45 protein-coding genes and 5 tRNA genes (1 of these 50 running past the window's edge) are annotated in these 57,671 nt (G+C 59.9%); 16 read left to right on the plus strand and 34 right to left on the minus strand.

All coding sequences use genetic code 11. The annotated features are described in order from the left end of the window. Nucleotides 1–177: 177 nt before the first annotated feature. The 6 genes from I2F59_RS04475 to I2F59_RS04500 all read right to left on the minus strand — a co-directional run bounded on the left by I2F59_RS04475 (nt 178) and on the right by I2F59_RS04500 (nt 12,306). Nucleotides 178–4,656: a DNA-directed RNA polymerase subunit beta' gene (locus I2F59_RS04475; RefSeq protein ID WP_195503394.1), complete on the minus strand. Its 4,479-nt coding sequence runs from the start codon at nt 4,654–4,656 to the stop codon at nt 178–180. A 6-nt stretch (nt 4,657–4,662) separates the two neighbouring features. Continuing rightward, nucleotides 4,663–8,154 (minus strand): DNA-directed RNA polymerase subunit beta, encoded by a 3,492-nt coding sequence (gene rpoB / locus I2F59_RS04480; RefSeq protein ID WP_199408987.1) that lies wholly within the window; start codon nt 8,152–8,154, stop codon nt 4,663–4,665. A gap of 287 nt (nt 8,155–8,441) precedes the next feature. Beyond that, nucleotides 8,442–9,350 (minus strand): UTP--glucose-1-phosphate uridylyltransferase, encoded by a 909-nt coding sequence (locus tag I2F59_RS04485; RefSeq protein WP_117745808.1) that lies wholly within the window; start codon nt 9,348–9,350, stop codon nt 8,442–8,444. Nucleotides 9,351–9,664: 314 nt separating this feature from the next. Next, nucleotides 9,665–10,042, minus strand: coding sequence for a 50S ribosomal protein L7/L12 (gene rplL, locus I2F59_RS04490; protein WP_006235005.1), 378 nt, complete (start codon nt 10,040–10,042; stop codon nt 9,665–9,667). Between the two features lie 102 nt (nt 10,043–10,144). Continuing rightward, on the minus strand, nt 10,145–10,666 hold the full coding sequence (rplJ, locus tag I2F59_RS04495) for a 50S ribosomal protein L10 (protein ID WP_006235004.1): 522 nt from the start codon (nt 10,664–10,666) through the stop codon (nt 10,145–10,147). A 503-nt stretch (nt 10,667–11,169) separates the two neighbouring features. After that, on the minus strand, nt 11,170–12,306 hold the full coding sequence (locus tag I2F59_RS04500; RefSeq protein WP_195503395.1) for a pyridoxal phosphate-dependent aminotransferase: 1,137 nt from the start codon (nt 12,304–12,306) through the stop codon (nt 11,170–11,172). A gap of 93 nt (nt 12,307–12,399) precedes the next feature. On the opposite strand from I2F59_RS04500, the gene I2F59_RS04505 reads away from it, so the two are divergent. Further along, nucleotides 12,400–13,062: a hypothetical protein gene (locus I2F59_RS04505; RefSeq protein ID WP_195503396.1), complete on the plus strand. Its 663-nt coding sequence runs from the start codon at nt 12,400–12,402 to the stop codon at nt 13,060–13,062. A gap of 1 nt (nt 13,063) precedes the next feature. Here I2F59_RS04505 and I2F59_RS04510 read toward each other — a convergent pair whose 3' ends face one another. The 5 genes from I2F59_RS04510 to I2F59_RS04530 all read right to left on the minus strand — a co-directional run bounded on the left by I2F59_RS04510 (nt 13,064) and on the right by I2F59_RS04530 (nt 18,824). After that, nucleotides 13,064–13,627, minus strand: a complete 564-nt coding sequence (locus tag I2F59_RS04510) for a uracil-DNA glycosylase family protein (protein WP_195503397.1) — start codon at nt 13,625–13,627, stop codon at nt 13,064–13,066. A gap of 3 nt (nt 13,628–13,630) precedes the next feature. Further along, nucleotides 13,631–15,007, minus strand: coding sequence for an alpha-amylase family glycosyl hydrolase (locus I2F59_RS04515; RefSeq protein WP_195503398.1), 1,377 nt, complete (start codon nt 15,005–15,007; stop codon nt 13,631–13,633). A gap of 153 nt (nt 15,008–15,160) precedes the next feature. Next, complete coding sequence (locus tag I2F59_RS04520) at nt 15,161–16,357, minus strand: MFS transporter (RefSeq protein ID WP_195503399.1); 1,197 nt, start codon at nt 16,355–16,357, stop codon at nt 15,161–15,163. Between the two features lie 175 nt (nt 16,358–16,532). Next, nucleotides 16,533–17,354 (minus strand): hypothetical protein, encoded by an 822-nt coding sequence (locus I2F59_RS04525; protein WP_195503400.1) that lies wholly within the window; start codon nt 17,352–17,354, stop codon nt 16,533–16,535. Between the two features lie 96 nt (nt 17,355–17,450). Then, entirely contained in the window at nt 17,451–18,824 is a 1,374-nt protein-coding gene (locus I2F59_RS04530; RefSeq protein ID WP_195503401.1) for a family 4 glycosyl hydrolase, read from the minus strand. Nucleotides 18,825–18,998: 174 nt separating this feature from the next. Here I2F59_RS04530 and I2F59_RS04535 point away from each other — a divergent pair, with 174 nt between their 5' ends. Beyond that, nucleotides 18,999–19,751: a MurR/RpiR family transcriptional regulator gene (locus I2F59_RS04535; protein ID WP_158550125.1), complete on the plus strand. Its 753-nt coding sequence runs from the start codon at nt 18,999–19,001 to the stop codon at nt 19,749–19,751. 62 nt (nt 19,752–19,813) lie between these two features. Here the strand turns inward: I2F59_RS04535 and I2F59_RS04540 are convergent, their stop codons facing one another. From I2F59_RS04540 to I2F59_RS04550, 3 genes are all read right to left on the minus strand, one after another. Then, entirely contained in the window at nt 19,814–21,478 is a 1,665-nt protein-coding gene (locus tag I2F59_RS04540) for a PTS transporter subunit EIIC (RefSeq protein WP_195503402.1), read from the minus strand. 313 nt (nt 21,479–21,791) lie between these two features. Next, complete coding sequence (feoB, locus tag I2F59_RS04545; RefSeq protein ID WP_195503403.1) at nt 21,792–24,203, minus strand: ferrous iron transport protein B; 2,412 nt, start codon at nt 24,201–24,203, stop codon at nt 21,792–21,794. Between the two features lie 489 nt (nt 24,204–24,692). Then, nucleotides 24,693–25,592, minus strand: coding sequence for an alpha/beta hydrolase (locus tag I2F59_RS04550; RefSeq protein WP_161160737.1), 900 nt, complete (start codon nt 25,590–25,592; stop codon nt 24,693–24,695). Between the two features lie 242 nt (nt 25,593–25,834). Between I2F59_RS04550 and I2F59_RS04555 the strand changes: the two genes are divergently transcribed. From I2F59_RS04555 to I2F59_RS04600, 10 genes are all read left to right on the plus strand, one after another. Continuing rightward, entirely contained in the window at nt 25,835–26,398 is a 564-nt protein-coding gene (locus I2F59_RS04555) for a PTS sugar transporter subunit IIA (RefSeq protein ID WP_040359007.1), read from the plus strand. A gap of 181 nt (nt 26,399–26,579) precedes the next feature. Next, nucleotides 26,580–27,983 carry an asparagine--tRNA ligase gene (asnS, locus tag I2F59_RS04560; RefSeq protein WP_055285210.1) on the plus strand — a complete coding sequence of 468 codons (1,404 nt, stop codon included), beginning with the start codon at nt 26,580–26,582 and terminating at the stop codon, nt 27,981–27,983. A 258-nt stretch (nt 27,984–28,241) separates the two neighbouring features. Beyond that, the gene (locus I2F59_RS04565) at nt 28,242–29,027 is read left to right on the plus strand and encodes a hypothetical protein (protein ID WP_117745796.1); all 786 of its coding nucleotides are present in this window, start codon (nt 28,242–28,244) and stop codon (nt 29,025–29,027) included. A gap of 160 nt (nt 29,028–29,187) precedes the next feature. Then, a complete protein-coding gene (locus I2F59_RS04570; protein WP_117745795.1) occupies nt 29,188–30,168 on the plus strand; it encodes an ABC transporter substrate-binding protein in 981 nt (326 codons plus the stop codon). 203 nt (nt 30,169–30,371) lie between these two features. Further along, nucleotides 30,372–31,295: an ABC transporter permease gene (locus I2F59_RS04575; protein ID WP_006234992.1), complete on the plus strand. Its 924-nt coding sequence runs from the start codon at nt 30,372–30,374 to the stop codon at nt 31,293–31,295. Next, a complete protein-coding gene (locus I2F59_RS04580) occupies nt 31,288–32,082 on the plus strand; it encodes an ABC transporter ATP-binding protein (protein ID WP_055250279.1) in 795 nt (264 codons plus the stop codon). Before I2F59_RS04575 ends, I2F59_RS04580 begins: the two co-directional genes overlap by 8 nt. 158 nt (nt 32,083–32,240) lie before the next feature. After that, complete coding sequence (locus tag I2F59_RS04585; protein WP_195503404.1) at nt 32,241–34,265, plus strand: bifunctional metallophosphatase/5'-nucleotidase; 2,025 nt, start codon at nt 32,241–32,243, stop codon at nt 34,263–34,265. 129 nt (nt 34,266–34,394) lie between these two features. Next, nucleotides 34,395–35,162: a mechanosensitive ion channel family protein gene (locus I2F59_RS04590; protein WP_195239368.1), complete on the plus strand. Its 768-nt coding sequence runs from the start codon at nt 34,395–34,397 to the stop codon at nt 35,160–35,162. Between the two features lie 93 nt (nt 35,163–35,255). Continuing rightward, a complete protein-coding gene (locus tag I2F59_RS04595; RefSeq protein WP_195503405.1) occupies nt 35,256–37,172 on the plus strand; it encodes a BMP family ABC transporter substrate-binding protein in 1,917 nt (638 codons plus the stop codon). After that, complete coding sequence (locus tag I2F59_RS04600) at nt 37,169–37,879, plus strand: metallophosphoesterase family protein (protein ID WP_117799696.1); 711 nt, start codon at nt 37,169–37,171, stop codon at nt 37,877–37,879. The genes I2F59_RS04595 and I2F59_RS04600 overlap by 4 nt, the downstream gene beginning before the upstream one ends. A gap of 125 nt (nt 37,880–38,004) precedes the next feature. On the opposite strand, the gene rplA is transcribed toward I2F59_RS04600, so the two are convergent. The 11 genes from rplA to I2F59_RS04655 form a co-directional block, all read right to left on the minus strand. Beyond that, complete coding sequence (rplA, locus tag I2F59_RS04605; RefSeq protein WP_022093892.1) at nt 38,005–38,712, minus strand: 50S ribosomal protein L1; 708 nt, start codon at nt 38,710–38,712, stop codon at nt 38,005–38,007. Between the two features lie 117 nt (nt 38,713–38,829). After that, complete coding sequence (rplK, locus tag I2F59_RS04610; protein WP_022093893.1) at nt 38,830–39,258, minus strand: 50S ribosomal protein L11; 429 nt, start codon at nt 39,256–39,258, stop codon at nt 38,830–38,832. A gap of 120 nt (nt 39,259–39,378) precedes the next feature. Beyond that, nucleotides 39,379–39,915 carry a transcription termination/antitermination protein NusG gene (nusG, locus tag I2F59_RS04615; RefSeq protein ID WP_099432095.1) on the minus strand — a complete coding sequence of 179 codons (537 nt, stop codon included), beginning with the start codon at nt 39,913–39,915 and terminating at the stop codon, nt 39,379–39,381. Nucleotides 39,916–39,918: 3 nt separating this feature from the next. Next, entirely contained in the window at nt 39,919–40,257 is a 339-nt protein-coding gene (secE, locus tag I2F59_RS04620) for a preprotein translocase subunit SecE (protein ID WP_195503406.1), read from the minus strand. 76 nt (nt 40,258–40,333) lie between these two features. Next, nucleotides 40,334–40,409 (minus strand) — tRNA-Trp (locus tag I2F59_RS04625). A gap of 13 nt (nt 40,410–40,422) precedes the next feature. Continuing rightward, complete coding sequence (rpmG, locus tag I2F59_RS04630; protein WP_022093895.1) at nt 40,423–40,572, minus strand: 50S ribosomal protein L33; 150 nt, start codon at nt 40,570–40,572, stop codon at nt 40,423–40,425. 279 nt (nt 40,573–40,851) lie between these two features. Continuing rightward, a complete protein-coding gene (gene tuf / locus I2F59_RS04635) occupies nt 40,852–42,042 on the minus strand; it encodes an elongation factor Tu (RefSeq protein ID WP_117563790.1) in 1,191 nt (396 codons plus the stop codon). Nucleotides 42,043–42,138: 96 nt separating this feature from the next. Then, nucleotides 42,139–42,215 (minus strand) — tRNA-Met (locus I2F59_RS04640). Nucleotides 42,216–42,218: 3 nt separating this feature from the next. Then, a tRNA-Thr gene (locus I2F59_RS04645) sits at nt 42,219–42,294 on the minus strand. A 10-nt stretch (nt 42,295–42,304) separates the two neighbouring features. Then, nucleotides 42,305–42,386: transfer RNA gene (locus I2F59_RS04650), tRNA-Tyr, on the minus strand. Nucleotides 42,387–42,951: 565 nt separating this feature from the next. After that, nucleotides 42,952–43,026 (minus strand) — tRNA-Thr (locus tag I2F59_RS04655). A gap of 224 nt (nt 43,027–43,250) precedes the next feature. Between I2F59_RS04655 and I2F59_RS04660 the strand changes: the two genes are divergently transcribed. Next, nucleotides 43,251–44,591 carry a DNA-binding protein gene (locus I2F59_RS04660; protein ID WP_195362186.1) on the plus strand — a complete coding sequence of 447 codons (1,341 nt, stop codon included), beginning with the start codon at nt 43,251–43,253 and terminating at the stop codon, nt 44,589–44,591. 27 nt (nt 44,592–44,618) lie between these two features. Here the strand turns inward: I2F59_RS04660 and I2F59_RS04665 are convergent, their stop codons facing one another. From I2F59_RS04665 to disA, 6 genes are all read right to left on the minus strand, one after another. Continuing rightward, a complete protein-coding gene (locus I2F59_RS04665; RefSeq protein WP_055285223.1) occupies nt 44,619–45,296 on the minus strand; it encodes an NYN domain-containing protein in 678 nt (225 codons plus the stop codon). Nucleotides 45,297–45,299: 3 nt separating this feature from the next. After that, a complete protein-coding gene (gene rlmB, locus I2F59_RS04670; RefSeq protein ID WP_195503407.1) occupies nt 45,300–46,214 on the minus strand; it encodes a 23S rRNA (guanosine(2251)-2'-O)-methyltransferase RlmB in 915 nt (304 codons plus the stop codon). Between the two features lie 186 nt (nt 46,215–46,400). Further along, a complete protein-coding gene (cysS, locus tag I2F59_RS04675; RefSeq protein ID WP_195503408.1) occupies nt 46,401–47,867 on the minus strand; it encodes a cysteine--tRNA ligase in 1,467 nt (488 codons plus the stop codon). 3 nt (nt 47,868–47,870) lie between these two features. After that, complete coding sequence (ispF, locus tag I2F59_RS04680) at nt 47,871–48,365, minus strand: 2-C-methyl-D-erythritol 2,4-cyclodiphosphate synthase (protein ID WP_006234975.1); 495 nt, start codon at nt 48,363–48,365, stop codon at nt 47,871–47,873. Then, nucleotides 48,355–49,083 carry a 2-C-methyl-D-erythritol 4-phosphate cytidylyltransferase gene (ispD, locus tag I2F59_RS04685; protein ID WP_195503409.1) on the minus strand — a complete coding sequence of 243 codons (729 nt, stop codon included), beginning with the start codon at nt 49,081–49,083 and terminating at the stop codon, nt 48,355–48,357. Before ispD ends, ispF begins: the two co-directional genes overlap by 11 nt. Beyond that, on the minus strand, nt 49,083–50,123 hold the full coding sequence (disA, locus tag I2F59_RS04690; RefSeq protein WP_369796797.1) for a DNA integrity scanning diadenylate cyclase DisA: 1,041 nt from the start codon (nt 50,121–50,123) through the stop codon (nt 49,083–49,085). The genes ispD and disA overlap by 1 nt, the downstream gene beginning before the upstream one ends. Nucleotides 50,124–50,497: 374 nt before the next feature. Between disA and I2F59_RS04695 the strand changes: the two genes are divergently transcribed. The 3 genes from I2F59_RS04695 to I2F59_RS04705 all read left to right on the plus strand — a co-directional run bounded on the left by I2F59_RS04695 (nt 50,498) and on the right by I2F59_RS04705 (nt 52,971). Next, the gene (locus I2F59_RS04695) at nt 50,498–51,076 is read left to right on the plus strand and encodes a manganese efflux pump MntP (RefSeq protein WP_195503410.1); all 579 of its coding nucleotides are present in this window, start codon (nt 50,498–50,500) and stop codon (nt 51,074–51,076) included. Nucleotides 51,077–51,195: 119 nt separating this feature from the next. Beyond that, entirely contained in the window at nt 51,196–51,663 is a 468-nt protein-coding gene (locus tag I2F59_RS04700) for a helix-turn-helix domain-containing protein (RefSeq protein ID WP_227790776.1), read from the plus strand. A 3-nt stretch (nt 51,664–51,666) separates the two neighbouring features. Further along, nucleotides 51,667–52,971 carry a type II toxin-antitoxin system HipA family toxin gene (locus I2F59_RS04705; RefSeq protein ID WP_161115119.1) on the plus strand — a complete coding sequence of 435 codons (1,305 nt, stop codon included), beginning with the start codon at nt 51,667–51,669 and terminating at the stop codon, nt 52,969–52,971. 128 nt (nt 52,972–53,099) lie between these two features. Here I2F59_RS04705 and I2F59_RS04710 read toward each other — a convergent pair whose 3' ends face one another. From I2F59_RS04710 to I2F59_RS04720, 3 genes are all read right to left on the minus strand, one after another. Beyond that, on the minus strand, nt 53,100–54,557 hold the full coding sequence (locus I2F59_RS04710; RefSeq protein WP_055309424.1) for an aminoacyl-histidine dipeptidase: 1,458 nt from the start codon (nt 54,555–54,557) through the stop codon (nt 53,100–53,102). Between the two features lie 214 nt (nt 54,558–54,771). Continuing rightward, entirely contained in the window at nt 54,772–57,414 is a 2,643-nt protein-coding gene (locus I2F59_RS04715) for an ATP-dependent Clp protease ATP-binding subunit (protein ID WP_195503411.1), read from the minus strand. Nucleotides 57,415–57,606: 192 nt separating this feature from the next. Continuing rightward, on the minus strand, nt 57,607–57,671 hold the final stretch of the coding sequence (locus I2F59_RS04720; RefSeq protein ID WP_055309426.1) for a TetR/AcrR family transcriptional regulator. The gene runs 625 nt beyond the window's last position; 65 of the gene's 690 nt are visible here — the last part of the coding sequence; its start codon lies off the right edge, out of view; it ends in the stop codon at nt 57,607–57,609.

Raw genomic sequence — 57,671 nt, forward strand, 5'->3', positions numbered from 1 at the left:
AAGACGGAAAGCACATTAAGTGCTTTCCTTTGCGTGCGGAACTCGCGACAAACTTAAACAGCGGGCGGCCCGTTCCGGGAATCCTACGTGCTCGTCAGGGCAACGTTCCTCAACAAAAAAGACCCGCTTCCCTGTTGGGAAGCGGGTCTTTGGAAGGACGGTTAACGTACTAGGAAATTACTCCTCGTCGTTGTCCTTGGCCTCTTCGGCGTCGTCGGTGTCCACGAGCTGGTTGAGCAGCTCGTCGAGGGAAGCCATGTCCTCGTTGATGGCACCGTTGGCGGGAGCCTTCTTGTCGTCGATCGGGGCGCCCAGGAGCTCCTCGTCGGCGTCGGCGTGATGCGTCGGCGCAGCGGAGGTGCCCAGCAGGATGTCGTCCGGACCGTCGGGGCTAAAGACCATCTGCAGCAGCTGCGAGAGATCTTCCTCGTCGGCAACGTCGTCGTTGTTCTCGAGGATGTAGAGCAGGTCGTGGGCCTCCAGGCCGTCACGGAGCTCCTCGATCGCCTTGGCACCGATGCCATCGATGCGCAGCAGATCCTCCTCGGACTTGCCGACCAGGTCGCCGACCGTCTCGATGCCGACCTCGCTGAACTTGTTGGTCCAGCGCTGCGACACGCCCAGGTCGTCGAACAGGTACAGGCGAGCCTTCTCGGCGGAGATGGTGTGGCCGTTGCGGGTGAACGAACCGTCAGCACCACCGAACTCGTCGTAGCCGGCCCAGTCGAGCTGCTGTGGGAGCTGCTCGTCCAGGTCCTTGAGCTCCACAGGAGCCCACTCGGGCAGCGACTTGGCGTTGGGCGAAGCCGGGCCGTCGATGTCCACGTAGCCGTCGGCCGTGCGATACGTCAGCTTGGCGTTGGCGTACGGCTTGAGGCCGGTACCAGCCGGGATCTTCTTACCGACGATGACGTTGGACTTAAGGTCGAGCAGGTGGTCGACCTTGCCCTCGATGGCAGCCTCGGTAAGGACGCCTGCGGTACGGATGAACGAAGCGCTCGACAGCCAGGAGTCGATGTTGGACGCGACCTTGAGCGTACCCAGGATGACGGGCTCGGCCACGGGAGCCTGACCGCCCAGACGGGCAACGCGCTCGACCTCATCGGCGAACTCGTAGCGGTCGACGTACTGACCAAGCAGGTACTTGGAGTCGCCGGGGTTGGTGATCTGAACGCGACGCAGCATCTGACGTGCGAGCACCTCGATGTGCTTGTCGTTCAGGTCGACGCCCTGGCTGGTGTAGACGTCCTTGACGCTCTCGACGAAGGTGTGCATCGTCGACTCGATGTCGGTCAGCTTGCGCAGGTTGCGGAAGTTGACGAAGCCCTTGGTGATCTGGTCGCCGGCGCGAACCTCGCAGCCGTCCTCGATCTCGGGCATAAAGCGCACCGAAGCGGGGACGCGACGCTCGTCGAGAACACGGGTGTGATCCTCGGAGTCGGTGAGCGTCAGCACGTACTCGGACTTCTCGGGCTTAATCGAGAGGTGACCGGAGTACGGAGCCAGCTCGGCCTCGCGACCCAGAATCTTCTCGTTGACGTTGCCGACGATATCGAACATACGGCTGACCGTAGGCAGACCCTGCGTAATATCGTCGACGCCAGCGACGCCGCCGGAGTGAATGGTACGCATCGTAAGCTGCGTACCGGGCTCGCCGATGGACTGGGCGGCAATAATGCCGACCGCGGTACCGATAGCGACCGGACGACGGGTGGAAAGATCCCAGCCGTAGCACTTCTGGCACACGCCGTACTTGGAGCGGCAGGTGAGCAGCGCGCGGAGCTTGACCTTCTTAAGGCCGGCATCGACCATCTTCTGGATGTCGGCGACCTTCTCGATGTAGCCGTCCTGCTCAAAGAGCACGGTGCCATCGGGAGCCACGACGTCCTCGATGAAGCAACGGCCAACGAGGTCGGTGTTGAGGTCGGTGGTGCCGGGGATGATGAGGTTGTAGGTGACGCCCTCGTGCGTACCGCAGTCCTCCTCGCGGACGATGACGTCCTGGGCCACGTCGACCAGACGACGGGTCAGGTAACCAGAGTCCGAGGTGTGGGATGCGGTATCGACCAGGCCCTTACGGGCGCCGTAGGTCGAAATGAAGTACTCGAGCGGCAGCAGGCCCTCGCGGAAGTTCGCCTTAATGGGAAGGTCGATCGTCTCGCCGGACATGTCTGCCATCAGGCCACGCATGCCGCCGAGCTGACGCAGCTGGGTCTTAGAACCACGGGCGCCGGAGTCGGCCATCATGTACAGCGGGTTCTCCTCGTCGAACATGTCGAGCATGAGCGCTGCGACCTTGTCGGTACAAGCGGTCCACTCGTTAACGACTTCGATGTGGCGCTCCGTCTCGTTGATGAAGCCCTCCTCGAAGTACTCGTTAATCTGGTCGACGTTGGCCTGGGCGCGGTCGAGCAGCTCCTGCTTCTCGGCAGGGATGAGAGCGTCCCACACCGAGATGGTGAGGCCGGCGCGGGTAGCGTAGTGGAAGCCGGAGTACTTGATGGCGTCGAGGATCGGGCCGACCTTGGCCTCGGGGTAACGATCGCAGCAGTCCGCAACCAGCTTGGCCACGTCGCCCTTGACCATCTTGTAGTTCATGAACTCATAGTCTTCGGGCAGGCACTGGCGGTTGAAGATGATACGGCCGATAGAGGTCTCGAAGCGCGCGGTCTTGTTACCGGTGACGTCGTAGTCGACGAACTCGTTCTTGCCGTTCTTGACGCGGAAGATACGGGTGCCGTCCTCGTTGATGACGTTGGCATCGGCAGCGGACACGCGAACCTGGATCTTGGCCTGCATGTCGACCTCGGAGCGGCAGTCATAGGCGTGCAGCGCGTCGTCAAAGCTCGAGAACACGTGGTTCTCGCCCGGCAGACCCTCGCGAACCTGGGTGAGGTAGTACACACCGATGATCATGTCCTGCGAAGGGATGTTGACCGGCTTGCCGGATGCCGGCGAGCGCAGGTTGTTCGCAGAGAGCATGAGCACGCGGGCCTCGGCCTGAGCCTGGCTGGACAGCGGCACGTGGACAGACATCTGGTCGCCGTCGAAGTCGGCGTTGAAGGGCGAGCAGACCAGCGGATGCAGGTGAATAGCCTTGCCCTCGACCAGCACCGGCTCAAAGGCCTGGATGGACAGACGGTGCAGGGTCGGTGCACGGTTGAGCAGCACGACGCGGCCGTCGATGACCTCTTCGAGGATGTCCCACACAAAGGTGGCACCGCGGTCGATAGCGCGCTTGGCACCCTTGATGTTCTCGACCTTGCCAAGCTCGACCAGGCGCTTCATGACGAAGGGCTTGAAGAGCTCCAGCGCCATGGTCTTGGGCAGACCGCACTGGTGCAGCAGCAGCTTGGGGTCGGTAACGATAACCGAACGGCCGGAGTAGTCGACACGCTTACCCAGCAGGTTCTGACGGAAACGACCCTGCTTGCCCTTGAGGGCCTCGGCGAGCGACTTGAGCGGGCGACCGCCACGGCCAGAGACCGGGCGACCACGACGGCCGTTGTCGAACAGGGCGTCCACGGACTCCTGGAGCATGCGCTTCTCGTTGTTCACGATGATCGCGGGGGCGTCCAGGTCGAGCAGGCGCTTGAGTCGGTTGTTACGGTTGATCACGCGACGATACAGGTCGTTGAGGTCGGACGCGGCGAAGCGGCCGCCGTCGAGCTGGACCATCGGGCGCAGATCGGGCGGAATGACCGGGATGACGTCCAGGATCATGTTCGCGGGGCTGTTGCCGCCCTTCAGGAAGGCGTCAACGACCTCAAGGCGCTTGACGGCCTTCTCGCGCTTCTGCTTCTGGGAATCCTCGTCGGCGATGATGGCCTTGAGCTTCTCGGCCTCGGAGGGAAGGTCGATGGCAGCGAGCAGGTCGCGGACGGCCTCGGCACCCATACCACCCTTGAAGTACATGGAGTAGTAACGGGTCATCTCGCGGAACAGCGGCTCATCGGAGATGAGGTCGCGCTCAGTGAGCTTCATGAAGGCGTTGAAGGCGTCCGTGCGGAGCTGCTTCTCGTCCTTGCACTCTTCCTCGATGTCGACGATGCCGGAGGCGATCTCCTCGGGGGTCAGCGGCTCCTCGTCGGAGAACTCGTCAAAGTTCTCGGGGTTGCCCTGCTCCTTGAGGGACTCGATCTGGCGGGCGCACTCGGCATCGATCTCTTCCAGATCGGCGGCGAGCTCCTCGCGCAGGTCGTCAGCGTCAGCCTCGCGAGCCTCGTAGTCGACCTCGGTGATGATGTAGCTGGCAAAGTACAGAACCTTCTCGAGGTCCTTGGACTTGATGTCGAGCATACGGCTCATCGGGAAGCTCGTGGGGCTCTTGAAGTACCAGATGTGGGACACGGGAGCGGCGAGCTCGATGTGGCCCATGCGGTCGCGACGCACCTTGGCCGAGGTGACCTCGACGCCGCAGCGCTCGCAGACGATGCCCTTAAAGCGGATGCCCTTGTACTTGCCGCAGGAGCACTCCCAGTCCTTGGCGGGACCGAAGATCTTCTCGCAGAACAGGCCGTCCTTCTCGGGCTTGAGGGTACGGTAATTGATGGTCTCCGGCTTCTTGACCTCACCGTGCGACCAGGAACGGATCTGGTCGGCGGAGGCAAGGGAGATCTTTACCGAGTCAAAATCAGTAGCTTCGAAATCTGCCACAGTCAACTACTCCTTATCAGTGGTCGTGGCGGCGACAGCCTCGGGCGCCTCGGCGGTCTCGGCATCCTCGGCCTCGACGTCGGCGTCAACGCCGGCGAGCGCAGCCAGGTCGTCGAGAGCGGAGGTCTCCTCGGCGGTCACAGGGGCGGAGGCGTCCTCGTCGGCATCGTGCATGGGCTCGATGTCCAGTGCGAGGGAGCGAATCTCCTTGACGAGAACCTTGAAGGACTCGGGGATACCCGGGACAGGAACGTTCTCGCCCTTGACGATGGACTCGTAGGTCTTGACGCGGCCCACGGTATCGTCGGACTTGACGGTCAGGATCTCCTGCAGGACGTTGGAAGCACCGTAAGCGTACAGTGCCCAAACTTCCATCTCGCCGAAGCGCTGGCCGCCGAACTGAGCCTTGCCGCCCAGAGGCTGCTGGGTAACCAGGCTGTAAGGGCCGGTCGAACGGGCGTGGATCTTGTCGTCGACCATGTGGCCGAGCTTGAGGATGTAGGACGTACCCACGGTAATGGGCTCGCGGAACTCCTCGCCGGTGCGGCCGTCGAACAGACGGGTCTTGCCGCGCTCGTCAAGCTGGGTGACGAACTCGGGGCGCATGTGATCGCCAAAGGCAGCGGTGGCCTTGTTGAGCATGTTCTTGTTGGCACGACGGATGACCTCGGCGATCTCGTCCTCCTTGGCGCCGTCGAAGACGGGCGTCGCGGTGAAGAACGGACCGGGGACGTACTTGTCGGAGTCGGCCTGCTCGGTATCCCAACCGCACGCAGCAGCCCAGCCAAGGTGGCACTCGAGCAGCTGGCCGACGTTCATACGCGAAGGAACGCCCAGCGGGTTGAGGATAACGTCGATCGGGGTACCGTCAGCCATGTAGGGCATGTCCTCGACCGGCAGAACGTTACAAATAACACCCTTGTTGCCGTGGCGGCCGGCGATCTTATCGCCCTGCTGGATCTTACGACGCTGGGCGACGTAGACGCGCACCTGCTCGTTGACGCCGGGAGCCAGGTCGTCGCCGTTCTCGCGGCTAAAGCGGACGACGTCGATGACGCGGCCATAAGCGCCGTGAGGCATCTTAAGGGAGGTGTCGCGGACGTCGTGGGCCTTGGCACCGAAGATGGCGCGCAGCAGGCGCTCCTCGGCAGTCAGAGCGCTCTCGCCCTTAGGCGTGACCTTGCCGACCAGGATGTCGCCAGGGCCGACCTCGGCGCCGATGCGGATGATGCCGTCCTCGTCGAGGTTGGCAAGCATGTCCTCGGAGAGGTTCGGGATCTCGCGGGTGATCTCCTCGGGACCGAGCTTGGTGTCGCGGGCGTCGATCTCGTGACGGGTGATGTTGATGGTCGTCAGCAGGTCCTCGGCCACCAGGCGCTCGGACACGACGATACCGTCCTCGTAGTTAAAGCCTTCCCACGGCATGTAGGCCACGGTGAGGTTCTGGCCCAGTGCGAGCTCGCCGTGATCGGTCGAAGGACCGTCGGCCAGAGGCTCGCCCTGCTCAACGGTGTCACCGACGCGCACGAGCGGACGGTGGTTGATGCAGGTGGACTGGTTGGAGCGCTGGTACTTGGCCAGGTGATACTCGTCCATGCCGCCGGCATGCTTGACGATAATCTTGGCGGCGTCGGCAAAGATGACCTCGCCGGCGTTCTTGGCCAGGGTGACCTCGCCGGAGTCCAGAGCGGCGCGACGCTCCATGCCGGTACCGACATAGGGAGCGGCGGGGTGAACCAGCGGCACGGCCTGACGCTGCATGTTAGCGCCCATCAGCGTACGCTTGGCGTCGTCGTGCTCCAGGAACGGAATCAGCGTGGCTGCGACGGAGAGCATCTGACGCGGCGAGACGTCCATGTAGTCGACGTCCTCGACGGGCACGTCGGCGGGGGCGCCGAAGGAGCCGTCGAAGTCGCGGGTACGGGCGATCACGGTGTGCGGACGGACGATCTTGCCCTCGGCATCGGTCGTGATGAACTCGTTGGTCTTGGGATCGAGCGGCGTGTTGGCCGGCGCGATGACGTGCTTCTCTTCCTCGTCAGCGGTCATCCAGTCGATCTGGTCGGTGGCAACGCCGTTCTCGACGCGGCGGAACGGGGCCTCGATGAAGCCATACTCGTTGACGCGGGCGTAGAGGGCGAGCGAGCCGATCAGGCCGATGTTGGGGCCTTCGGGGGTCTCGATCGGGCACATGCGGCTGTAGTGCGAATTGTGAACGTCGCGGACGGCCGTCGGCACGTTGGTGCGGCGGCTGGAGCCAGACTTGTGGCCGGCAAGACCGCCAGGGCCGAGTGCGGACAGACGGCGCTTGTGGGTCAGACCGGTCAGGGGGTTCGCCTGGTCCATGAACTGCGAGAGCTGCGAGGAACCGAAGAACTCCTTGATGGAGGCCACGATCGGGCGGATGTTGATGAGCGACTGCGGGGTGATCTCGTCGATGTCCTGGGAGCTCATGCGCTCACGGACGACGCGCTCCATACGGCTCATGCCGATACGGAACTGGTTGGCGACGAGCTCGCCGACGGTACGGATGCGGCGGTTGCCAAAGTGGTCGATGTCGTCGACCTTGAAGCCCTGCTCGCCGGCAGCGAGGGACAGCAGGTAGCGCAGCGTCGCGACGATATCCTCGTCGGTGAGCACCGTGACCTCTTCCTCGGTGGTGAGGTTGAGCTTCTTGTTGACCTTGTAACGACCGACGCGGGCCAGATCGTAGCGCTGCGGGTTGAAGAGCAGGCCCTCGAGCAGGCTGCGGGAAGCGTCCACGGTGGGAGGCTCTCCCGGGCGCAGGCGACGGTAGATCTCGATAAGGGCATCCTCGCGGGTGAGGGCGGTATCGCGCTCGAGGGTGCGCTTGATCACATCGGAGTTGCCGAGCAGCTCGATGATGTCGTCGTTGGTGACAGCGATGCCAAGGGCGCGCAGGAACATCGTGGCGCTCTGCTTGCGCTTACGGTCAATGGAGACCATGAGCTGGTCGCGCTTGTCGACCTCAAACTCAAGCCAGGCACCGCGGGACGGGATGATCTGGGCCTTGTAGATCTGCTTGCCCGAATCCATCTCGGAGCTGTAGTACACGCCCGGGGAGCGGACGAGCTGCGAGACGACGATACGCTCGGTACCGTTGATGATGAAGGTGCCCTGATCGGTCATCATGGGGAAGTCGCCCATAAAGACGAGCTGCTCCTTGATCTCGCCGGTCTCCTTGTTGGTGAGACGGACGTCGGTCAGAAGCGGAGCCTGATAGGTCATATCCTTCTCGCGGCACTCCTCGACGGTGTGCGCGGGGTCGCCGAACTGATGCTCGCCGAAGGTAACCTCGAGAACATGGTTCTGGCTCTGGATGGGGCTGGATTCCTTGAACGCCTCACGAAGGCCCTCGTCCTTAAAACGCTCAAAGGATTCCCTTTGAACAGAGATAAGGTTGGGGAGCTCCATGGCCTCCGGGATTTTCCCGAAGCTGACGCGCTTGCGCTCAGTGGCAGTGTATGCGTAGGTCACCAGGTTTTTCCTCCTTCACGGAAATGCTCGGTGGGTTGGCGAGGCATAGCTTCGCCAGTTATCGCAACCTAATAGTTTATCAGGTACCGACCGTTGGGCAAGAAAAGCCTTGACGCGATTGAGTTTTTGGAGTAGCAAAGTTTTTCGACAGAAAACACACAGGTAGATAGTGGTATACCGAACATCTGTTCATATATTTTCTGTGAACAGAGAGCCGGCAATCGCAGCTCTTATAAAAAACGGGCGCGAACCGAGGTCCGCGCCCGTAAATGTCGATGTCCGAAGGCTTACTTGCGCATCAAGCCGCCGCGCTCGTCGATGGCGTCCCAGAAGGCGCTTGCAAAGCGAGGATCGCTTGCAGCCATGAGAGCGTTGGTGGCCATCCAGCCAGAGGGAGTGCCGGTGTCGTAGCCCGACAGCGGGTCGATGACGACCGCGTACATGGCCTCGCGGTCGAGCGAGCGGGCCATGGCGTCGGTAAGCTGAATCTCGCCGCCCTTGCCGGCCTGCTGATCAGCGAGCAGGTCCATGACCAGCGGGCTCAGCAGATAACGGCCGACAATGTACAGGTTGGACGGAGCCGCCTCGGGAGCGGGCTTCTCGACCAGACCGCCGATGCGCCAGACAGCGCCCGGCTCTGCATCGGCAACGTCCTCGGCGCCCTCGAGCGAACCGACGCGCTCGCCGGCGATAACGCCGTAGCGGCTGACTTCCTCGGGCGAGCAAGCAGCGACGGCGATAACCGAAGCTCCACCGTGCTCCTTGGAAACGGCGAGCATCTTGTCGCAGATGTCGCGATTAGGCACAACGTAGTCGCCCAGAAGAACCAGGAAGTTCTCCCCTGCCACGGCGTCGGCAGCAGAGCGGATAGCATGGCCGAGGCCCTTGGGCTCGTACTGATAACGGAAGTCGACCGGCATACCGCCAGCGTGGGCGACGGCATCGGCATAGGCGTTCTTGCCGCGCTCGCGCAGCAGGTTCTCGAGCGAGCGATCGGGCTGGAAGTAGTTCAGTAGCTCGGGCTTACCGGGAGATGTAACGATGATGGCGTCGTCGACTTCCTCGGGGTCGAGCGCCTCCTCGACGACGTACTGAATGACGGGCTTGTCGAGCACCGGCAGCATCTCTTTGGGCGTGCACTTGGTGCCAGGCAGAAAACGCGTGCCAAGACCGGCGGCGGGGATGATTGCCTTCATGTTATTCAAAGATCCTTTCGCAGGCGCAAAAGCGCCCCATGCGTGCGGCGCACGGCCGCAGACCAAATTGCGATACCCAAGCATCTTACCGCTGGAACTATATGTCGCTACAAGGCAGAGACAATTCTTCAGCAGGTCAACGCAAATTATTGCTCGAATGGTGCAATTTTATTGCCCAACGGCAAGGCACCCGATACGACGCAAATCACAGAACATGGCAGTTTGAGCTACCGATGCCGAGGGACCGAAAAACAAAAAAGACGGGGCTCGCAATGCGAACCCCGTCTGCAAAGAAATCTGGCGAGAAAGCCTGATTACTTGAGGGTGACAGCAGCGCCAGCAGCCTCGAGCTTCTCCTTGGCAGCCTCGGCGTCCTCCTTCTTGGCACCCTCGAGAACAGCCTTGGGAGCGCCCTCGACGACCTCCTTGGCCTCCTTCAGGCCAAGGTTGGTGAGCTCACGGACGGCCTTGATGACCTGGATCTTGTTGTCGCCGAAGCCCTCGAGCACGACGTCAAACTCGGTCTTCTCCTCGGCCTCAGCAGCGCCAGCAGCGGGAGCGGCGACAACAGCGGCAGGAGCAGCGGCGGAAACGCCGAAGGTGTCCTCGATAGCCTTAACGAGCTCGGAAGCCTCGAGAAGGGTCATTTCCTTAAGAGCATCGATGATCTCATCGGTGGTAAGCTTAGCCATTTCTAAGTCCTTTCGGTTTCCGTGTCTGTGCACGGAGATCAGTTAAAACACGGCGCGAATGCGCCAGGGGTGCGGCGTTGCCGCCGCGGGTGAAAACAGCGACTAGGCTGCCTTCTGCTCGGAGACCTGCTGGATCGAACGAGCGAGACCAGAGGAAACGCCGTTGACGCAGACAGCGATGTCGCGAGCGAAACCGGAGATGAGACCGGCGATCTGGCCGAGAAGCTGATCCTTGGTGGGCAGCTCGGCGATAGCCTTAACATCATCAGCGGAAACGGCCTTGCCGTCGGAGATACCGCCCTTGATCTCAAGGACGCCCTTGGACTTAGCGGAGAAGTCCTTAAGGGCCTTAGCGGCCTCGACCGGCTCGGACTCGTAGAACACATAAGCGACGGGGCCGGCGAGAATCTCGTCGAGCTCGGGCTGCTCCTGGTTCTTGAGGGCGATCTTGACCAGGTTGTTCTTGTAGACCTTCATCTCGGCGCCGCACTCGCGAAGCTGATGACGCAGCTCCTGAGCCTGCTTAACCGTCAGACCGTTGTAGTTGACGACGAACAGACCGGCGTTCTCGGCGATACGGGACTCGATCTCTGCAACCTTGTCGATTTTGTACTGCTGGGGCATGAATTACACCTCCTCGAATTCTTTCCGGGCACGGTCCGCCACAAGGACGTGACGGGGGCATGTCCAAAAAGAAAGCCCCCGCGCTGCATGAGCGACGGGGGCGAGAAGACATATCTACTCGACCACCTCGGCTGGCGGGATATCCCATTAAGCTCGCGGGCAATGCCCGTTTGCGCCGGCTGTCTCTGGCAGCGGATTCGTGCGTGAACCGAAAGTATTATGGCGGGGACCCCGGCGTCGGTCAACGGGCGCGAGGATTCGTACACAAACCCTGCATACGCTCCGGTCCGAGGGGCCGGGTTGAGATTTTCGCTCGGTCAAGTCCTGGCTCGCACGAAGGCCACATTAAGTGGCCTTCGGCTCGTGCGGAATCTACGAAAATCTCAACCCGGCCCCTCGGACCGGAGCAGCGGTAACTTTGCTGCAAATCCTCGTGTCCGTTGAGCGACGCGCCCCACGCATAACCCTTGTGTCGGTAGGCTGATGTGTTGCGTCCCTGATGGCTATAGGGTTGAGACGAATGTGAATAGGCGGCGGAGACCTTCGTCCAAATCTTGGTCGGAGACGCAGTAGCTTAGGCGGATGTGGCCTTCGGTGCCGAAGCAGTCGCCCGGGACTAGGGCTACGTTTGCTTCTTTGATGGCTTTGATACAGAAGGCTTCGCTGGTTAGGCCGTACTGTTTGATGCTGGGGAAGGCGTAGAAGGCTCCCGCCGGTTCAACTACGTCGAGGCCCATGGCGTTTAAGGCTGCGAGCACGCGTTCGCGGCGGGCTCGGTAGACTTCGAGCATGGGGGTGGGGTCGACGGTCAGGGCTCGCGCTGCGGCGTCCATTTCGAAGGAGACGGCACTCGATACTAAGTATTGGTGAGCCTTGGCGATCTCGGCGATGACGGGTGCCGCTGCCGCGAGCCAGCCCAGGCGCCAGCCGGTCATGGACCAGGGCTTGGAGAAGCTCTCGATGATGACCGTCTGTTCACGCAGCTCCGGGTGACGCTGGGCAAAGCGCTCGTAGCCATCCACATAAACCAGGCGGTTGTATACGTCGTCGCAGACCACGTAGATGCCCGCCTGCTCTGCCACGCGCGCCACGGCGTCGAGCGAAGCCGCGTTGAGGATGCAACCCGTAGGATTGTTGGGCGTGCAGATGACGATGGCCTTGGTCGCCGGCGTCACGCAAGCACGAAGTGCGTCCTCGTCAATCTGGAATTGCGCAGGCTCCGTATCCAAAAAGACCGCCTTGGCGTGGTTGGCCACGACGATGCTCTCGTACAGGCCAAAGGCCGGCGTGGGGATAATGACCTCGTCGCCGGGGTTGAGCATAGCCATGAATGCTGCCGACAGGGCCTCGGTCGCACCGTCGGTTAGGATGACCTCGTCGGCCGAAAACGTAAGGCCCGCATCCCCCATGTAGGCAGATAACGCCTCACGCAGGGCGGGGCGACCGTTGTTGGGCGGATAGTGCGTGTCACCGCGGTCCAGTGCGGCGGTCACCTCGGCGCTAATCACATCGGGCGTGGGAAAATCGGGCTCGCCAAGCGCAAGCGCGATGCACCCCGGGTGCTGGGCGGCGAGCGCATTGATCCGACGGATGCCGGAGGGCTTGAGCGTGGCAAGCGAGGTATTCATGGGCAGTCGCATGGCGTTCCTTTCGTAAGGGTTGCACTAGGATAGCGCGGCGGGGCGCCGCCGGACGGTGTAACCTAAACGGAAACCAACCGGAAAGGAGGCAGCATGGAGCCGACCGCGCGCAGCGATGTACCAAAAACGCTGCAAACCATTGCGTATATCAGCATTCCCAATAGTGCCGATCTTGAGTTTTTGCTCTGGGACCTGCAGGATGCCATCGCCGCCTATGCACAGCTTTCCGGCACCGCACTCCCCCGCCCGGTCGACTTGAAGGCAAATGACGCCGGCAGCGTTGCCGATGGCATCGTGCTGGCCATTGAAGATGTGGCTGACGATGAGACGTTGACAGCTATCGAGCAGGCGCTTGAGCGCTTTGGCGGTACGGGAACGCGCGTCTATGCCGCAATTCGAGCCGCACGAGAGGGCACTGAGCAGGCGCGTGGGACCGCCGTTCGCCTGCACAAGGCATGTGAGCGCCATGACCAATTGTGGTGTGGAGGCGTTGTCATCTGTGCCGGCAGCGGCTTCGCGGCGCTTCGTCATTCTCCGCGCATGGGACTTTTGCGCCGACCGTTTTCGGAAGCGATAGATAAGCTTGTGGGCGCTGTGCGCATGGGCTGCTCCGTCGAGCATGCACAGCGACTTGGCGGCGGCAATGCCGCCAACGTCGACACCGACGGCATGGTTTGCGCCGAGCCAGCCGTGCCCGCGCCGATCTGGCGAGGCGTTCTGAAACGTCTGGGCGCCCACGCTCAAACAAAAATCTAAATTAAATAACAGCCCAGTCAACGGCTTCGTGCCAACGCTCAACAAGACGCTCCAGGCGCCAGGCGGCATTGGCGGGACTTGTCGAGGGCAGGACGATGGCAGGCAGCCCCGTCCGATCTTGCAAGTAGCGTTTGTAGAGTCGCCCTGCCGTGCCGCCGTTACAGACAACGACCTCAATCGGCGCGGCATCGGTAATGCGCTCGATATGTGCCGGCACAACGTTGCGAATGCTCGCGTCGCTCGAGCCCTTAATGTCACAACTCTCGATCACATCCCACAGGGCTACGCCGCCGTTAAGCAGCATGACCCGCTTGACGGCAATGGAGGCATCGAGCGTCGCGGGCTCACCGCTTGCCAAAGAATCGCCCTCGTTGGGCGGAACAGGCACACCGAGGCACGCGGCCACCACACGCCAAAAGCGATTCTGAGGGTTGCCGTAATAAAAGGCATTGGCGCGCGAAAGCACCGAGGGAAACGACCCGAGCACCAAAACGCGCGAGTGCTGGTCGAACACGGGCTCAAACCCATGCTCAATATGTTGGTAGCCCTTGTCAGATGCGGCCATGGGCTAGGCTCTCAACAGATAGCGCACCTCGTAGGGTGCAAGTTCAAGGGTGCCCGTCAGCTCGACCGTGGGCGCATCGTCGGCAAGCAGGTCGACGAAGGACCCGTTGAGCTCGCCGGCGCCAAAGGTGTAAGGCTCGCCCACGGCGTTCACCGCCACGAGCACCGTCGCGTCGTCACAGGCGCGCTCGAACAGCAGCTGCTTGTTCTGGATCACCACGTTGCGATAGGCACCGTAGTTGAGAGCACGGGCCGCCGCGTCATCGGCCGAGCGAAGGTGTGCGAGTTGCGTGATGAACGCCGTCAGCTCATTGGGCGCAGGCTCATCGAGCGCAGGGCGCAGCGCCCAGTCGCCATCGGGGCCGCCCTTTTCGCCAGCAATTCCCCACTCGCTGCCATAGTAGACGCACGGGATGCCCGGCATGCCAAAGAGCATGCCGTAGGCGGGACGCAGACAGGACTTGTCGGTGAGGATGCTTGCCAGGCGCGGCACATCGTGGTTGTCGACAAACGACAGCAGATGTTTGCCGCGGTAGATGCACCAGGGGTCGCCGCCAAACTGACGGTGCAGCGAATGGGCGATCTCGAACATGTTGACCGAGTTAAAGCTGGAGTACAGGCCCTTGTAGCACTCGTAGTTGGTGCAGGAGTCGAGCATCTCGTCGTTGACGATCTGGTTGTAGTCGCCGTGAAGCGTCTCGCCGATGAGCACAAAGCCGGGCTTGAGCTCACGGGTAAAGGAGTGTAGGCGGCGCATAAAGTCGCGGTCAAGCATATAGGCAACGTCCAGGCGCAGGCCGTCGACGCCAAAGACGTCGGCCCAACGGCGCACGGACTCGAGCAGGTAATCGACCACAGCGGGATTTTGCAGGTTGAGCTTCACAAGCTCAAAATGGCCTTCCCAGCCCTCGTACCAAAAGCCGTCGCCATAGCAAGAATCGCCGTCAAAGCTGATGTGGAACCAGTCCTTGTAGGGCGAGTCCCACTTGCGCTCCTGCACATCGCGGAAGGCCCAAAAGCCGCGACCGACGTGGTTGAAGACGGCATCGAGCACCACGCGGATGCCATGGGCGTGCAGCGTCTCGCACACGGCGGCAAAGTCGGCATCCCCACCCAGGCGGCGGTCGATATGGCGCAGACTGCGCGTGTCGTAGCCATGGCTATCGGACTCAAGCGGCGGGTTGATGAGCACGGCGCCAACGCCGAGTTCCTGCAGGTAGTCGGCCCACTGGGCGATCTTCATGATGGGCGCATCGGGGTTAGGAGCAACGTTGGCGGCCTGGGTAAGCTCATCCTCGGCAACGGGCGCGGCGTTTTCGCGCGGAGCTCCGCAGAAGCCCAGCGGATAGATCTGATAGAACGTCGTCTCGTATGCCCACATAGCAACCTCCCGGTAAGCTCAACACAACGACATCCATTGTATGCCCGGCTTGTATCCTCTTCCCCAAAATAAGTTGCGGTGGAATAGTTCCTGCTTGGGCCTTCAGAGGCCTTAAACAGGAACTATTCCACCGCAACTGATGAGGGAACGTGATTAGGCGATAGGCTTTGCGCGACGGATGGCTGGGAACATCACCGTGATGGCGAGGATAACGCCCACGACCGCAATTGACCCGCCCGCGAAGCCGATCCAGGCGATACCGGGGCCCGAAACCACGGCTCCGCCGATCGCGGTACCTGTGCCAATACCCAGATTAAACAGGCCCGAGAAGATCGACATGGCGACGGCCGACGAGTCCGCCGGCGTGTACTTGATGAGCTCGGCCTGAAACGCCACGTTAAAGGCTGTGGCGCAGCAGCCCCACAGCGCGCAGACGGCAAGCACTGCCACGAGCGACGATGTGGCCGGACCCATGAGCAGCAGGGCCGCCGGCACGCCGGAGAGCGTAATAGCCAAGAACGGGAACCGGTGCCCATCGAACAGGCGGCCGAACAGCCAGCTGCCCACCAGACCAGAGCAGCCAAACGCCGTCAGCGTCATGGTGATGGCGCCCGCGTCGACGTGCGCGACCTGCGCCAGAAAGGGCTCGATATAGCTGTAGCTTGCGTAATAGCCGGTCGCCATAAAGACCGTGACTGCGTAGAGCGCGATCAGGAACGGGTTCTTGAGCAGCTCGGGCAGTTGTTTGACGGTAAAGCGCTCGCTCGCCGGCATGGCCGGGAACACCGCGGCCTGGTACACCACCGCGGCGGCGGAGAAGGCCCCGACCACGGCGAATGTCATGCGCCAGCCCACAGCCAGCCCGATGGCGCGGCCGATCGGCAGGCCAAAGATCTGCGCGATGGACGAGCCCGTGGCGATCATGCTGATGGCGAGCGCCCCGTGGCGGGTGTCGACCAGGCGCGAGGCCATAATCGAGGCGACTGACCAGAACACGGCATGCGCGCAGGCGACCACCAGGCGTGCGCAAACCAGGATAGGATATGTCGGTGCCACAGCGGACAGGAACTGACCCAGAGAAAACACGGCGAGCACGCCGAGCAGCATACGCTTGAACTCAAAGCGCGAGGCAAACACCATAAGCGGCAGTGACAGCAGCATGACGCCCCAGGCGTAGACCGAGATCATGATGCCTGCCTGGGCCTCGGTGAGCGAGAACGATGCGGCGATATCAGTCAGAAGGCCGATGGGCATAAACTCCGACGTATTGAACACGAACGCGCAACAGGCGAGCCCGATAAGCGGGAGCCACTGCCTGAGTGCGATACCACCTTGCTTTGTTTGAGCCATATAGGAAAACCTCTCCGATTATCTTGAGCGGTGGGCGATTATAGCAATGAGAAGTCTATAAAATGAGCAACAAAAGAATTCTTGGAAAACGATCGTTAACAGACGGCGCGCCAATTCTGCTTAGAAAGCAAGGTACGCAGGAACTCAATGTCGAAAACGCGGCTTTATCTTCGGGCTATCGCGCCTGCTCGGATACGCACAAGGACACCCCCATGAGCACGTCAATTTCGAGCCAACTCGCAACCGCACAATGAACTAGCAAAAGCAGCATATAAGCAAACGCCCCATAATAAAGTCCCTCATGCACAAGCGCCGTCACTGAAAGTGCCGACGGCAGCGCCGCACTCGAAACTACCCATCCAACAAGAACCTGGATAGCGCAACTTGCAACCAGGTTCCATGCCACCAGCAGCGCTGCGGGACGCGCGATTTCTCTCCAGGAGGAACGAAGCACCGTGACCGAACGCATGATGTAGCGTGGTGCAAACCGAATGCCTCGTAGTCCCCTCTGCTCCACGCCCGCATCTTCAATTAACACGAATACGAACGACGCGGAAAGAAGCGTCACGATTACTGCCACCACAAGAGAGCACAACACCCCGAGCTGACTGCTCGCAAGCGAGGCAAAGACTACAATTGCCGATAAAATCAAATGAACCAAATAAATTAGCAGCGCCCCAGAAATCTGGAGGGGAACCGTCGAGGCCAAGAGATAAACCGGAGGGGTTCGAGCAGGTTGCACCGTCTCTTTGGACCGGTCGACGGCAAATAATGAAAAAGCCACATTCGATAGAAGCAGGTTTAAAAAGGCCGCGACCACAGTGCAAATAAGCGTAATGGACGGATTGATATAGGCGAGCTCAGTTGCAACGTTTGATACACCAATTTGAAGCGCGCTCATAACAAACAAGGGGATATATAACGCCATCGTGCAGCCACTCCGGCATTCCTTCGCCCGATCGCCCGATTCCAGAAAGACATTGAAGTTCTCTCGCAAGTTCACTCTATACCCGTTTTCTTACTAGGCAGGGCGAACGGGCGCCAATATAAACGCCGGTCCGCCCATCCATAATTTCTAGTTTTAACGTCCAGACTAGTCTGTCCAGCCGTCGATGAAGTCGCGGTTAAGCTCAAAGTACTGCGCGGCGATATCTTTCGCCAAGGAGTACGAATTAACGAGCGGGTGCATCGCGAGGCTCTCGACAATGTCGCGCTTCGATCGGTTAACGATGCCACGCGCCACGGTGCGCTCGTAGTACTTGACGCGACGAATCAATTCGAGGTTTCCCGCGGGCACAGAATCGGCTTCGACGCGATGCGGTACACAGCCATCGGTGGAGATATCGCACGTTGACTCAATGACGTCTGTATCGAGAAGGCCAGGGATGGCGCCATTGTTGGGGGTGCACAGGATCATCTGCTGTGTCTTGCCAGAGCGAGCAATATCCATGAAACGGAGCGCGACACCTGCGTATCCGCCAGCATCTTTGCCGTACACGTCAAACGTCCACGGCTTGTCGCGGTGAATACCCGTCTCGGCCGCCATGTAGTTGTTTTCACGCATTCCGTACCACTTCTCAAAGCACGCGAGGCCCTTTTCGAAGTCGTTCTCAATATCGATAGATGCAAGCTCGCTCGTCATTTCTCGATTAATTTCTTCGATTAGTTCGCCGCGTGTCTGGGGCGAAGAGAGAACGTTGGCAACGGCGCGCTCGCGATAGTAGAAATAGTATAGGTACTCATTTGGCACGCATCCGCGATTTAGAACGAGGTCCTTCTCGAAGAACCTAAGATCTGTATGAGCATATGCCCCGTCGTCGTGGATCAAGTCGGGCATGATGTCCTCGCCGTCAACCGTCACATTGCGGAAGAACGAGAGGTGGTTGAGTCCATAGCACTCGCCCTGAACCGATGCGGGATCAACGCCTTTATACTCGGCAAACTGATGCAACATGCCCGAGGGGGCATCGCAAATGCCATAAGTAAAATCATAGCCCATATCGCGTAGGGCCTGAGATACGACGCCAGCGGGATTAGTAAAGTTAAACACCTTGACGCCCGGCTTTGCGTACTTCTTGATTAACTCGCAATACGAAGCAAGCGCAGGGACGGAGCGCATGGCAAAAGACACGCCGGCTGCGCCAGTCGTCTCTTGGCCAAGAACCCCATGCGAAAGAGCAATGCGCTCATCGCGAACGCGCATATGGTCCCCACCGACGCGAATCGTCGTGATCACATAATCGGCGTCCTTAACAGCCTCGACTGCATCGCCCGTCAGTGAAAAATTAAGCGTGGGGCAAAGCATGCTCGAGACATGGGCGGCAAGGCCACCGTAGATGCGCAGCTTCTCGGGATCATTGTCCATAAACACAAGTTCGTCGATCCCAAGCGATGACGCCTGCTGGGCTATGCTCTTTGCCAAAAACATGGAGCGGACGCCACCGCCACCTATGACCGTAAGTTTCATATCGAAACCCCCAATAGCACATTCAATATTGCATGGTTCGCCTGTGTTTGGATATTGTATCCAGCATGGAGGGTCGCTTCCCGCCCCGACTGCAAGGCGGGAAAGGAATTCCCCAAGGAGTTATTATTTACGCAACGGAAGCGGCCACACACGTCCGGCGGGAAGGGAGCACCGATGGTTGATAAAAAGCAGATTTCCAAGCTCTACTCAGCCGCAAAGCTATCCGAAACCGAGCAAAGCGTACTCGAATACCTGCTCAACAATATCGACACCCTCGATGATATTGGCATAAAACCCGTCGCCATGGCATGCTTTACCAGCATGACGACAGTCATCAGGCTTTCTAAAAAGCTCGGCTACCGTGGCTACCGCGAAATGATGTACGATCTCAAGCACCTTCAGCATGTCTCCCGCGAAATGAATCAATCACTCAAAGACAGTAGCGTCCACTTCGTATGCCACACCGGAGATGTAGACGTATTCATCGCCGCACTGCATCGCAACAGAATGATCGGAGTAAACGGAGAGGGCTTCTCACGCATCGTTGCGCAGTACATGGCGACCAAGCTCGTTGGACTTGGCTTTTTGGCCGTCATACAGGACTTCCTAGAAACCGATCAGTTTGTCGAATCCAACCGAAATACGCTCAGCTGCATGATGCTCATATCCAAATCGGGCCAGACAGAAGCCATCCTGGAAACCGCAAGGGCATGCCACGACGCGGGCATTACGACTCTCGCGTTTACCGGCAACGAAGACAGTGAACTCGCCAAGACGGCAGACGCGATCTTTACGATACATGACGATCACCCAATGGATCTTAAGAACGTTAAGCCTAACTGCTTTACCGGAAGTTGTATTCTCGCATTCGAAGAACTATTGAGTATCTGCCTTGACAATCTAAAACAAGAAGGCTTGGCCCCCTAAATCATGCGATAGGAAGCCAAGCCCTGGAATTGCGCTATGCAATTGAAAGCCACTTGCGCGTTTTACTCGTCACCGAGAACTTCGTGCACCTCAGAAGCGACTTCACCGACACGAGGACCGTAAATGACCTGGATTGCCTTGTCGCTCAGGCGGATAACGCCCATAGCTTCAAGATTCTTGGTGAACACCTCGTCGTCTGCAACCTTAGAACCATCCTTGACAATCACGCGAAGACGTGAGATGCAGTTGTCAAGATCATCAATGTTGTCGGCTCCACCAAGCGCTTCGACAATGCCGACAGCAAGCGCGCTGTCCTTGGTCGCACGGTCCTGGACCGCCTTCTCGGGAGTGCTACCAGACTCGCCCTTTGCCTCAGCGGCCTTTGCCTCGAACTCAGCTCTGCTGTTGATCAACTCAATATCGTCACCATCGTCTCGACCGGGCGTCTTGATATCGAACTTAGTAATAAAGAACCGGAAGAGGAAGAAAGCTGCCAGGAAAAAGGCGGGGAGCAGAATAAGGTACGGAAGCAGATTAAGCTTCTCGGGGCGGAATAAGAATGGGATAAGGTCCTTGATATTTCCCTGGTACACCGAAACGCCCATTGCCTCCGAGAGAACTTCACCCAGTCCGGAAAGCGGAGCGTAAACGCCAAAGTAGAGCCAGGGGGCGGCAAACAGGAACGTAAAGAGAATAGGCTCCGTGACGCCAAAGAAAACAGTCGAAATCACTGTGGGGATTAAAAGACCAGCAACCTTCTTGCGGTTCTGGGGCTTGGCACAAGACCACATAGCAAGGGCGATGCCCGGGAACAACGCGTAATCGTTAATGCCATAGCCGGCCATGAAGGCCCTAACCAAGAGCTTGTCACTGCTGGGAGAAGCGAGCTGTGCAAGCTGAATGGCGCTATTGCCCACCACGCGCGTTCCATCGACGACCATGGAGCCGCCAAGCTCAGTCCAATACATGGGCGTCTCGAGCAGCGGATGCAAGCCAAACGGCACAAGGCTCTCGAGCACCCAGCGATAGACAAACGTACCGACCAGACCGGAGCCTTTCACGAACGTCGCAATACCCGAGAAGCATCCACCGATGACGGGCCAGACGAAGTACATGATGCCGCCCAGGACGCCACCGGCGACCAGCGATACAATGGGGACCGTTCGACTGCCCGCAAAAAACGCCAGCGCCGTTGGGAGCTTGGTCTTGTAAAAACGGCCGGTGATCCAGGCGACCAGGCAGCCCACGATAATGCCGCCAAAGACACCAGAGCTGTAGCCAAAAAAGCCGAGCGAGGTAGTGTAGAGTGCGGACTGCTCACTCGCCTGAATGGACGTAAGGCCGACCTTCTGAAGAGCTTCCACCGTTGTATTGTCGGCAGCCAAGCCAGCTGCTCCAAGCAGAATCTCAACCGTCTTGAGCATGGTGAGATAGCAGACAAGGGCAGAAAAGGCAGCCCAGCCCTTCTCTTTGCGAGACAAGGAGAAGGCACAGCCGACGGCAAACAAAACACCGAGGTTTCCAATGATTACCTCGCCGAGACCCTTAAATACCGAGAAGAACGTAAAGAGCGGCGAAGCGGCATACCAGCCCCAATTAACGCCAAGGGACACAAGGGTCAGTTCGGTCGTAAAAACGCTACCGATACCCAAAAAGAGACCGGAAATGGCAATGAGCGTAATCGGAACGAGCATTGCCTTTCCGAACGATTGGAATTTTTCTTTCATCAATTCCCCTCTCAATGATCCTCTATAAACGACTATTGCACCCCACGTCCCCACACAGGCGAAACGGAAGACATGTTCGGCAATAGAAACAAGGTGATTGTAGAAAGGGGCGCACAAAATGCGCATCGACATCGCGTAATACGGTTAAATCGACCGACGATTGCAAGTATTTACGAATCCGTAAACGGCAGCAAATAGACAGCGAACGGCAATCTGAAGCGTAGGACAGTCCCCGCAGGCCGACAATTGCCGTTATTTTGGCTCATTTTATTGAATTGTTGCTCGCCCAAAAGCGCAGAGCATCAACGTGCCCTTAAGCCAACCCCAGCAATATGCCCGCCGAATGCACGACAAACGCCACGATCCAGGCAACGGCGACCTGAAACGCGAATACGGCCACGGCATAGCGCGCGCCCAACTCGCTCTTGACGGCGCCGATTGCCGCCACACAAGGCGGGTACAGCAACGTAAAGACCAAGAACACGTAGGCGGTAAACGGCGAAAACATGGTCGACAGCGCCGCGGGCGACGTTGCGCCCAAAAGCACCGTGAGCGTCGAGATGACGCTCTCCTTGGCAATGAGCCCCGTGACGAGCGCCGTCGAGGCGCGCCAGTCGCCAAAGCCGAGCGGGGCCAACACCGGCGCGATGATGCTACCCAGACCGGCAAGCAGGCTTTGCGACTGGTCGGCGACCACGTTAAAGCGGATATCGAACGTCTGCAGGAACCAGATGACCACCGTAGCGGCAAAGATAATGGTAAAGGCCTTGGTGATGAAGTCCTTGGCCTTATCCCATGCCAGCATCACCGTCGTCTTGACGCTCGGCAGGCGGTAATTGGGGAGCTCCATGATAAACGGCACCGGGTCGCCCTTAAATGCCGTGCGGTTGAGCACCAAAGCCGCGACGCAGCCGACCACGATACCGATCAGATAGAGCGAGACCATGGCGGGAACCGTCGCCTGCGGGAAAAACGCCCCGCACAGCAAGCCGTAAACCGGCAGCTTGGCTGAGCAGCTCATAAACGGCGTGAGCATGACCGTCATCTTGCGGTCGTGCTCGGATGGGAGCGTACGGGTCGACATGATAGCCGGCACGGTGCAGCCAAAACCGACGAGCATGGGCACGAAACTGCGGCCCGACAGGCCAAAGCGACGCAACACCTTATCCATGACAAAGGCCACGCGCGCCATGTATCCGGAGTCTTCCAGAATGGAGAGGAACAAAAAGAGCACGACGATAATCGGCAGGAAGGTCAGCACACTGCCCACGCCCGTTAGCACGCCGTCGACAGCCAGCGAGCGCACCACGTCGTTGGTACCGAACGCCTTGAGGCCCGCATCGGCCGAGGCGATGATGGCAGCGATACCGTCCTCCATAAGTCCCTGCAACGCCGCGCCGATCACGCCAAACGTCAGCCAAAAGACGAGGCCCATGATCACCAGAAACGCCGGAATGGCTGTGTAACGACCTGTCAGGATGCGGTCAATCTTGACGGAGCGCACGTGCTCGCGGCTCTCGTGCGGCTTGACGACGCAACGCCCGCACACGTCGCCGATAAAGCTAAAACGCATATCGGCCAGCGCAGATAGGCGGTCGGTGCCGGCCTCGTCCTCCATCTGGGTGATGATGTGCTCGATAGCGTCGAGCTCATTGCGATCCAGGTGAAGCGCCTCGGTTACCAGCTCATCGCCCTCGACCAGCTTGGTCGCCGCAAAGCGCACCGGGATGTGCGCCGTCACGGCATGGTCCTCGATCAGGTTAGCAATACCGTGGATGCAGCGATGCAGCGCACCGCCGTCCGGACCGTCGGGCGCGCAAAAGTCCAGGCGACCAGGGCGCTCGCGGAACCGCGCCACGTGCAGGGCGTGGTCCACCAGCTCGCCGATGCCCTCGTTGCGGGCAGCGCTAATGGGGACAACGGGCACGCCCAACAGGCTCTCGAGCAAGTTGACGTCCACGGCGCCGCCGTTGGCGGTCACCTCGTCCATCATGTTGAGCGCGATGACCATAGGACGGTCAAGCTCCATGAGCTGCAGTGTCAGGTACAGGTTGCGCTCGATGTTGGTGGCGTCAATGATGTCGATGATGGCGTCCGGACGCTCGTCGAGGATGAACTGACGGCTCACGACCTCCTCGCCTGTGTACGGCGACAGGGAGTAAATGCCGGGCAGGTCGGTAACGCTCGCCTCGGGATGGTTACGGATGGTGCCATCTTTGCGGTCGACCGTCACGCCGGGAAAGTTACCGACGTGCTGGTTGGAGCCCGTCAGCTGGTTGAATAACGTGGTCTTGCCGCAGTTTTGGTTGCCGGCGAGGGCAAAGTGCAGCGGCGCGCCCTCTGGCACGGCCGTCTTTGCCGCACGGGGCGAATACGTCCCCTCGCCCAGGGCCGGATGCTCCGTCGTGCCGATTGCGGCGTTAGCGCGCGGACCCGTATCGGTGTCGTGAATACCCACGAGCTCGATGCGAGCGGCATCGTCCTTACGCAGTGTCAACTCGTAGCCACGCAGGCGAATCTCGAGCGGGTCGCCCATGGGGGCATACTTCATCATGGTGACTTCGGTGCCCGGCGTTAGACCCATGTCCAAAATATGCTGTCGGAGTGCCTGATCGTCCGATGCCACCGATGCGACAACGGCGTCCTTTCCAATCTCGAGTGTATCGAGCTTCACGTCCGTGTTCCTCCCCCGGCGCCCGCAGGGCGTTGTATTTATGTTCACCATGGCTAACCGTTTGCCATGGCTAACCAATTTTAAACTTACATGATAGCGTGAACACACAATGACGTTCAATCGACAGATCGGTGCAAGGGGAATTCTGGGCCATTGCTTCCCAGACGGGCCTGTTGCGGAAACCGAATCCCACTCCGGAACACCTAAACGGGACGGGCTTTCCGGTTGAGGCATCTAGCGGAAACTGCAGCCCGGAATCGGCGCTCAGACTGGGATGCGATTTCCCGATCGAGCCCCTCGGGGAAACTGCGACCCGGAATCTGCGCCCAAAACGGGTCACGATTTCCCAAACGGGACGTGGTTTCCCGCGGGAGCAGAAACAGCCGCCCGCTCCCTCGACAAAATGATCCATTTTCCTCCGTCTCCAACAGATCAAAACGAAGTTGCGGTGGAATAGTTCCTGTTTAAAGCCCCGTGACTTTAATTGGAACTATTTCACCGCAAGTTATGAGGGACGGGATGGGGCTGGCCCTCTTACTCTTACAGATGGCGCTCCAGGAAGCGGAAGGCTAGGCGAATCCAGGGACGGACCGCCACCTGCTTGTCCTCGTTGTCGACCGCGGTGTTGGCGTTGCCGAGCGAAAGGCCGTGACCACCCTGGTCGAAGACGTGCATCTCGCATGCAACGCCCTCCTCGGCCATGCGCTGCGCAAACGGGTAGACCTGCGCGATCGGCGCCGTCTTGTCGTCGGACACGCCCCACACAAAGGTCGGTGGCATCTGGCGCGAAACATGCGTGGTGGGGCAGATGTCGGCCAGATGCTCGTCAGTTGCCTCGCCGCCCGTCACCATCGACAGGTAGTCGTTGAGCAAATCGCGTCCCGTCTTGCCGCCCGTCTTGGGCACGCGCAAGTCAATGCGCGGATCGCGCGTCTGCATGTCGCGCACATAGGCAAAGTCGAGCAATGGATAGCCCAGCACCACGGCATCGGGACGAATGTCGTCCGGACGCGCCCCGGCAAGTGCCGCGAAGGGGCCGGTCTTCCACTGTGTTGCCAGCGAAGCGCAAATCATGCCGCCAGCAGAAAAGCCCACGACGCACACGCGCTTGGGATCGACATGCCACTCGTCAGCGTTGGCGCGCACCGTGGCGACCATCTTGGCAAGATCTGCCTGGGGGTGCGGAAAGCTCACGTCACCCGTAGAACTCGTGACATAGTTGAGCACAAAGGCCTGGTAGCCGTGATCCAAAAACGCAAACGCCACGGGATCCTGCTCATGCGGAGCGATATGCGTAAACGCACCTCCGCCGCAGATAATCACGGCAGGGCGGCGGCCATTCGGTTTATCGGGCAGCGGCTCGGCACCCAAATACGTAAAGGTCGCCGGATATTCCTCGGTCGGCTCCTCGCCCCACAGCGCATGGTTCTCGACAATCATATGTGCTCCCTTCGCGCAAATTAAGCGCCCTTGTTTTTTGCCTTCAAGCGTACCCCACTTGAACCCGTGGCGCAGAAACACTCCGGCAATAAGTTTCCCTTCAACTGATATATCACATAATCCCAGCTCAGAGGTATCTTTGAGCAGCGTAGAATAGGGGCTTGACCAAGCCGCGAAACACATATGAAACGTTTCCGGCAAACCAAACGCGCGATATGCGCCTATTTAAGTTGGAGGCAACTATGGGTCTGCTCGATTCGCTTAAGTCCACCTTCACCTCGACCGGCGAGGCGTCCGTTCCGCCCGCAGCAAGCTTCGCTACCCGCGAAGGCGTCATCTATGCCCCCGTCAACGGCGTGCTCGTCAACCTGAACGAGGTTCCCGACGAGACGATCGCCTCGGGCATGCTTGGCCAGGGCTATGGCATCGAGCCCATTACCGGCACCATCTATGCGCCCGCCAACGGCCGCATCGGTGCCACCACTGTCACCAACCACTCCATCGGCATGATTACCGAGGACGGCCTGCGCGTGTTCATCCATGTTGGCCTGGGCACCGTGGAAATGAACGGCAAGGGTTTTGCCCGCTTTGTCGAGATGGGCGATGTGGTCAAGGCAGGCCAGCCGCTCATCAGCTTCGACCGCGAGGCCATTAAGGCCGCTGGTCACGAGGACATCGTGACCGTCATCGTCTCCGAGCTCGATCGTCTTAAGAGCATCGACCATGTCGGCGAGTCTGGAACGCTTATCGGCGGCAACCCGCTCGTCAAGCTTGGCGACCCGCTGCTGGTTGCCAAGACCAAGTAGCCAGGCCCCGCGCCACACAGCCAAAAGGCACCTCGTCAAGCGCCCACGACCATTAGGCCGCGGGCGCTTTTCGTTTGAAAAACCATCCCGCCAATGCCTTATCTGTATAGCCCAAATGAGCCGAGCTGCTAAAATATCGAACTGTATGGATAACTATCATTCAACCGTTATGGGAGGATACGTGAACCGCACCAAAATCGCGCAGCTCTATGCCGATGCCGAGTCGCTCGGCGGCCAGACCGTCACCGTCGCCGGCTGGGTCAAGTCCGTCCGCGACATGAAGAACTTTGGCTTTGTTACGCTCAACGACGGCAGCTGCTTCCGCGACCTGCAGGTCGTCATGAACCGCGAGGCACTCGACAACTACGACGAGATCGCCCATCAAAACGTCTCGGCCGCACTCATTTGCACCGGCACCGTCAAGCTGACCCCCGATGCGCCCCAGCCTTTCGAGCTTTCTGCCACCTCCATCGAGGTCGAGGGCACGAGCGCCCCGGATTACCCGCTGCAGAAGAAGCGCGCAACCGTCGAGTTCCTGCGCACCCAGCAGCACCTGCGTCCGCGCACCAACCTGTTCCGCGCCGTGTTCCGCATCCGCTCTGTCGCGGCTGCCGCCATCCACCGCTTCTTCCAGGAGCAGGGCTTTGTCTACGTCAACACCCCCATCATCACCACGAGTGACTGCGAGGGCGCCGGCGAGATGTTCCGCGTGACCACGCTCGACCCCAAAAATCCGCCCCTCACCGAGTCCGGCGAGGTCGACTGGAGCCAGGACTTCTTTGGCAAGCATGCAAGCCTCACCGTGTCCGGCCAGCTCAATGCCGAGAACTTTGCCATGGCCTTTGGCGACGTGTACACCTTTGGCCCCACCTTCCGTGCCGAGAACTCCAACACCACGCGCCACGCCGCCGAGTTTTGGATGATCGAGCCCGAGATGGCCTTTGCCGACCTTAACGACTACATGGATAACGCCGAGGCCATGCTCAAGTACGTCCTTAAGGACGTCATGGCAACCTGCCCCGACGAGCTCAATATGCTCAACAAGTTTGTGGACAAGGGTCTGCTCGAGCGCCTGGACCATGTCGCCAACTCCGACTTTGCCCGCGTTACCTACACCGAGGCCGTCGAGATCCTGGAGCAGGCCGTCGCCGCCGGTCACAAGTTTGACTATCCCGTGAGCTGGGGCATCGACCTGCAAACCGAGCACGAGCGTTTCCTGACCGAGGAGCACTTTAAGCGCCCGACCTTCGTGACCGACTACCCGGCCGAGATCAAGGCGTTCTACATGCGCATGAACGAGGACGGCAAGACCGTCGCCGCCGCCGACTGCCTGGTGCCGGGCATCGGCGAGATCATCGGTGGCTCCCAGCGCGAGGAGCGCCTGGATCTGCTCGAGGCCCGCATCAAGGACCTGGGTATGAATCCCGAGCAGTACAAGTACTACCTTGACCTGCGCCGCTACGGTTCCTGCAAGCACGCCGGCTACGGTCTGGGCTTCGAGCGCTTGGTCATGTATCTGACCGGCGTGGGCAACATCCGCGACGTCCTGCCGCACCCGCGCACCGTGGGCAACGCCGACTTCTAATCGTCGAACGCTAGCTCGCGTCGCCACACGCCAACGCTCATCGCACAAGCGTCTCTCGACATCGGTCGAGAGACGCTTTTTTCAACAGCATCCGTCAAGCTTTTGGCAAGTTTTTGGTCAGTTGAGCAGGGCTGTTGAAAACTCGACCCGCCGTTTGCCGACGACTACCGACCGCCCAGAGCGCCCTGCGCCCCTGGGAAAGCCCCGCGTCCTAGGCTCCATACCGTCGCCACCCAAAACGGAAAGGACGTGGGCACCATGACCGAAGCCGCTGTTGAAACCTACGACACCACGACGAGGGGCGCCGCCTCGATGGCAGCCTATCGCGCCGTTCGTATCCTGCAGCTCTTGAGCGAAAACACCGGCGAAGACAAGGCCATGCTTTCCGATGAGCTGATCCGGCGCCTCGCCCATCCCGACGACCCCGCCCGCATGCCCATCTCGGCGGCGCGGCGCAGCATCTACACCGCCATCTCCGCGCTTCGCCATGCCGGATACGAAATTGAATACAAACGCGGCGTGGGCTACAAACTTCTTACCCGCCCGCTCACCGATGAAGAGATCATCCGGCTCCACGGTATGGTCATGCGCAACCGCTCCACGCCTATCGCTATCCGCAAGAGCATGGCGCAGCACTTAGTTGCCATGGCGAGCGCCGACGTTCGCGGCTACCTCGATACACCCGAACCCGCTCCAAGCGCAGGCAGCAAGGCTACCAAGGCAACACGCACGCCCATCAAGCGCATCGACACGTGCGAGCTCGTCGAGCAGGCCATCGACCACGGAACCACGGTGAGTTTTGATATTTCGAGCGTCACGACACGCGGCGAAACCGAAGCAGCACGGATGACACTCCGTCCCTTTGCCATCAGGCAGCGCGATGGCATCTCGTATCTGCTGGGAACGGTCTACGACGCCCGAGGCACCGACGATACGCTGCGCACCGTCGAGATCGCCCGTATGAGAAACGTCAGCACGCGCCTGCTCGACGGCAAGAAGCTCTTCGCCGCCCTGGACGAGGACGACGCCTCCTCCGCCGCATAAGACCCTCCGCCGCCCATTCGACTACCCGTACCGCCCATCCGATTCTGTATTAAAAAACCCGCCAGGCTGTTGTAAAAATGGACATCAGCGCTACTATAGTCCCACTTGCACTTTGTCCCAGTGCAGTGTTTCCAGCCATTTTTATACTGGGGGTAATGATATGAAGGACATCACCATCAGCCGCAGGAGCCTTCTGGTCTCCGCCGGCCTGCTCGCGCTCGCCCCGCTCGCCGGATGCGGCGGCAGCTCTGGTTCCGGCTCCGCTGCCGCCGGTTCCGACTACACCATCGGCGTTCTGCAGCTCACCGAGCACTCCGCGCTCGATGCCGCCAACGACGGCTTCGTCAAGGCCATCAAGAAGAGCGGCCTTAAGGTCAAGATCGACCAGAAGAACGCCCAGAACGACCAGTCCACGTGTAAGTCCATTGCCGACAAGTTTGTGGGCGACAACGTCAACCTGATTTATGCCATCGCCACGCCCGCCGCGCAGGCTGCCGCCGGCGCCACGGCCGATATCCCCATCGTGGGCTGCGCCATCACCGACTACGCCGCCTCCGGCCTGGTCCAGGACAACGACAAGCCCGGCACCAACGTCACGGGCGCTTCCGACCTCACCCCGGTCGCCGAGCAGCTCGAGATGATGCAGAAGGTCCTGCCCGACGTAAAGAAGGTCGGCCTGCTCTACTGCACCGCCGAGTCCAACTCCGACGTCCAAATCAAGGCCGCCAAGAAGGAGCTCGACAAGCTTGGCCTCGAGTACACTGACTTCACCGTCTCGAGCTCCAACGAGATTCAGTCCGTCGTCGAGTCTGCCGTGGGCAAGGTCGACGCACTGTACTCCCCCACCGACAACACCATCGCCGCGGGTGCCTCGCAGGTCGGCCAGATCTGCAAGGAAAACAAGCTTCCCTTCGTGACTGGCGAGGAGGGTATGTGCATGGCCGGCGGCCTGTTCACCCTCTCCATCAATTACGAGGACCTGGGCTACGCCGCGGGCGAGATGGCCGTTAAGATCCTGAAGGGCGAGGCCAAGCCCGAAGACATGCCGATCAAGCACCTCTCGAGCAAGGACCTGGTCGTCGTCAAGAACGACGAAATGGCCGAGGCCCTGGGCATCGACCTTTCCGCTCTGGACGCGTAATGCCATACGCGGCATGCGTCTAGAGCCCGTGCTCGCGCTTTAGCCGCGTTATTCAATATCTGAGCCACAGGGGCGGGCGCTGTAGACCGGCGTCCGCCCTGCTTGTTTCAGGTAAAACAAAACGTCTGTCCGCAGCTCTTCTATGCATTGTTACCGCTATTATGGTGAATCACGTGTCCACCCTATCCTAGGAGGTATGAAGCATGCTCATTGCATTGCAGGGCGCCGTTTCGCAGGGCGTCCTCTGGGGCATTATGGTGCTTGGCGTGTTTATCACGTTCCGCCTGCTCGACATTCCCGATATGACCTGCGACGGCAGCTTTGCCCTCGGCGGCTGCGTCTGCGCTGTGCTCATCGTCAATAACAACGTCGACCCGCTGCTCGCCGTGCTGGCCGGTATGTGCGCCGGCGCCATCGCGGGCGCCGTCACGGGCATTTTGACCACCGTCTTTGAGATTCCTGCGATCCTCGCCGGAATCCTCACCCAGATCAGCCTGTGGTCCATCAACCTGCGCATCATGGGCAAGTCCAATACGCCCATTCTTGCCAAGGGCACCGTGTTCTCCGCCGTCAGCAATATGACCGGTCTGCCGCAGTCCACCGTTGCCATCATCTTGGGCATCCTGCTCGCCGTGGCTATCGTTGCCATCCTGTATTGGTTCTTTGGCACCGAGATCGGCTCGGCGCTGCGAGCCACCGGCAACAACGAGTACATGATCCGCGCTCTGGGCGTCAACACCAACTCCACCAAGATGATCGCCCTCGTGCTCTCCAACGCCCTCATCGGCCTTTCGGGCGCGCTCATCTGCCAGAGCCAAAAGTATGCCGACATTGGTATGGGCACCGGTGCCATCGTTATCGGTCTTGCCGCCATTGTTATCGGCGAGGTGCTCGGCCGTCTGCTGCCCGGCGGCCTCACGCAGTTTAGCGTCCGTCTTGCCTCCGCCGTCTTTGGCTCCGTGGTGTACTTCCTCATCCGCGCCATCGTGCTGCAGTTGGGCATGGACGCCAACGACATGAAGCTGCTCTCCGCCGTAATTGTCGCTGTGGCCCTGTGCGTGCCCGTGGTTTGGGAGCGCTATAAGCTCCGCAGCTCCTACACGAAGGGAGATGAGGCAGATGCTTAAGCTCTCGCATGTCAAGAAGACCTTTAACAAGGGCACCGTCACCGAGAAGCGCGCGCTCACCGGCGTCGACCTCACCCTGAATGACGGCGACTTTGTAACCGTGATCGGCGGCAACGGCGCCGGCAAGTCCACGCTGCTCAACATGATCGCCGGCGTGTACCCGCTCGATTCGGGCGTTATCGAGCTCGACGGCACCGACATCTCGCGCCTGAGCGAGTCGCAGCGCGCCAAGTACCTGGGCCGCGTGTTTCAGGACCCCATGCGCGGTACCGCTGCCGACATGCAGATTGCCGAGAACTTGGCCCTCGCCAAGCGTCGCGGCCAGCGTCGCGGCCTTTCGTGGGGCGTCACCAAGGCCGAGAAAGATGAGTACGTTGAGCTGCTCAAGCGCCTGGACCTTGGTCTGGACACGCGTCTCAACGCCAAGGTCGGCCTGCTCTCGGGTGGCCAGCGCCAGGCACTCACCCTGCTGATGGCCACGCTCACCAGGCCGCGCCTGCTGCTGCTCGACGAGCACACTGCGGCCCTCGACCCCAAGACGGCCTCTAAGGTGCTCAACCTGACCGAGGAGATCGTCGACGAGAACCACCTGACCACGCTCATGGTCACGCACAACATGAACGACGCTATCCGTCTGGGCAACCGTCTGATCATGATGCACGAGGGCCATGTGATCTACGACGTGGCCGGCGACGAGAAGAAGTCGCTCACCGTGGCCGACCTGCTGCAGAAGTTCGAGGAGGTCTCGGGCGGCGAGCTCGCCAACGACCGCATGCTGCTAAGCTAAAACCTGCCAAAAAGGGACAGGTTTATTTTGGTAGGTTTTATCTGCGCAAACGCCAAAACCGCCGCAAAGGGACAGAGGCCCTTGCGGCGGTTTTCGCATATTATGTCGATAATCCGATATTCAACCAGACATTCTGGCTAAGGACTAAGGAAACTGCCATGAAAAGACTCCCCCGCTTTGCGTTGGCCGCCGCGTTGTTTGCCGGCGCGCTCGCAGGCATCCCAAGCCTCGCTTTCGCGGGAAACCTGCCCGCCGCTATTGACGGCTCCGTGGCCGTCATGCACACCAACGATATCCACGGCAGCTACAAGTACAGCTACAACGCAAGCAAGGGCACCGGCACTGTGGGCTTTGACGGACTGGCGGTTTTCTATAGCGCCCAAAGCAGCGCCCCCGATCTTTTACTCGATGCGGGCGACACCTTCCACGGACAGCCCTTCGCCACCATGAGCGAGGGCAAGAGCATCGCCGAGCTCATGGACACCTTCTACGCCGACGGCTACGACGCAACCACGCCAGGCAACCACGACTGGAGCTACGGCGCGGACAAACTCCGCACCATGACCGGCTACAGCACCACCGGCACGCCCTTCGCCATGCTCTGCGCGAATGCAACGTCCTCGAACGGCGTATGGAGCTCGAGCATCACGAAGACGCTCGATCGCACCTGGGAGGATAGCGAGGATCACTCCACATTCGACTACAAAATCAAGGTCGGCGTCGTCGGAGCCATGGATGAGTCGCTAGGTTCCTCGCTGCGCGCGGACCTGGTCGCGGGCACCAGCTTCTCGAGTGCCGCGAACGCCATCAATGCCGAGGCGGAGCAGCTGCGCAAGGAGGGCTGCGATGTTGTTGTGTGTATCGCGCACACGCTCGACGCAAAGACCTTTGCCACACGGCTCCGTGGCGTCGATGCCCTTATCGCAGGCCACGAGCACATCAACCTTAACGAGAAGGTGACGGGAGCCGACGGCAAGACGATCCACGTTGTCGAGGCAGGCAGCGCCTTTGCCGAGGTGGGGCTGCTTTCCATTCCGTACAAGTACGACACGAATGGCACCGAGACGACCGACGATGACACGGTCACAGTCCCTGCAGGCGGCACTGACGAGAAGCTCTACACCGCCAAGAACGTCAATGACCTTTTGGCAGACCCCGACAAGGGCTCCGACTACCAAAACCGCCTTGAAGCCGTCCGCAACAAGATCAAGCCGCTCGACGTGGCCTTTGAAAACGAATCGAACAAGGTGCTCGGCACATCCACCACCAACTATTTCTACGGCGAGGACGCCGCAGGCACGCATGGTTGGGAAATGGTGCGCACCACCGATTTCCGCCCCAGCAAGGAGGGCGATACCACCAAGGCCCAGACCATCGGCCATGTGATTTGCGGCTCCTATCTTGCCTTGACGGGCGCGGACCTCGCTATCGAAAACGCTGGCGGCATCCGCGGTGGCATCGCTTCGGGCGATGTGACCGCCGGCAACGTCATCGCTATCTCGCCTTACGGCAACACCGTGGAGACCTGGACCATGACCGGCGCGGACTTCCTGGCAGCGCTCGAGCACTCACTGCAGATCAGCGACGAGTGCAATCACAGCTACGAGCTTCAGCAAGCCTACGTGGCAGCCGGCCATACCGAGCAGGAGGCGCAAGACAAGTACAAGTGGCGCGATGACTCTGGCAGCGCTCTCTCCTTTGGCGGCATCAACGTTACGATTGATTGGACGCAGCCCGAAGGCAAGCGCATTGTGAGTGCCACACTCACCAAGGACGGCAGCACGCTCGACCCCGCCAAGGCCTATACCGTCGCCACCAACAACTACATCATCACCAACACGACCGACTTTCCCACCTTTGCACACGCCACCAAGTACACCGAGTGGGGCACGTGCGAGGCGGCGCTGAGGGCGCTGATCGGGCAGAACGGCTGGGAGAGCAAGATGGCCTCGCTCGCGGGCACCATCAGCTTTGGCTCCGCTGCCGTGGACCCCACGCCCACACCGGCCCCGACGCCTAAGCCCTCGCCCAAGACGGACACGACGACCACGAAGGTCATCACCAAGAAGACGACCGGTAAGCTCGCCGCAACGGGAGACCACACGCTGGCAGTAGTTGGCGCGTGCCTTATCGGCGGCATCATCGTCATCATCCTCGGCATTATCTGGAAGCGTCGACGCTAAGCTACACCGCCGGGCCTTGCAGCCCCGCCGCGTAAACCTTATATCGAGCACAGAAGCCCGTCCGAATTTGATCGGACGGGCTTCTTGGTGGGTATCATGGTTGGACGATCATTAGGAGGTTTTCCCCACATGGAATTGTTTGAGCCGATTCTTCATTTCTTTGAGCAACGGTGGGTCCACAACATCATCTGGGCCGTCATCTTGGCGATAGGCACCGCCGTCGCCGCCAAGGTCGTATCCAAGACCCTGAACCATCTGCTTAACCGAGACGATAACCCGCTTCCGGCATCGAGTATCTTCATCAACATCGCGCGCGCCGTCATCTGGATGATTGGCGGCAGCTTTATCCTCGACAACTGTTTTGGCATTAATGCAAACGCCCTCGTCGCCGCTCTTGGCGTCGGCGGCATCGCCATCTCGCTCGGCTTTCAGGACACGCTATCAAACCTTATCGGCGGCATGCAGGTGACCTTTATGGGCATCATCAAACCCGGCGACAATATCGAGGTCGGCGGCGTATCCGGCGTTGTCCAAGACATCACTTGGCGCCATACGACGATTGAGGATGCCTGTGGACAGACCATCATTGTGCCCAATTCCAACATCTCCAAGAACACGCTCGTGCATTTGATGCCCTTTGGGCGCGTGGCCGTGCCCGTTGCCGTAAAGGACACGTCTAAGTGGGCCTCCCTTGACGTGCTGGCAGACGAGCTCACGAGCGCAACCAAAACGGCCGTCTCGCCCATCTCGGGCTTTGACAAGGAGCCCTACGTACTCTTTAGCGAAATCGGCGACTTTGGCATCAAAGGAAAGATCATCTTTATCGTCAGCGACGACAGCACTACTTTCACGGCAGCCGACGCCTGCATCCGCGCCATCGCCCCCATCATCGCCTAAACCACCGCAAAGGGGACAGGCATCTTTGTAGTGGTTTTCATTCGTGGTACCATGGTTCATATCGTTGTTTAAACGACTAAGGGAGTAGACACCATGGAAGAGGCCTATCGTCAAGCACGCAAGCGCGGCGAGCAGGGACGCCGTCGCGCCATTAGCCAAAGCGAGCATCCATACCTTACGGACCTCGATAGCTTGGTTGCTCAGCTCCCCTTAGGTCAGCGAGTGAGCGTCGGCCTGCGGGATATTCCGCTCGAAATGGTCGTCGGCACGGTCACCAAGGGCCGTCAGCCCGCCTTTTCATGCAACTTTATGCCCCTGCTGCCGTTTAACACCGAGTTCGCCCGCAAGTGGTCCAACCTCTACGACATCCAGGTAACCGAGGGCTATCGCGACCCCATCATCGTCACCGAGTTCATGCATCGGTTCTATGTCCAGGAAGGCAACAAACGCGTCAGTGTCCTCAAATTCCTGGACGCTCCAACGGTTTCGGCCAGGGTCACCCGTCTCTACCCCGGCACATGGGATTCCGTCGAAAGCCGCCTGTACGGTGAATTCTGCGCGTTTTGGCGCGTCTGCCCCCTATACGAGATCGAGTTCTCGCGTGAGGGAAGCTACGAGACGCTCGCCAAGATGCTCGGTCAGAACCTTATCGAAAAATGGCCGCAGAAAAAGGTCGACTACCTACGCCACACCTTCCTGCTCTTTAAGCGCGCCTACCTTCGCGCAGGCGGCGACCACCTGGACATTACGCCTGCCGACGCCATGCTCGTCTACCTCAATGTGTACAACCAGGACCGCCTGCTGGATACGCCGACGGATATCGTCGTAAACCGCCTGTGCAAGATTTGGCGCGAGCTGGTCATTGCCGGCAAAAATAACGAGGACAAGGTCGATCTTGTCGAAGCGCCGAGCGTCGATGAGGAGGAGTCGCCCACCAAGTCCACCTCCGGCGTGCTCAACTTCTTTATGGGCAAGACTGTCTATTCGACGGCCAACCCCCTGTGTATCGCCTTTATCCATGAGTTCCCCTGTGCGGCGTCGAGCTGGGACAGTCTGCACGACCAAGGACGCCAGTATCTCGATGAGCACTTTGACGGTATCGTGCGCACCGAGGCGTTCGAGGACTGTCACGATCCGGACGTGTTCTACGCCGCCGTGGAAACGGCTGTCAAACATGGAGACAACGTCATCTTCTCGACCTCGCACCGCCTGATGGAATACACGCTCAGAGCTGCCGTTGAGTATCCCCAGGTTCGGTTCCTCAACTGCTCTATCGGCCTTCCCCACCAAAGCGTCCGTTCGTACTTTGGCAAGATGTACGAGGCCAAGTTCCTCCTGGGCGCCCTTGCCGCCAGCATGGCAGACAACCATCGCATCGGCTACCACGCGTCGGTCTTCGCATCCGGCGCGCTCAGCGAGATCAATGCCTTTGCCATCGGTGCCTCGCTGCTCGACCCCCGCGCGCAAATTATCCTCACCTGGGGCGATGTACCCGCCGGCGGTCTTGCCGAGGCCATGTGCCGCGAAGGCGTGAGCGTCATGACCGGCGCTGACATGTCAAAGTCGCTCGAAGACCCTACGGCCTACGGACTCCACCGCCTGGTCGATGGCAAGGTTTCCGGCATCGCCATGCCGGTATGGAACTGGGGCCGTTACTACGAGCTCATCGTTCGCAGCCTTCTGCACGGCACGTGGGACGAGACCAGCGATGACAACCAAGTGCGCGCCGTCAACTACTGGTACGGCATGAGCTCTGGCGTTATCGACATCCGTTACGCTCCGGGCCTACCCTACCAGACGCGCAAACTCGTGCAGTTGCTCCGTAACGGCATTGTTGAGGGATCCATCAACCCCTTTGGCGGCGAGCTCCACAGCCAGAACGGCGTGGTACAGATCGAAGGCTTCCCTCCGCTGCCGAGCACGCAGATTGTCGAGATGAATTGGCTGGCGGACAACGTGGTAGGCACCATTCCGCAGCTCGACGATGAGCCGGAAGTCCCTGCCCTATGAAAATCCTTGCCATAGCCGATACCGAAGAACGATGCCTTTGGGAGTGCTTTCGCAAGGAACGCTTTGAGGGAGTCGACCTGATTTTGTCCGCCGGCGATCTAGACCCGGACTATCTTGAGTTTTTGGTTACGGTCATCAACAAACCGCTCATCTACGTGCGCGGCAATCACGATGACCGCTACGCACGTCATGCACCGGGTGGATGTATCTGCGTAGAGGACAGCGTGTACACGTACCGAGGGATTCGCATTGCGGGCCTTGGCGGGTCCATGCGTTATCGCGACGGCGCCAACATGTACACCGAACGCGAGATGTCCAAGCGCATGCGTAAGCTGTCGCGTAAGGTTAGGATGGTCGGCGGGTGCGACATTCTGCTTACCCATGCACCCGCCGCCGGTATGGGTGATCTGGACGATCTGCCGCATCGAGGATTCGAGTGTTTTAACACAGCACTCGAATCCTGGAATCCCGACTACATGGTGCACGGGCATGTGCACCAAAGCTACGGTTGCGATTTTCAGCGCGAGCGTCAGCATGTGTGTGGAACGACGATCATCAACGCCTGCGGCTATACGCAGTTTGAGCTCGACCAGACGCACTACCCCATCCGCGGCTGGCAAGCAGCTTGGCTCAACTCACAAACCATGCGCCGCGAGCTCAAACGCCACGAAGCCATCGAGTCTTCAACAGCCAGAACACCCTGGTAACCACCATAAAGGGGACACTGTCCCCTTTATGGTGGTTTTGACGCGATAGCAAGAAACCCGGTCCTGCACAAGGCAGAACCGGGTTTCTTTAGCAATGCTTGCTGTACTCAGGCAGTAACTAGCAGTTACTCAGCCAGGAAGTCACGCTGGACAGCGGGATCGACCTTGACGCCAGGGCCCATGGTGGAAGACACGGAGATGGACTTGACGTACTTGCCCTTAGCAGAAGAGGGCTTGACGCGCAGAATCTCGGTGTACAGGGCAGCGTAGTTCTCGACGAGCTGCTGCTCAGAGAAGGACTTCTTGCCCAGGGGCACGTGGCAGATGCCGTAGCGGTCGGCGCGGTACTCAACGCGGCCAGCCTTGAGCTCGGAGACCATCTTGGCGACGTCCATGGTCACGGTGCCGAGCTTGGGGTTCGGCATGAGGCCACGGGGACCAAGGATCTTACCGATGCGGCCAACCTTGGCCATCATGTTCGGCGTAGCGATAGCGGCGTCGAAGTTGATCTCGCCCTTCTGAATCTGGGCGACGAGCTCGTCGGAACCGATGATGTCGGCGCCGGCAGCCTCAGCCTCACGGGCCTTCTCGCCCTCGGCGAAGACGGCAACACGAACGGTCTTGCCGGTGCCGTGGGGCAGGGAGATGGAACCACGGATGTTCTGGTCAGCCTTACGAGTATCGATGCCCAGACGGAAGTGAGCCTCGACGGTCTCGTCGAACTTGGCGGTGTCGAGCTCCTTGATGAGCTTGGCAGCCTGAAGGGGGGTGTAGAGCGTGGCGCGGTCGATCTTCTCGGCAGCGGCGTTATAGCTCTTACCATGCTTAGCCATGTGCATTACCTCCTGTGGTTAAACGGGCGTGAGCCCTCCCACATCGTATCGTGTGCCCTATTGCACACATTTAACGGGCGCCCCGGTCGGAGCACCCGCCGTTACCATAAGAAATCGCTACTCAGCGATGGTGACGCCCATGGAACGGGCGGTACCGGCGATGATCTTCTTGGCGGCGTCAATGTCGTTGGCATTGAGGTCCGGCATCTTGATCTCGGCGATCTTGGTGAGCTGCTCCTGGGAGAGCTGACCAACCTTGTCAGCCTGGGGCTTAGCGGAACCAGACTTGAGGTTCAGCTCCTTCTTGATAAGGTGAGCCGCCGGCGGGGTCTTGGTGATGAAGGAGAAGGACTTGTCCTCGTAGACAGAGATCTCAACGGGGATGATGTCACCCTTCTTGTCCTGCGTCTCGGCGTTAAAGGCCTGGCAGAACTGCATGATGTTCACGCCAGCAGCGCCCAGGGCGGGGCCGACGGGAGGAGCGGGGTTTGCTGCACCAGCAGGAATCTGGAGCTTAATGACGTTGGCAACCTTCTTCTCAGCCATGGTCATTCCTTTCGAATCACGAGTGTGAAGTACTTGCTATATCGTAAGCACGCACGTGTTAGAAGCACTCCTGAGATGAGCAGTCACAGAAGAAGCACGCTCGCGCGAACGGACGAAAACTTAAGCGATGACAGCGACCTGGTTAAAGTCGAGCTCGACCGGCGTCTCGCGGCCAAAGATCATCAGCGTGACCTTGAGCTTGCCAGCCTCGGTGTTAACCTCGGAGACCTTGCCATCAAAGTCGGTAAGCGGGCCATCGGTGACGCGGACGGACGTACCGACCTCAATATCAACCGAGGTGCGCTTGGGCGAATCGCCCTTACCGGGACGACGAGTCATCTTGTTGTACTCGTCACGGGAAAGCGGTGCGGGCTTGCCGTTGCCGCCTAGGAAACCGGTGACGCCAGGCGTGTTACGAACACACGTCCAAGCATCGTCATCCATCTCCATGCGGACCAGGACATAACCCGGGAAGATCTTGGAATCCTTGGTCTCACGCTTGCCACCCTCTTTAATCTCGGTGACGCGCTCCATAGGAATCTCGATATCAAAGATACGGTCCTGCATGCCCATAGTCTCGATGCGATGCTCGAGATCGGACTTAACGCGGTTCTCGTATCCAGAGTAAGTGTGAACGACGTACCAACGCTTAGACATGGTTTAGCCCCTCAATCCAGAGAACAGAGCAAGAGCCTCGCCAAAGCCAGCATCGAGCAGAGCGATGACGACGCCGACGACGATCAGAGAAGCGCAAACGACGACCGAGTAGTTCACGAGCTCCTTCTTATCGGGCCACGTGACACGCTTCATCTCGGACTTGACCGAAGTGAAATACTTCTTGGTGCGGGCGAAGAAACCAGGCTTCTCGTTCTTCTTGGACTTCGCAGCCTTCTCGTTCTTCTTGGCAACGGCCTTCTTGGCCTCAACCTTGGAGTTGGCGGCAGCTTTGTTGGCAGGTGCCGGCTGCTGGGCCTTCTTCTTGTTCTTCTTGTTGGCCATTTGGGTTACCTCCGCGCAATGCGCTTATACATGAGTAAACCGTAAGCCCCCAAGTGGGAGCTTACGGAATAATGACTGGCACGCCAGGAAGGACTCGAACCCTCAACACTCGGTTTTGGAGACCGATGCTCTACCAATTGAACTACTGGCGTATGTGATTAGAGACTAGCGAGTCTCTTTGTGCAGCGTGTGGTGACGGCACCAGGGGCAATACTTCTTGATCTCCATACGATCAGGCATGGTCGACTTGTTCTTGGTGGTCGTATAGTTGCGGCGCTTGCACTCAGTGCACGCAAGAGTAACTAGAGTACGCATGTATCCTGAACCTTTCATTTCCGCCCCGTACGGGCACGAGTTGTTACTTTATCAGCTCCACGTAAGTGCTGTCAATGAAAACCTCGAGTCAATTGGTTCTCGGTGGATCCATTCATATTTGGAACACATCAATGAAGCCATCGAGAGCTAATCGACGGTGCATCCAGAACCATTATCGATCCTCTCGACACCAGCAACGGCTCAATATCCATTGCAGAAAAGAACCCGGCACCCATATAAGTGCCGGGTTCTCTAAGTCAGCTATATCAAAGAGCTAATTTACTCAATGATCGTGGAGACGATGCCCGAACCGACGGTGTGGCCACCCTCGCGGATAGCGAAGCGCAGGCCCTCCTCCATGGCGATCGGGTGGATGAGGTCGCCCTCGATGGTGATGTGGTCACCAGGCATAGCCATCTCGGTGCCCTCGGGGAGCTTGACCGTACCGGTAACGTCGGTGGTACGGAAGTAGAACTGAGGACGATAACCATCGAAGAACGGGGTGTGACGGCCGCCCTCCTCCTTGGTCAGAACGTAGATCTCGCCGGTGAACTTGGTGTGCGGGGTAACCGAACCGGGCTTGCAGAGAACCTGGCCGCGCTCGATGTCCTCGCGCTTGATGCCGCGGAGCAGCAGACCGACGTTGTCGCCAGCCTCGCAGAAGTCCATGGACTTACGGAACATCTCGATACCGGTAACGACGGTGTTCTGGGTATCCTTGATGCCGACGATCTCGACGGGCTCGTTGAGCTTGAGCTCACCGCGCTCGACACGGCCGGTTGCAACGGTACCACGGCCGGAGATGGTCATAACGTCCTCAACGGCCATCAGGAACGGGAGGTCGTTGTTACGAGCAGGCGTCGGGATGTACTCGTCGACGGCGTTCATGAGCTCGCGGATAGCGTCCATCCACTTGGCGTCGCCCTCGAGAGCGCCCAGAGCGGAACCACGGATGACGGGGATGTCGTCGCCGGGGAAATCGTACTCGGAGAGGAGCTCACGGGTCTCCATCTCGACGAGGTCGATGAGCTCGTCATCGTCGACCATGTCGCACTTGTTCAGGAAGACGACGATGTAGGGAACGCCGACCTGACGGGCGAGCAGGATGTGCTCGCGGGTCTGAGCCATGGGGCCGTCGGTAGCGGCGATGACCAGGATAGCGCCGTCCATCTGAGCAGCACCGGAGATCATGTTCTTGACGTAGTCAGCGTGGCCCGGGCAGTCAACGTGAGCGTAGTGACGGGCAGCAGTCTCGTACTCGACGTGGGAGACGGAGATCGTGATGCCGCGCTCGCGCTCCTCGGGAGCCTTGTCGATGTTCTCGAACGCAGTGAAGTCAGCCTTGCAGCCCTCGGTCTCGGAGAGAACCTTGGTGATGGCAGCGGTCAGCGTGGTCTTGCCGTGGTCGACGTGACCAATGGTGCCGATGTTAACATGCGGCTTAGTGCGCTCAAACTTCTCTTTGGCCATAAAGCCCTCCTCTAAACAGGTCGTCCCCGGACGGGACTTTGCCTTTATACCATAGTGGCCTCTCAACATACTATTGAGAAGCCACCGTGTTACCTATGGTAGCGGTGACTGGATTCGAACCAGTGACGCCACGGGTATGAACCGTGTGCTCTAACCAACTGAGCTACACCGCCGGATGGAGCCTGCAACCAGACTTGAACTGGTGACCTCTTCGTTACCAACGAAGTGCTCTACCGACTGAGCTATACAGGCACTTGACGGGTGGGAGCTATAGGATTCGAACCTATGTAGGCAGAGCCAACGGGTTTACAGCCCGTCCCCATTAACCACTCGGGCAAACTCCCAATCGTTCAAGTATCCGCAGGTTCTTTGGTCTTTTGGACCGCCGCCCCCGCGAACGAAGAAGATAATACGATGCAACCTTGGGGGCTGTCAACGAAAACCTCTAGATACACGGCCCCGGGCGTATCTATATACCTTTGACCTGCTGTTTTGTTGAGTTGGGATATGAGGGACGGTGGTTTTGGATACTGAGGTGACGTTTCCCAAGGTAACACTTTGGTGTAGTAGAGTACACCTTCAGGATCGAGCTTCGATAACAGCCTATTTGCACCTATATATAGGTCGAGATCGGAGCTTCCCCGGTGCAATCAAGTAGACCAGGGGCCTCACCGTTTTCATCTCAATCTGTAACAGTAAGAGGGTCATTCCTCTCCTATCTGTTACAGATCGAGATACTACGCGGCGACCCCGGCTTACGTCTCACTCTGTAACAGCTAGAACGGTTTTCAGCCTCTTCGTGTTACAGATCGAGACAAACCTGAAGCTTGGTGGGAGTCAAACCCACTTACATGTCGACATAAATAGAAACGGGCCCTGTCCCACAAGGAACAGAGCCCGAAACTCTCATGGAGCCAGTGACAGGAATCGAACCTGCAACCCACTGATTACAAATCAGTTGCGCTACCGTTGCGCCACACTGGCACACTTGGCGCTTTCGCGCGAAGCCTGTTAAGAATAAAGGAATTACGGACGGGGCGCAACAGGCCACACGGCGTTATATAAATATGCAAAAACCAGCAACAACAGGTACCAGGCCCGTTCATTTCTGTCGGTTCGCCCTCAATCTCAAAACTATTCGTCAGAACGAATAGTTTTAATTACAATTGCTATATATAAAACTATTCGTTTTGACGAAGGGTTTCGTGATGCTTACTACCAAGGAAGCCGCCGAGCTGCTCGGCATCACTCCGCGCAGGGTGCAGGAGCTCATAAAAAACGGAGCACTTGATGCCCGCAAGGCTTCTGGTGTATGGCTCATCGACAAAGACAGCGTCGACACGCGACTCCGCTCCGTGACCAAAACGGGAGGACGTCCCCGCCGCGGCCACGGTAAGAGCGAGATCGCGTTCACCCTCATGAACCGCACGCACGAAGTCGCTCAGCTGGTCTACAACACATCGCGAAAAGACTTTACCCACATCGGCGCCGACATCGATTACGCCCACGCCCCTATTGGGGTATTTGGCCCCAATAGCTCCGTATCGCTCGACTCCTTCCGCATCTGGTGGCGCGGTCGCGGTATCCCGCTCGCACGCATTGGGCTAGCCTCCCTGCTTGCAGAAGCCGCAGTCGATGTTCCCGATGAACTCGTACAGCGAAATCTTGGCCTCTCCTTATCCGACCAGTATTGGATTAGACCCCAAGATTCCGGTCTCGTCTGGGAGGATATTAACTTCTTCAATAACGCCTTTGATGACGTCTCGCTGTCCATTGCGCCCTTTGCCCCAGAGGGAAAAGCGGCTGCCGCAAAGCCCGATAACACCTCGGACGGCAATCTTCAAAAGTACTGGACGTGCGAGGGCGGGCGTCGAATTCTGCATAAGGCAGGAGCGCACCTGAACCAGGAACCTTATAACGAGCTGGTGGCGACCGCGCTCCACCGTCGCATCCTAAACGCCTGCGATTATGTACCTTACTCGCTCGAGGGCACGGGCACTTCCGCCCTGAGCATATGCGATGTCTTCTTAACTGATGAAGAAGAGTATGTCCCTGCGTTCTATGTAAACCAGCACGCAAACGCAGATGAACGGCTAACTGACTACGAGCGATACGTAGCAAACTGCGAGGAACTCGGGGTGACAGGCGTCAAGGATGCCCTTGACCACATGATCGTGTGTGACGACATCATCGCCAACTACGATCGTCATTGGCGCAACTTCGGCCTCGTGCGAAACGTCAACTCACTAGTCTGCAGACCAGCCCCCATCTTCGATTCGGGCTCATCGCTCTGGTGCAACATATCTCTAGATGAGCTTAGGGCAGGAGAGCACAGTTTTGCCAGCGCGCAGTTCCATTCAAGTCCCGCGAAACAAATGTTGCTTGTTGAGGATATGAACTGGTTTGACGGGGACAAACTCGAAGGTTTTGTCGACGAGGCAATCGAGATTCTGTCTAAAAACGATGCCCTAGCAGCGAGACTGCCTTATCTAAAAGAGGCGCTAACGTGGCGCCTCGAAAGAATGATCGACATCGCTGAATGGAGTTAGCGAGGCAGCATTGCCCCGCCAACTCCCCTACCTCCCGCGCAGGGCCTTGAGCTTGGCCAGCGCCTCGGGGCTCAGGCGGCTGCCCAAGGTCATCTTGATCTGCGGAGCTTCCTCTGCCTCGTGAACGTCGTTATCGATCTGTTTGATCTCGTCCACCAGCATACGGCTCGAGATGCGCGTAACGCCCTTGCCCATGACGACGGCCTGGATCGTGCCGTCGCTCGACACCACAGAGCACGCACGGCCTTCCTCGCGTGCCTCGATGCAGAGCTTCTGTACCACGGTATCGGCAGAGACGCCCGTCGGCGAAAACTCGATGCGCACGCCGCGGGCCGGCAGGTTGGGGCGCTCGCTGGAGATGTTGCCCGCGCCGTCAAACACGATCACGGCCTCGTAGCGGCCCTGGGCAAACGCGGCGACGTCGTTGATGAGTGCAGTTCGCGCCATATCGTGGACGTCGCTGGAATACGGATCGTCGGAATGGTCGTAGACGAGCTTTTCGTAGCGCGGCGTGCAGTGAATCACGTTGTAACCGTCGACCACCAGCAGCTCGGGCTTATTGGAGTGCACCGTCGAGACCGGATCGGCGATGGCCTGCGCAAACGCATTGCCGCCCACGCCATAGGTCGCGGCCGAAACAATCGGCTTGGCCGAGCCCTCGCCAAAGCGCTTGGCCTTGGACTTGGCGCGGTTCTTCTTGGACATGCGCTACTCCTCCCCCATGAGCTCGTCGGCGTTGCGGCGCAGCCACTCAAAGCACAGTGCTGTGGTCGCCTGGGCAACATTGAGGCTCTCAGTCATGCCGCGCTGGGGAAGCTTGGTCAAAAAGTCGCATTTCTCGAGCACAAGACGCGAGATGCCGTCGCCCTCGGAACCCATGACGAGCGCAACGCGGCCCTCGAAGGGGGCGTCCCAGCAACTGCCTTCGGCGTGCTCGGAGGCGCCGCCCACCCAAAAGCCGGCGGCCTTGAGGTCATCGAGCGCACGGGCAATATTGGGAACCTGCGCGATGGGCAGGTGCATGACGGCGCCGGCAGAAGTCTTGTAGCTGCCGACGGTCACACCGGCGGCGCGCTTGTTGGCAATGATGACGCCCGCCGCGCCCACGACCTCGGCGGAGCGCACGATGGCGCCAAAGTTGCCGTCGTCGGTCACATGGTCGAGCACGATGACGAGCGCCGGACCGTCGCCCGCGCGGTCGAGGATGTCGGCGACATCGGCGTAAGGGAAGTTACCAACCTCGAGCGCAATGCCCTGGTGAGCGCCATGGCTCGACAGTGCATCGAGCTGCGCGCGCGGCACATACTTAATGCGGACACCCGCGGCGTTGAGGTCGTCGACCAGGCGCGACAAGGCGGCATCGCGCTCCCCGCCCTCGGCAATGAGCGCACGCTTGATGGGAAAACCAGTGCGTAGCGCCTCGGCGGCAGCACGGCGACCTTCGATAAACTCGCCCTTGGGAGCCTGGACAGCGTCGCGGTTGCGATCGCGCTGCGGACGTGCGGCCTGGGTACGATCGCGCTGGCTCTTGGGAGCGGCAGCGCGATCATTGCGGCGAATCGGACGCGAGCCAGAAGCAGCCTGCTTGCCTCCACGCGATGCACGCTTGCGATTGTCGGCCATAAAGCGGCCTCCTTTAAATACTTTTCAAACAGGACAAAAGAAGCGACCGCTTAAGACGAATAGCTCAAGCGGTCGGTACGGGTTTTCCAAGTGCCCGAGATTGCCGTGAAAGAGGAGCGACGCGTACTTGAGTACGCGAGCGACGGTTTGAACGGCAAGGTCGGGTGCTTGGGAAACCCGCGGGGATTAGAGAGATTTGATACGGGTGCCGGCGGCGGTATCCTCAATGGTGAGGCCCAGGTCCTTGAGCTGGTCGCGGATGGCGTCGGCCAGATCCCAGTTCTTGGCGGCGCGGGCCTCGGCGCGGGCCTCGAGAATCTTGGCAGCGGCCTCGTCCACGTCGTCACCCGTGTAGGCAACCAAACCGGCGGCAACGCCCAGCAGGCCCAGCGGCAACTCGACCTTGGGCTCGGGGAGCTCAACGCCAAGCGTATCGAGCAGCTCGGCCAGCGTGTCGGCGGCGGCAAGCGTGGCGGCCTTGTCGGCAGCGTCGCCCGCCTGCTCCAGGTACTGGTTGCACTCGGTCACAAAGCCAAAGACAGCACCCATGGCACCGGCGGAGTTAAAGTCGTCGTCCATGCACTCCTTAAAGGTGGCACGGGTCTCGGCGGCCTTGGCGGCAAACGCCTTGGATGCCGCCTCATCGGCATCGGCCGTCGCATGGTTCGCGGCCCAGCGCAGGTTCTCGACCGTACCGGCGATACGCGTGAGCGAGTTCTCGGCACCCTCCAGGCGCTCCCAAGAAAAGTCGAGCGGCGAGCGATAGCTCGTCTGCAACATCAGCAGACGCAGGGCCGCGGCAGAGTGCTGCTCGAGGACCTCGGCCAGCGTAAAGAAGTTGCCGAGCGACTTGGACATCTTCTCGCCGTCGACCAGCAGCATGCCCGTGTGCATCCAGGTGTTGGAGAAACCCTGGTGCCAGGCGCAGGTGGCCTGGGCGCACTCGTTCTCGTGATGCGGGAAGGCAAGGTCGGAGCCGCCGCCATGAATGTCAATCGGAGTGCCCAGGTAGCGGTGTACCATGGCGGCGCACTCGGTGTGCCAACCGGGACGGCCCTCGCCCCAGGGGCTCGGCCAGCTGGGCTCGCCGGGCTTGGCGGCCTTCCATAGGGCAAAGTCGAGCGGGTCGTTCTTGTCCTCGTTCTCCTCGATGCGCGCACCCACCATAAGGTCGTCGATGTTGCGGCCCGAGACTTGGCCGTAGTTGGGATCGCTGCGCACGGCAAAGTACACGTCGCCGTTATCGGCGGCATAGGCATGGCCCTGCTCGATGAGCGTCTTGATCATGGCGATCATGGGGCCGATCTCCTTGGTGGCGCGAGGACGCACATCGGGATCGAGCACGTTGGCGGCGCGCATAACGCCGATAAACTTGTCAGAGAACTCCGTCGCAACCTCGGCGGCGGTACGGCCCTGCTCGTTGGCGCGCTTGATGATCTTGTCATCGACATCGGTGAGGTTCTGGGCGAATGTGACCTCGTAGCCGCTCGCGATGAGCCAGCGACGAATCACGTCAAAGCTGATGAACGTGCGGGCGTTGCCGATGTGGATGTTGTCGTAGACCGTGGGGCCGCACACGTACATGCGGACCTTTCCGGACTCGATGGGCTGGAACTCTTCCTTTTTATGGGTAGCGCTGTTGTAGATACGCATTCGTTACTCCTTAACGGTTTTCTGTAGCAGGCAGACGGCCCAGGCGCCGATTCCCTCGCCCTGGCCTTCCCAACCGAGCTTTTCGGTCGTAGTGGCGGCGACGCCCACGTTTTCGACGTCAACACCCAGGGCATGGGCAAGGTTGGCGCGCATGGCATCGCGGTGCGGGGTGATCTTAGGCTGCTGGCAGGCAATGGTGCAATCGGCATCGACAAACTCGAAGCCCAGCTCGCGCGCATAGTCCATCACGCGAGCGAGCAGCACCATCGAATCGGCACCCTCATAGGCGGGGTCGGTATCGGGGAATAGCTTGCCGATGTCTCCCCCGCGGCAGGCGCCCAGAATGGCGTCGGCCAAGGCGTGCGCGAGCACATCGGCATCCGAGTGGCCCAGCAGGCCGCGCTCGTAGGGAATGTCGACACCGCCGATGATACATCGACGCCCCTCCACCAGACGGTGAACGTCGTAGCCATGGCCAATGCGCAGGTTACTGAACATGGGGAAGGTCCTCTCCCTCGGCCATGCGACCGAGCAGAATCGCGGTTACGGGACGCAGGTCCTCGGGCACCGTCACCTTAAGGTTATCGCGCGGGCTCTGGACACAGCGGACGCGCCCGCCCATGCGCTCGACCAGCGACGAATCATCGGTGCCGATAAAGCCCTCGGCAATGGCTGCAGCGTGGGCGCGCTTCATAGCATCGACGCTAAAGATCTGCGGCGTCTGCGCAGCCCAGTACAGCTCGCGCGGCGGCGTCTCGACGATGTTGTCGCCATCGACGATCTTGAGCGTGTCGATCGCGGGCTGACCGCACACGACACCGTCGAGGGCGCGGTCGCCCACAAGCACGTCGATCGCGTGGTCGATGGCCTCGGTCGTAATGAGCGGACGAGCACTATCGTGAATGGCGACGTATTCAAAGCCCGCCGGAACCGCATGCACGCCGGCACGGGTGGAATCCTGGCGGGTATCGCCGGCATCGGCAAAGCTGATGGGCGTGTCATAGTCAAACGGGTCGATGGCCAGGCGGCGCATCTCGGCACGACGCTCGGCAGGGCAAACCACGACGATGTGGCCGACCTTATCGCTCCGATCGAACGCGCGGATGGACCAGCTCATAAGCGGACGGCCCGCCACGTTAACGAGTTGCTTGCCACCGGGGTTACCAAAGCGCTGGCCGCTGCCACCGGCAACGACCACGGCGCATACGGGCGCCATTATGCGTTCCCCTGTTTGGTGCCCTTCATGCGGTACAGCGAGTCCGCAAGAATGGCAGGGTTGTTAACGCCAAAGTCGCCCAGGCGCTCCGGATCCTCGCTGATGTCGTCCATGAGTTCCTGCAGCGAGCCGTACTCGTCGACGATCTTCTCGGCCACGCCGTCGCGCACGACGGACACGCGCGAAAGCGTGCGCAGGCCCAGCGGCGTCATGACGGAGTCCTCGTCCAGGTCGTCGTAACCCAGAACCGCCGCCACATGCTGTGGGTCGGACAAGTCCTTAGGCGTCATGCGGCTAAGCTCGGCGCGAATCTTCTCGGCGTTTGCCTCGGAGGAATCGCTCGCATAGTCGCGGATCATCAGGTCGTATTCGGTATCCATGCTGGAGCCAGCGAGCTGCTCGAGCTGCATCTGCACGAGCTTGCCCTGGTTGCCCAGCTTGACGATACAATCCTTAAGCTCGGTCTTTGCCTGTTGCATGATCTCGAAACTCGAGAAAATGCCGGTGATGTCGGCGAGCGTGACGTAGTCGTCCAGCTCGAGGGCCGTCAGGCGCAGCAGGGAGCGATCGAGCGACTGACGGGTAGTCTGGAGCGTGGCGACGAGCTGGTTGACCGAGCTCATGATGGTGGTGACAGGCTGGATCTCGTAGCTCTTGCCGTGAACGTACACGTTGACGACGGCACGACGGGCCGAGACCGAGATCACGATGGCATCGGTGAGCACCGACATGCGAGCGGCGGTGCGGTGACGCATGCCCGTCTCGCTCGTGGCAAGCGAGGGATCGGGATTGAGGTGGAAGTTGGCGCGCAGGATCTGGGTGAGGTCGCCGTCGATAACGATAGCACCGTCCATCTTAGAGAGCTCGAACAGACGGTTCGAGGTGAACGAAATGTTGAGCGGGAATCCGTCGTTGCCGGCAGCGAGTACGTTTTCGGTGTCGCCGACGCAGATAAGGGCGCCCAGGTGACCGGCGATGATCATGTCGAGGGCGGTGCGGATCGGCTGACCGGGGGCAGTCAGGCGGATGGCCTGTTCCATACGCTTTTGCAGCTCGTTCTTATCCAAGGCATCGCTCCCATCGTATACGCTCCATAAACGTCAATAAGTTTCTCACGGTTTACCCCTGTGACGCCCGCAAAATCCGATGCTTACAGAATGAGCGAACACAGCTGAGAGCCCCAATCCAAATGAGCTGCTTATGTGGTAGCATCGGGATTCGCATAAATGAGGGAGTAGTCGCGTGATCGGGTTCGCCTCCGGTGGCGCGGCAAGTCAACACACTGGCCGATGCGGCCTGGCTTGCCTTAATGAACGAGACTCGTGGCTGTGCGCGCAACGCGTACGCCACGAGTCTTTTTTGTTACTCCCCCAAGAGGTACACGCGGGCCCGCCCGCAGAGAGGGAGCCAGACTATGGGACTCGCAGAGCTCGTGTTGCTCGCCGTTGGCCTTTCGATGGACGCCTTTGCCGTATCCATCTGCAAGGGCCTTGGCATGAAGAAGATCAACCTTAAGGTCGCCGTAGTGCTCGGCCTGTTCTTTGGCGGCTTCCAGGCAGGCATGCCCGTGATCGGATGGGCGCTTGGCAGTCAATTCATGAGCATCATCGGCCCCATCGACCACTGGATCGCCTTTATCCTTTTGGCCTTCATCGGCAGCAAAATGCTGTGGGAAGCCTTTACCGAAGACGAGGATGAAGACGACGGCAAGGATGCCGAGAAGATTGAACTGGGCGAGTACCTGATCCTCGCCATCGCCACCTCAATCGACGCCCTGGCCGTGGGCATCTCGTTTGCCGCGCTCTCGGTTGACATCGTGCCCGCTGTATCGCTTATCGGCGTCACAACGTTTATCTTCTCCGTCGCCGGCGTAGCGATCGGCCACACCTTTGGCGCGCGCTACGAAAAACCCGCCACCATCGTGGGTGGCGTCGTGCTCATCCTTATCGGCCTCAAGATCCTGCTGGAACACTTGGGTTTTTTGGTGCTGTAAAACACCCTTCAAAACTAAACGTCCGTATGAGGTCTCATGCAGAGTTTTGCATGAGCCTTTTCATGCAGACTTTTGCATGTCATACTAGGATGCAAAAGTCTGCACGTTAGGAGATTGCCATGGATACCCTTCCCATCACCACGCCGCGCCAAGCCGGCATCTACGTGCGTCAGGCGCGCGAGGCGCAGGGGATCACCCGTGCCGCCCTCGCTAAAAAAGCCGGTGTTTCGGAACGCCTGCTCGCATCGCTCGAGCTGGGAGATGCCACGGGCATTCGGCTCGACAAGCTGCTGGCAGTTTTCGGTGCTCTTGGACTGGCGCTCGCCGCTCAAGGGGATATAGGCGAAACGAAAAATGAGCAACCAGTCGACGCCCCGCATGCTGATCAACCTTGCAGCACCTCCAGACGCCATCACGCCCAACGTCTTCATCATCGCAACCGTCGCAGCACAACCATTCCGGCTCTTGCAGATGCCCCCTTTACATCCGCACTCTACGACGAGGTCTTCGCCGATTTCGCCATGTCCAATCTCGGAGTCTCGATTGCCACAAACGCATCTAGCCAAGCCATGCCCGAAGGGAAATAGCCAATGGCCAGAACATCACTTCGGACCATTATTTGCGGCGTGCCTGCTGGAACGCTCACGCAAGATGAGAACGGTCTTATCAGCTTTACCTACGATCATGACTATGACGGGCCAGCCCTATCGACCAACATACCCGTATCGAATCGCACATACGGACAACAGGTCATGAATCCGTACCTGTTTGGCCTTCTACCCGACAGCGAGGACCAACGAAAAGCGATTGCCGCCGAATTCGACGTTAGGCCCAACAATCCCGTTGCGTTGCTCAGCCATATCGGACTCGACTGTCCGGGCGGCGTGCAGTTTTGTGCCGAAGAAGATACCGACGCCGTCCTGCATCGCGCTGGCGAATACCGCCCTATAGACAACCACGAAATTGCTCTTCGTCTCAAGTCGATCAGAGATGACCGCGATGCATCGTGGATGGGTCTAGATGAAAGTTGGTCACTTGGAGGCAACCAGGGCAAGTTCGCGCTCGCGTTCATAAACGGCCGCTGGTGCGAATGCATGGGCTCCTCGCCCACGACGCATATTTTCAAAAATGGCGTTATCGGATTTAAACTCGAGGCTCTCAATGAGTTTGTCTGCATGAAAAGCGCCCAGCGCGCCGGTATCGCAACGGCAAACGTCGAATATCGTATGTTTGAGGACGAACCCGCCCTCATTGTTGAGCGCTATGACCGCATGAAAGTCAAAGACGGGACAATCAGGCGTCTACATCAAGAAGACCTCTGTCAGGCACTTGGGGTGATGCCCGCCCAAAAGTACACGGCAGACGGCGGCCCGACCACACGCGACATTCAAGAGCTCCTCGTAAATACGAGCCACCATCAACTTAACCTGTATCTGTTTACGCAGATACTGTTCTTCAACGCCATTATCGGCGCACCGGATGCGCACGCGAAAAACTATTCCCTGCTCCTTGGAAACGACGGCACAGCCATGATGGCTCGAATGTACGATGTCGCGTCGGGTTTGGCGTATGAGCGCATGCGCCGCCGGGCGCGCCTCGCCATGAGCGTTGGCGGCGAAAATCGTGTGGGGCGAATCGGTCCAGGCGCTATCCGCCGATACCACGGCATGGGCGATCCCGCGCTGGAGGCGGCGCTTACCGATGCCGGGCTATCCGAGAAGTTTTGCTTTGCGACCATGATGGACCTCGCCTACGAGGTACCCATTTGCATGGAAGAGGTCATGGACGAATACGCCGACCTGCCCGGCATGGCGGACCTGCGCGAGCATATGCTCGGCCCCGTCCGCGAAAACTGCCAGCGCACCCTCGACCTCATCAGGGCAGAAATGGACTAGGTGACCGTAATTTCGCAATTATCAAACAAAAGAGGGGGGGGCACCCGTCGCAAACGCTCGAATGCCCCCTCTCGTAATGTCATTTGCAATCCGCTAGCACGTGACTCGGACTGCTGCTAGCGCAACCTTTACGCGGCAAGGCGCTTGAGGACGTCGATGAGCAGCTCGTAGAAGCGCTCGGCAGAAGCGAGCTCCATGCTCTCGTCCGGGGTGTGGACATCGGAGAGCGTCGGACCCACGGCGATGGCGTCCAGGCCGTGCAGGGCCTCGGCAAACAGGCCGCACTCAAGGCCGGCGTGAATGGACTCGATGCGCAGCTCGGAGCCAAAGAGCTCTCGATAGCTCTCGACAAAGACTTCGCGGACCGGCGAATGCTCGGCATAGCTCCAGCCGGGATACTCAAACTCAAACTTGGCGTCGAAGCCCAGGACATCGGCCAGCGTCTGCAGACGGTCCTTGAACTCGTTCTGCAGCGAGGTGATCGAGGAGCGCGGGGACAGCATGATCTTGACCTCGTCGTCAGAAGTGGCAACCACACCGATGTTGGAGGAAACCTCGACGGAGCCGTCGGTGGCGACGTTGCGGCGAATCACGCCGTTGGGGGCAAGACGCAGGGCGCGGATGAGGGCAAGCGCGGACTTCTGGTCCATGGCCTCGACCTCGGCGTCGTCGGCAATCTCGACGGTGCAGGTAAAGCCGGGGTCGAAGACCTCGAGCTCGGCAGTAACGTCGGCGATGATGCCCTTTGCGATCTGGGCCGCGGCCTCGGCGGCAGCGTGGTCGGCGTAGACCAGAACAGCCTTGCACTCACGGTTGATGGCGTTGTCCTTGGTGCCGCCGTTAAAGCTAACGATGGCGGGCTCGCCAGCGACCATCAGGCGGTCGATGATGCGGGCCATGATGAGGTTGCCGTTGCCGCGCTCCAGGTTGATATCGCTGCCGGAGTGGCCGCCCAGCAGGCCGGAGATGTCGAGCGTGAGGGTGCTACCGGTCTTGTGCTCGCGCGCGATCGGGCAGGTGTAGGTAACGACGACACCGCCGGCGCAGCTGACGGTAGCAACGCCCTCTTCCTCGGAGTCAAGGTTAATCATGGTGCGGGCGCTAATCTGGGACTTGTCGAGCGTCTCGGCGCCGACCAGGCCAGTCTCCTCGTCGGTGGTGAATACGCACTCGAGGGCGGGGTGAACGATCGAATCGTCATCGAGAACAGTGAGCATCAGAGCGACGGCAATACCGTTGTCGGCGCCCAGAGTGGTGCCGTTAGCGGTGAGGACGCCGTCCTTGACGACCAGGTCGATACCATCAGTCGTAAAGTCGTGCTCAACGGAGCCCAACTTGTCGCACACCATATCGATGTGGCCCTGCAGCATTACGGTCGGGGCATTCTCGGCGCCGGCAGATGCGGGCTTGCGAATGATGACGTTGTAGACCTCGTCCTGATACACATCGAGACCGCGCTCCTTGGCAAACGCGACCAGGAAATCGCTGATGCCTTTCTCGTTGCCAGACCCACGGGGGATCGCGCTGACCTCCTCAAAGAAATGGAACAGCTGGGCGGGCTCGTAGCCGGTAATCTTGTAGTCCATGGTGCCTCCTTGGCGCAACTGGTTAGACAGTAAGACGTGCGACTTGTATATTCCCAGACTTTGCGTGCATAAACCAGTCGAAAACGCCGAGCGCCCTCGCATCATCGGCTAACGGTGGACCGTATAGCGTAACGGTCACAACTTCCGCAGCTCTACAAATCGAGGCGCCCTTTCCGGAGCGCCTCGATTGCGCGTATCAAATTGTCGCCACGCCCTACAGCGCGCCGGAACCGGCTTGCATCATGCCGCCGGGGCCCGAGGTCACGCCGCCGCTCACGGGCGCGGCGTTGCCGGTGTGCGGTGCCGCCGGGGCGGTATCGCCACCGAGCGTGCCCACCGGACGCGGTGCCGGGATCTCGCCCGTGCCGTGGCTAAAGACAAACTTGCCATCGGCCACGTCGCACAGGACGGTATCGCCCTCGCCCCACTCGCCAGCCAGCAGTTCCTCGGACAGCGGATCCTCGATGAGCTTTTGGATAGCACGGCGCAGCGGACGCGCGCCGTTGGTGAGGTCGGTGCCCTCGGCCACGATCTTGTCATAGGCCGCATCGGTGAGCTTGATGTTCATGCCGTTGGCAATCAGGCGCTGACGCAGGTCGTCCACCAGCAGGTGCGCGATCTTGGTCAGGTTCTCGCCCGAGAGCTTCTGGAACACCACAATGTCGTCGATACGGTTGAGCAGCTCGGGGCGGAACAGGCGCTTGAGCTCGCCCATCGCACGGCCCTTGATCTCACTCGAGGTGAGGCCCTGCTCGCCGGTGGTGCCAAAGCCAACGCTCGCATCCTGCGCGATCTCGCGGGCGCCCACGTTGGACGTCATGATGATCACGGTATTGCGGAAGTCGACCGTCTTGCCCTGGCTATCAGTCAGGCGACCCTCCTCCAGCACCTGCAACAAAATGTTGAAGATGTCGGGGTGCGCCTTCTCGATCTCGTCGAACAGCACGACCGAGTACGGGTGACGACGAACGGCCTTGGTAAGCTGACCGCCCTCGTCGTGGCCCACGTAACCCGGAGGGCTACCGATAAGCTTGGAGACCTCGAACTCGCTGCCGAACTCCGACATGTCGAAGCTGATGAGCGCGTCCTTACTGCCAAAGAGGTACTCGGCGAGCGTCTTGGCGAGCTCGGTCTTGCCTGTGCCGGTGGGACCAAGGAAGATAAAGCTACCACCGGGACGACGCGGGTCCTTGAGCGGCGAGCGGCTGCGGCGCACGGCCTTGGCGACGGCCTCGACGGCCTCGTCCTGGCCGATAATGCGGGTCTTGAGCACGCTTTCGGTCTGCAGCAGGCGACGGCTCTCGCTCTCGGTGAGCGAGGAAACCGGCACGCCAGAGGTCACGGACACGATGTCGGCAATCTGACTCACGTCGATGGTGAGCGGGCTGGCGTCGAGCTCGGCGGTCCAGGCGGCCTTGGCCTCGGCGAGCTCAATCTCGGCGGCCTTCTGCTGCTCGGTGATCTCGGCGGCCTTGTTCATGTCGTCGCTCTCGGTGGCCTCCTGCGCGGCGGCCTTGAGCTCCTCTATGCGATGCTCGGCCTCGCGCACCGGCTCGGGCGCACGATTCGCGGCGATGCGAGCGCGGGCACCGGCCTCGTCGATGAGGTCGATGGCCTTATCGGGCAGGAAGCGATCCTGGATGTAGCGGTTGGAAAGGTTCGCGGCAGCCTCGATAGCGCCCTGCGTGTAGCGCACATGGTGGTGCTCCTCGTAGCGCGGCTTAAGCGCGGTCAGGATCTTGACGGTGTCCTCGACGCTCGGCTCCTCGACATCGATAGTCTGGAAGCGACGCTCGAAGGCTGGGTCTTTGGTGAGGTACTTGCGGAATTCCTCGGCCGTGGTGGCGCCAATAATCTGGAAGGCACCGCGTGCAAGCACGGGCTTGAGCATGGAGCTCGCGTCGATGGAGCCCTCGGCAGAACCGGCACCGATGATGGTGTGCATCTCGTCAATAAACAGGATGACGTCGTCAGCCTCGGTGGCCTCCTGGATCACGTTCTTGAGGCGCTCCTCAAACTCACCGCGATACTTGGCGCCCGCAACGAGGCCCGGCAGGTCGAGCGTCCAGATGTTCTGGTTCATGAGATTCTCGGGCACGTTGCCGGCAGCGATCTGCTGCGCCAGGCCCTCGACGATGGCCGTCTTGCCCACGCCGGGGTCGCCCAGGATAAGCGGGTTGTTCTTGGTGCGGCGCGAAAGGATCTCCATCATGCGCTGGACTTCCTTTTCGCGGCCAATCACGGGATCGAGCTCGCCGTCGCGCGCCTTTTGAGTGAGGTTGGTGGCGAACTGCTTGAGCGTGTCGGTGCCGCTCCCCTTTTGCTGAGAGGCATCCGAGCCGCTAAAGAACGGCAGGCCCGCACCGGGACGACCAGCACCGGCGCCGGCGAGCGGACGCTTCTTGTCCTGGTCCTTGGCGGTGAGTTTCTCGATAGCCTTTTTGATGGAGGCGGACGACACACCCAGGCGCATGAGGATGTCCATGGCCATGCCGTTGCCCTCTTCGACGATACCGATGAGCAGGTGCTCGGTCGACACGTAGGTCTGGTTGTTCTCACGCGCCACGCGGAATGAACGCTCCATCACGCTAATGACGAGCGGCGTAAAGGCGAGCTTGGCCGCCTCGGTCTCCTCACTGGGCTCGGGAACCGTGGTCTGGACCTCTTTGAGGGTGTCCATGATGTCGTCGTAGGAGATATCGAGCGAGCGCAGCGCCTCGGCGGCAATGCCCTCGTCCTCCTTGGCAAGCGCGAGCAGCAGATGCTCGGTGCCCACCTTATTTGAGTGCAGATCGAGCGCCTCCTGTTTGGCCATCGACATGACCTTGCGCGCTCGATCGGTAAATCTATCTAACATGCTCGTTTCCTTACATGAGTTCATCGAAATCAAAACGCCCGCCCGTCGGCGGCGCTTTTGTCTCTTTACCCACAGGTTGTCTATGTTAACAGCTGGAGGAATATCTATAAACCCGGCTCACATGAATGCAGGTTATGACCGCATCGCGGGACTCACCGCGCGATGCGCGACAGGCGCCCCGCAAGAGAAACCCTAGGCGTCTTTCACCACGTCGGGACTCGTCGCACGCGATGCGCGATAGGCATCGGCCTCCTTGG

This window comes from Collinsella aerofaciens, from assembly GCF_015556945.1.
Taxonomy (GTDB): Bacteria; Actinomycetota; Coriobacteriia; order Coriobacteriales; family Coriobacteriaceae; genus Collinsella; species Collinsella aerofaciens_AO.

What these genes read in the sequence shown, in the direction of transcription:
- I2F59_RS04485 (WP_117745808.1), bottom strand. Translation starts at nt 9,350, where the DNA reads ATGAAGGCAATCATCCCCGCCGCCGGTCTTGGCACGCGTTTTCTGCCT.
- rplL (WP_006235005.1), bottom strand. Translation starts at nt 10,042, where the DNA reads ATGGCTAAGCTTACCACCGATGAGATCATCGATGCTCTTAAGGAAATG.
- rplJ (WP_006235004.1), bottom strand. Translation starts at nt 10,666, where the DNA reads ATGCCCCAGCAGTACAAAATCGACAAGGTTGCAGAGATCGAGTCCCGT.
- I2F59_RS04500 (WP_195503395.1), bottom strand. Translation starts at nt 12,306, where the DNA reads ATGCGACTGCCCATGAATACCTCGCTTGCCACGCTCAAGCCCTCCGGC.
- I2F59_RS04505 (WP_195503396.1), top strand. Translation starts at nt 12,400, where the DNA reads ATGGAGCCGACCGCGCGCAGCGATGTACCAAAAACGCTGCAAACCATT.
- I2F59_RS04510 (WP_195503397.1), bottom strand. Translation starts at nt 13,627, where the DNA reads ATGGCCGCATCTGACAAGGGCTACCAACATATTGAGCATGGGTTTGAG.
- I2F59_RS04515 (WP_195503398.1), bottom strand. Translation starts at nt 15,007, where the DNA reads ATGTGGGCATACGAGACGACGTTCTATCAGATCTATCCGCTGGGCTTC.
- I2F59_RS04520 (WP_195503399.1), bottom strand. Translation starts at nt 16,357, where the DNA reads ATGGCTCAAACAAAGCAAGGTGGTATCGCACTCAGGCAGTGGCTCCCG.
- I2F59_RS04530 (WP_195503401.1), bottom strand. Translation starts at nt 18,824, where the DNA reads ATGAAACTTACGGTCATAGGTGGCGGTGGCGTCCGCTCCATGTTTTTG.
- I2F59_RS04535 (WP_158550125.1), top strand. Translation starts at nt 18,999, where the DNA reads ATGGTTGATAAAAAGCAGATTTCCAAGCTCTACTCAGCCGCAAAGCTA.
- I2F59_RS04540 (WP_195503402.1), bottom strand. Translation starts at nt 21,478, where the DNA reads ATGAAAGAAAAATTCCAATCGTTCGGAAAGGCAATGCTCGTTCCGATT.
- feoB (WP_195503403.1), bottom strand. Translation starts at nt 24,203, where the DNA reads ATGGTGAACATAAATACAACGCCCTGCGGGCGCCGGGGGAGGAACACG.
- I2F59_RS04550 (WP_161160737.1), bottom strand. Translation starts at nt 25,592, where the DNA reads ATGATTGTCGAGAACCATGCGCTGTGGGGCGAGGAGCCGACCGAGGAA.
- I2F59_RS04555 (WP_040359007.1), top strand. Translation starts at nt 25,835, where the DNA reads ATGGGTCTGCTCGATTCGCTTAAGTCCACCTTCACCTCGACCGGCGAG.
- I2F59_RS04565 (WP_117745796.1), top strand. Translation starts at nt 28,242, where the DNA reads ATGACCGAAGCCGCTGTTGAAACCTACGACACCACGACGAGGGGCGCC.
- I2F59_RS04570 (WP_117745795.1), top strand. Translation starts at nt 29,188, where the DNA reads ATGAAGGACATCACCATCAGCCGCAGGAGCCTTCTGGTCTCCGCCGGC.
- I2F59_RS04575 (WP_006234992.1), top strand. Translation starts at nt 30,372, where the DNA reads ATGCTCATTGCATTGCAGGGCGCCGTTTCGCAGGGCGTCCTCTGGGGC.
- I2F59_RS04580 (WP_055250279.1), top strand. Translation starts at nt 31,288, where the DNA reads ATGCTTAAGCTCTCGCATGTCAAGAAGACCTTTAACAAGGGCACCGTC.
- I2F59_RS04585 (WP_195503404.1), top strand. Translation starts at nt 32,241, where the DNA reads ATGAAAAGACTCCCCCGCTTTGCGTTGGCCGCCGCGTTGTTTGCCGGC.
- I2F59_RS04590 (WP_195239368.1), top strand. Translation starts at nt 34,395, where the DNA reads ATGGAATTGTTTGAGCCGATTCTTCATTTCTTTGAGCAACGGTGGGTC.
- I2F59_RS04595 (WP_195503405.1), top strand. Translation starts at nt 35,256, where the DNA reads ATGGAAGAGGCCTATCGTCAAGCACGCAAGCGCGGCGAGCAGGGACGC.
- I2F59_RS04600 (WP_117799696.1), top strand. Translation starts at nt 37,169, where the DNA reads ATGAAAATCCTTGCCATAGCCGATACCGAAGAACGATGCCTTTGGGAG.
- rplA (WP_022093892.1), bottom strand. Translation starts at nt 38,712, where the DNA reads ATGGCTAAGCATGGTAAGAGCTATAACGCCGCTGCCGAGAAGATCGAC.
- rplK (WP_022093893.1), bottom strand. Translation starts at nt 39,258, where the DNA reads ATGGCTGAGAAGAAGGTTGCCAACGTCATTAAGCTCCAGATTCCTGCT.
- nusG (WP_099432095.1), bottom strand. Translation starts at nt 39,915, where the DNA reads ATGTCTAAGCGTTGGTACGTCGTTCACACTTACTCTGGATACGAGAAC.
- secE (WP_195503406.1), bottom strand. Translation starts at nt 40,257, where the DNA reads ATGGCCAACAAGAAGAACAAGAAGAAGGCCCAGCAGCCGGCACCTGCC.
- rpmG (WP_022093895.1), bottom strand. Translation starts at nt 40,572, where the DNA reads ATGCGTACTCTAGTTACTCTTGCGTGCACTGAGTGCAAGCGCCGCAAC.
- tuf (WP_117563790.1), bottom strand. Translation starts at nt 42,042, where the DNA reads ATGGCCAAAGAGAAGTTTGAGCGCACTAAGCCGCATGTTAACATCGGC.
- I2F59_RS04660 (WP_195362186.1), top strand. Translation starts at nt 43,251, where the DNA reads ATGCTTACTACCAAGGAAGCCGCCGAGCTGCTCGGCATCACTCCGCGC.
- I2F59_RS04665 (WP_055285223.1), bottom strand. Translation starts at nt 45,296, where the DNA reads ATGTCCAAGAAGAACCGCGCCAAGTCCAAGGCCAAGCGCTTTGGCGAG.
- rlmB (WP_195503407.1), bottom strand. Translation starts at nt 46,214, where the DNA reads ATGGCCGACAATCGCAAGCGTGCATCGCGTGGAGGCAAGCAGGCTGCT.
- cysS (WP_195503408.1), bottom strand. Translation starts at nt 47,867, where the DNA reads ATGCGTATCTACAACAGCGCTACCCATAAAAAGGAAGAGTTCCAGCCC.
- ispF (WP_006234975.1), bottom strand. Translation starts at nt 48,365, where the DNA reads ATGTTCAGTAACCTGCGCATTGGCCATGGCTACGACGTTCACCGTCTG.
- ispD (WP_195503409.1), bottom strand. Translation starts at nt 49,083, where the DNA reads ATGGCGCCCGTATGCGCCGTGGTCGTTGCCGGTGGCAGCGGCCAGCGC.
- disA (WP_369796797.1), bottom strand. Translation starts at nt 50,123, where the DNA reads ATGGAACAGGCCATCCGCCTGACTGCCCCCGGTCAGCCGATCCGCACC.
- I2F59_RS04695 (WP_195503410.1), top strand. Translation starts at nt 50,498, where the DNA reads ATGGGACTCGCAGAGCTCGTGTTGCTCGCCGTTGGCCTTTCGATGGAC.
- I2F59_RS04700 (WP_227790776.1), top strand. Translation starts at nt 51,196, where the DNA reads ATGGATACCCTTCCCATCACCACGCCGCGCCAAGCCGGCATCTACGTG.
- I2F59_RS04705 (WP_161115119.1), top strand. Translation starts at nt 51,667, where the DNA reads ATGGCCAGAACATCACTTCGGACCATTATTTGCGGCGTGCCTGCTGGA.
- I2F59_RS04710 (WP_055309424.1), bottom strand. Translation starts at nt 54,557, where the DNA reads ATGGACTACAAGATTACCGGCTACGAGCCCGCCCAGCTGTTCCATTTC.
- I2F59_RS04715 (WP_195503411.1), bottom strand. Translation starts at nt 57,414, where the DNA reads ATGTTAGATAGATTTACCGATCGAGCGCGCAAGGTCATGTCGATGGCC.